A 55,820-nucleotide genomic window follows, 5' to 3' on the forward strand; every position below is an offset into this window, starting at 1 on the left:
GGGGGGAGGGGGGGTGGGGGAGAAGAAGGGGGGGGGGACCCCCGGAAGGGTGTGTTCTTCCTGTTTGGGGGGGCCCATAAACACGTGGACTGGTTCCCCCCCCCGGGACACCGGGCCCCGGGCCGGCAGGCGCCCACACACCCTGCCGGCCCGGAACCATGAGCGGGCAGCGCCCCGCAGCATCCGTCACCGTCATCGGCGCCATCGCAGCCGTCGAACGCAGGAGATCCCATGACCACCACCGACAGCGGCCCCTCCGCGGCCGTCAGCTCGGTCGACGGCGAGCGACTCGTCGCGCCGCAGCCGGAGCCGCCGCGGCCGAGCCGGCGTCCCCGCCGGCGCTCCGGGGGGGTCACCCCGTACGCGCTGCTCGTACCCGCCACGGTCGTGCTCGCGGCGATCGTCGGCTGGCCGCTCGTGCAGCTCCTGATCACCTCGATGCAGGAGTTCGGCCGCGCGCAGGTGTTCGGAGCTCCGCCCGAGTGGGTGTGGTTCGACAACTACGTGTCGGTGCTCACCGACCCCGACTTCTACGCCGTGCTCGGCCGCAGCCTCGTCTTCGCCGCAGCGTGCGTCGTCATCACCATGGTCCTCGGCACCCTCGTCGCGCTGCTGCTCCAGCGGCTGCCGAAGGGCTTCCGGCTCCTGCTCTCGCTCGGGCTGCTGCTGGCCTGGGCGATGCCGCCGCTGTCGGCGACGATCGTCTGGGGCTGGATGTTCGACACCGACTACGGCGTGATCAACTCCGTGCTCGTGAACACGTTCGGGCTCGAGCAGTACACCCAGCACTCGTGGCTCATCGAGCCGCTCAGTTTCTTCCTCGTCGCCGGCGTGATCATCGTGTGGGGCGCCGTGCCGTTCGTCGCGTTCGCGCTCTACGCCGGGCTCACGCAGGTGCCCGACGAGGTGCTCGAGGCCGCGCAGCTCGACGGCGCGGGCGGGCTCAGCCGATTCCGGCTCATCGTCTTCCCGTACCTCAAGCCGATCTTCCTCATCACGACGATCCTGCAGATCATCTGGGACCTGAAGGTGTTCACGCAGATCTTCGCCCTGCAGGACATCGGCGGCATCCGCGAGCAGACCAACACGCTCGGCGTGTACATCTACCAGGTGTCGATCGCCGGCGGCGACTTCGGCACGGGCGGCGCGATCGCCGTCATCACCGCGATCATCCTCATGTCCATCTCGCTCTACTACGTGCGCCAGACCGTGAAGGAGGAGGAGCTGTGAGCGCCGCCACCCTCGCTTCGGGGACGGGCCGCCAGGCCGTCGCGCCGACCCGCCCCCGCCGCCGCATCCGCCCGTCGACGATCGGATGGAGCGCCCTCTCGGTCGCGCTGTTCGCCCTCTTCGCATTCCCCGTCTACTGGATGGTGAACACGTCGTTCCAGCCGAACAACGAGATCCGCGGGTCCGAGATCCACTTCTGGCCCGACAACTTCACGCTCCGCAACTACGAGACGGTGCTCTTCGACCCGGGCCGCACGCCCTTCATGCCGGCCGCCGCGAACTCGCTCATCGTGACGCTCACGACCGTCGCGGTCGCGCTGATCTTCGCGTTCCTCGCCGCGCTCGCGGTCACGCGGTTCCGCTTCGCGAGCCGCCGCACGTTCATCATCGTGATCCTCGTGGTGCAGATGATCCCGGGCGAGGCGATGATCGTGTCGATCTTCCGGGTGATCGACGGATGGCAGCTCCTGAACACCCTGATCGGCCTGACGATCGTGTACGTGGCCACCGTGCTGCCGTTCACCATCTGGACGCTGCGCGGGTTCGTCAACGGCGTGCCGGCCGACCTCGAGGAGGCGGCGATGATCGACGGATGCTCTCGGGCGGGCGCGTTCTGGCGCATCACCTTCCCCCTGCTCGCGCCCGGACTCGTGGCCACCGGCGTGTTCGGCTTCATCCAGGCCTGGAACGAGTTCGTGATCGCGCTCGTGCTGAACGCGCGACCCGAGATGATGACCCTGCCGGTGTGGCTGCGCACCTTCCTCGTCGCGAACGGCACCACGAACTGGGCCGCGATCATGGCCGGATCGACGCTCATGGCGATCCCGGTGATCGTGTTCTTCCTGTTCGTGCAGGGACGCATGACGAGCGGCCTCGTCAGCGGGGCGGTGAAGGGATGAGCGCGCACCTCGGCCACGGCGGCCGCGAGGGGCTGCGCCGCGACATCCTGACCACCCTGCTGCCCGGCTTCGTCGGCCCGGTCGCGCCGGAGTGGCTGCTGCAGATGCTTCGCGACGGCCTCGGCGGCGCATGCCTGTTCGCGACCAATGTCCGGACGGCGGCGCAGCTCGCCGAGCTGACCGGGGCGCTGCGCGAGGCGAACCCGCTCGCCGTGGTCGCGATCGACGAGGAGGGCGGCGACGTGACCCGCCTGTTCGCCGACTGCGGGTCGCCGTATCCCGGCAACGCGGTCCTCGGTCGCATCGACGACGTGACGCTGACCCGCGGCGTCGGCCGTGCGGTGGGCGAGGCGCTCGCCGCGACCGGCTGCACGCTGACGTTCGCGCCGGATGCCGACATCAACTCGAACCCGCTCAATCCCGTGATCGGCGTGCGCAGCTTCGGCGCCGAGCCGGCGCTCGTGGCCCGCCACACCGCGGCCTGGATCGACGGCGTGCAGTCGGCCGGGATCGCCGCCAGCGCCAAGCACTTCCCGGGGCACGGCGACACCGCCACCGACTCGCATCTCGCGCTGCCGGTCGTCGACCTGCCGATCGAGCGCCTCCGCGAGCGCGAGCTCGAACCGTTCCGCGCGGCCATCGCGGCCGGCACGCGCACGATCATGACCTCCCACATCCTGCTGCCGCAGCTCGACGCGGAGCAGCCCGCCACCCTGTCTCCCCGCATCCTGCACGGCCTGCTCCGCGGGGAGCTGGGCTTCGAGGGCGTCATCGTCTCCGACGCGCTCGACATGGCCGGGGCGAGCGGCGTGCACGGCATCCCCGAGGCAGCCGTGCGCGCGCTCGCCGCCGGCTGCGACCTGCTCTGCATCGGCACGCGCAACACCGCCGAGCAGCTCGCCGGCATCGTCGCGGCCGTCGAGGCGGCGGTCGACGCCGGGCGGCTCGACGCCGAGCGGGTCGCGGATGCCGCGGCGCGCGTGCGCTCGCTCGCCGCGACGCCCGCCGACGCGACGCCGCGGGCGGGTTCGGCCGCCGGGCTTCCCGCCGACCTGGGCGAGCGGATCGCCGCATCGTTCGACCTCGCTCCGGGCGCGCTCGCGCGGCTCTCCGGCGGGGTCGGCTCGGTGGTGCGCGTCGACACCGACGCCAACATCGCCGTCGGCGACGTGCCGTGGGGGCCGTTCGCGCTCCTCGCCGCAGCCGACCCGGACCATCCCGTCCCGCCATGGCTGACGGATGCCGCGATCGTCCCGCTCGCGGCCGCCACGCCGCTCGGCGACCCGGCCCGACTCGCGGGACCGGTGCTCGTCGTCGGCAAGGACCTGCACCGGCATCCCTTCGCCGTCGCGGCGATCCGGGCCCTCCGCGCCGCGCGGGCGGACGTGGTGACGGCCGACCTCGGCTGGCCGAGCGACGATCGCGCGCTCGCGGACATCGCGACCTTCGGCGCTTCGCGGGCGGTCGCCGAGGCATTCTCCGCGGTCGTCGATCGCGCGAGCCGCGACGCCTCCCCGGTGGCGGCGCAGTGAGGCTCGGCATCGACATCGGCGGCACCAAGACCGCGGCCGTCGCGATCGACGACGACGGCGGGCTGAGCGAGCAGGTGCGCATGCCCACCGGCTTCGGCGCCGACGCCGTGGTCGGCACGGCGCTGCGCACGGTCGAGCGGATGACGCAGCTCACGGGCGTCGCTCCGCACGCGTTCCGCTCGATCGGCATCGGCATCCCCGGCTCGGTCGACTCCGCGACCGGCCGGGTCGCCCACGCCGTGAACCTCGGCCTGGAGGGACTGGACCTCGGTCCGCGTCTGTCCGACCGGCTCGGCGCCGACGTGCGCGTCGAGAACGACGTGAAGGCCGCCGCGCTCGGCGCGCACCACCTCCTCGGCCTGGCCGACGGGGCCCGGGCCCGTTCCATGGCCTACCTGAACCTGGGTACGGGGCTCGCGGCCGGCGTCGTGCTCGACGGGCACCTGCTGCGCGGCGGGCGGGGCGTGGCCGGCGAGATCGGGCACCTGCCCGTGGATCCGGCGGGTGCGGCATGCGGGTGCGGCCAGCGCGGCTGCCTCGAGACCGTCGCATCCGGGTCGGCGCTCGCCGCGATGTGGCCGAGCGCGCACCGCCATCCCAGCCGGGAGCTGTTCGACCGTGCCGACGCCGGCGATCCGGGGGCCGTCGCGGTCCGCGAGCGCTTCCTCGGCGGCGTGGCGGCGGCGGTGCGGCTGCTCGCGCTCACCACCGACGTGGACGCCATCGTGATCGGCGGAGGGCTGGCGGCCCTGGGCGACCGGCTCCTCGCCGGCACCCGGCGGGTGCTGGGCGAATGGGCCGACGAGTCGGCCTTCCTCGCATCGCTCGACCTGGCGGGGCGGGTCCAGGTGATCCCGCGCGGGTTCCCCGCCGCCGCGGTGGGGGCGGCGCTCGTCGGCGAGGAGCTCGGGGAGCGCGAGGAGGTGGCCGCGTGGCCGAGGTCGTGATCGTCGGGTCGGAGGCGGCGGGGGGCGAGCTCGCGGCCTCCGCGATCGCCGACCTCGTCCGGGAACGGCCCGATGCGGTGCTCGGCCTCGCGACGGGGTCGACGCCGCTGTCGACGTACCGGGCGCTCGCCTCCCGCATCCGCGACGAACGCATCGACGTCTCGCGCGTGCGCGGGTTCGCGCTCGACGAGTACGTCGGGCTGCCCGAGGGGCATCCCGAGTCCTACCGGGCGGTGATCACCCGCGAGGTGGTCGAACCCCTCGGCCTCGACGCGTCGCTCGTGCACGTGCCGAACGGCGACCCTGCGACGATCCGGACGGCGGCGGCCGACTACGAGCGGGCCATCGAGGCGGCGGGCGGGGTCGACCTGCAACTGCTCGGCATCGGGCGCACGGGCCACATCGGCTTCAACGAGCCGGGCTCGTCGCTCGCGTCGCTCACCCGGGTGAAGACGCTCGCCGCGCAGACGCGCGCCGACAACGCGCGCTTCTTCGCCTCGCCCGACGACGTGCCCGTGCACTGCATCACGCAGGGGATCGGGACGATCCTGCGCGCCCGGCACCTGGTGCTGCTCGCGTTCGGAGCGGCGAAGGCCCGAGCCGTGGCCGACGCGGTCGAGGGCCCGGTGTCGGCGAGCCGGCCCGGTTCGGCGATCCAGCTGCACCCCCACGCGACCGTGATCGTCGACGAGGCCGCGGCGTCGGAGCTCGACCTCGCGGGCTACTACCGGCACGCGTGGGCGAACAAGCCCGACTGGCAGGGCGTCTGACCGGACGGCGGGAGGATGCCGCCATCCGCCCGCGCCCCGCGTCAGCGGGGGATCAGGCGCCGCACCGTGGCGAGGTAGGCGTCGGCGTCGAAGTCGTCGAGCAGGGCGGCCTGGACCATGTAGCCGGGCGCGAGCCCCATGAGGACGGGCGTGACGCGGCGGGCGTACTCGTCGGGGTCGTTCCCGGCGTGCTCGGGATGCGCAGAGGCCCACTCGGCGATCAGCCGGCGCAGCAGGCTGCGCACGGGGTCGAGGAACGAGTGGACGAGCTCGCGCATCGAGGGGTCGATGGCCGCCTCGCCCCACACCTGCAGGAACATGGTCGGCGCGATCGCGTCGCGTCGCATGCCGCCGATCACCGCCGCCATGATCTCGCCGGGGGCCAGCGGCCCGTGGTCCGCGCGCAGCTCGGCGAGCTCGTGGGAGCGCGCCCCGAGGATGCGCTCCGCCACCGCGGCGAAGAGCTCCTCCTTACCGGCGAAGTGGCCGTAGATCGCGCCGGCCGACAGTCCGGACTCGGAGATGATGTCGGCCATCGAGGTGCCGCGGTAGCCCTTGTCGGCGAACCGCCGGAGCGCGGCCGCGGTGATCTCGTCGCGGCGCGCGGCGCGGTACTCCTCGCTGACCTTCGGCATCGCGCCCCCCTTCCCGATCGCTGTTGACGATCCTACGTCTCGAGGGCATTATAAAGAACGAGCATTCGTTTTGCATGAAGGAGTCGACCATGACCAGCCATGCCACCCGCCCGACGTCGACGGGTCGTGCCGTCGCGATCGGGGCCGCGCTCTCGCTCGTCGTGGGACTCGTCCTGCTGGCGTTCGCGTGGCCGTCGGTCACCGCCGAGCCGAAGGACCTCCCGGTCGGCGTGGTCGGGCCCGACGCCGCCGTCACCCAGGTCGAGACCCGGGTCGCCGACGAGGCTGCGGGCGCGATCGCGCTCGAGCGGTACGCCGACCGCGACGCCGCGATCGACGCCATCGAGCAGCGAGACGCGTACGGCGCCGTCGTCCTCGGCGAGGGCCCGACCGACGCGCCCGAGGTGCTCATCGCCTCCGCCGCCGGCCCGGCCGTGGCGCAGCAGTTGCGCGGGCTCGCCCAGCAGCTCCAGGCCGGGATCGACGAGCAGGTCCGCGCCGCCATCCCGGAGCGCGTGGAGCAGGCGGTCGAGGCGGCGGTCGCGGCCGCCGTCGCACAGGCGACCGGCCAGCCCGGTGCTCCCGGCACGCCGTCCGTACCGGAGCTGCCCGAGGTGCCCGACGTCACCGTCGCGGTGACCGACGTCGTCCCGCTCGCCGACGGCGACCGGACCGGCTCGGGCCTCGCGGTCGCGGTCTTCCCGCTCGTGCTCGGCGGCATGCTGGGCGGCATCGCCATCTCGTTCCTCGTCATCGGCGCGCTGCGCCGCGTCGCCGCCGTCGCCGCCTACGCCGTGGCGGGCGGGCTCCTGCTGGCGGGCATCCTCCAGGGCTGGTTCGGCGTGCTGCAGGGGGAGTTCTGGCTGAACTCGGCGGCGCTCGCGCTCGCCCTCGCCGCCGTCGCGCTGCCCGTCACCGGGTTCGTCGCGCTGCTCGGCCGTGCCGGCATCGCCGTCGCCGTGCTGCTGTTCGTGCTGGTGGCGAACCCGATCTCGGCGGCGGCCGTGCCCGTGCAGTTCCTCGCGGCGCCATGGGGCGCGATCGGCCAGTGGTTCCCGCCCGGCGCCGCGGCGACCCTGCTGCGCGACCTGTCGTACTTCCCGGCGGCCGACGCGACGTTCCCGTGGCTGGTCCTCGCGGGATGGGCCGTGGCCGGCCTCGCCATGACGCTGCTCGGCCACTACCGCACCGCGGGCGGCGCCGAGCCCGACGCGGAGGCGGCCCACGCCGACGAACCGGGCGACGGCGTCGTCGTGGACGATGGGCTGGGGTCGGCCGACGACCGGCGCGCGCAGGCGGCCCGCGAGACGACGCCCGCCGGCTGACGCCCGCCCGCGGCACCCGCCCGGGATCCGGACGGGTGCCGCAGCGCCGCCGCAGCGGATCCGATGCCGCGTCACCGGCCGACGCGGTTAGGCTTGAACCTCGTGAACGACGCCACTCCCGACACGCCCCAGGTGGGGTTCAACGACCTGCTGCGGTTCCTGCTCGAGGTCTTCGCGATCGTGACCCTCGGGATCTTCGGGTTCGTCGCCTTCGACCTGCCGTGGCCGGGCGTCCTCCTCGGCATCGGCCTGCCGCTCGTCGCGATCCTGCTCTGGGCGCTGTTCCGGTCGCCCAAGGCGGTGTTCCGCGTCGACCCGTTCGTGAAGGCCCTCGTCGAGATCGCCGTCTTCTCGAGCGCGGCCATCGCGTGGTGGGTCATGGGGCAGCCCGTGATCGCCGTGGTGTTCGGCGTCGTGGCCGCGGTGAGCGGCATCGTCAACGGGCGTCGCGAGTTCGGCGGCTGAGCGCCGGCCGCGTCAGCGGAAGATGACCGTGCGCTGGCCGTCGAGCAGCACCCTGCGCTCGGCGAACCACTTCACGGCCTGCGAGAGGGTGCGGCTCTCCTCGTCCTGGCCGATCGCGACGAGCTCGGCCACCGAGCGCGAGTGCTCGACGCGCACCACGTTCTGCTCGATGATCGGCCCCTCGTCGAGATCGCTCGTCACGAAGTGCGCGGTCGCGCCGATGAGCTTGACGCCGCGCGCGTGCGCCTGGCGATACGGGTTCGCCCCCTTGAAGCCGGGCAGGAACGAGTGGTGGATGTTGATGCAGCGCCCCGCCAGCGCATCGCACAGCTCGGGCGAGAGGATCTGCATGTACCGGGCGAGGACGACGAGCTCGATGTCGTGCTCCTCGACGGCCTCGAGGATGCGGCGCTCGAACGCCGCCTTCGTCTCGGGGGAGACCACCGCCTCGGACTCGAACGGCACCCCGTAGAAGTCGACGAGGTCGCGCAGCGTGCCGTGGTTCGAGAGCACCAGCGGGATGTCGACCGGCAGCTGCCCGGCCCGCTGGCGGAAGAGCAGGTCGTTCACGCAGTGCCCCGCCGTCGAGGCGAGCACGAGGGTGCGCAGCGGACGGCCGACCTCGTCGAGGTGCAGCTCCATCTGCCAGCGCTCGACGACCGGGGCCAGCGCCGCCTCGAACTCCGCGCGGTCGGCGGACGACTCGACCTGGACGCGCATGAAGAAGCGGCCGGTGTCGTGGCTGGCGAACTGCTGGCTCTCGGTGATGTTGCCGCGCGCGGCGACGATCGCGCCGCTCACGGCGTGGACGATCCCCGGTCCGTCGGTGCAGCTCAGCGTGACGACCCAGTGGTACAGGTGCGTGCCGGTGGCATCCGCGGTCTCGGTGGCATCCGTGGTCATCCGGACAGCGTACCCGGCCGGCGGTGCGGGTCTCCGGGGCACTCAGGCGCCACTCGGGCGCCGCGCGCTACACTTGCCGCGGTCGTGCGGTCACCGCCGGCCCCGGGCGCGCACGTGAGCGCGTAGTCGACCCGCCGCAGGCATCGCCGCGAGCGGGGAACGCCGTCGGATGAAGTCCATGCCGATCACCTCCTCGTCGCGCGCCCGCGCGACCTCCGCCCCGCCCATGCCGTGGAAGGCGCTCGCCGCCCTCGCCTCGGCCGTGTTCCTGTCCATCACCATCGAGATGCTCCCGATGGGCCTGCTCCCCGAGATGAGCGCCGACCTCGGCGTCGGCGAGCCGCTCGTCGGCCTGCTCGTCTCGGTGTTCGCCTTCGCGGTCGTCGTGACCTCGGCCCCGCTCACCGCCCTCACTCAGCGGATGCCGCGCCGCACCCTGCTCACGGCCGTGCTCGTCCTGCTCGCCGCCACCAGCATCGCGAGCGCCCTCGTGCCCGAGTACTGGATGCTCGTCGGCGTGCGGGTGGTCGGCGGTATCGCGCACGGCGTGTTCTGGGCGCTCGTCGGGGCGTACCCGGCGCGCCTCGTCGGCCACGACGCCCTCGGTCGCGCCGTGTCGATCGTGCTCGGCGGCGGCACCCTCGCGCTGATCGCCGGCGTGCCGATCTCGACCGCCCTCGGGCAGGCGCTCGGCTGGCGTCCCGTCTTCGTCCTGGTCGGCCTCGTGACCCTCGCGGGCGCCCTGCTCGTCAGGGTCGTGCTGCCGACGGATGCCGCGGCGCCCGCCGCCCCCCGGCCGGCGACCGGTTCGACGGCGGCGATCCGCGTGGCCGCCGGCGGCGGCATGAAGGCCGTGCTCGCGGTGTGCGTCGTCACGGCCGTCGTGATGATCGGGCAGTACGCCGCGCTCACCTACGTCGCGCCGATCCTCACCGGCGTCGTGGGCGCCTCGCCCGCCGCGGTGGCGCCGCTGCTGTTCGCGTCCGGCCTGGCCGGCGCCGCGGGACTCGTCGTCGCCGGCACGCGAGCGGCGCGGGACAGCGCCCGTGCGCTCGTCGTCGCGATGCTCGCGATCGCCGTCGCGCTGGTCGTGATGTCGGCCGAGCCCGGACTGTGGCCGGCCGTCATCGCCTACACCGCGTGGGGCTTCGCGTTCGGCGCGGTCCCGCCGTTGCTGCAGACGCGGCTGCTCCAGGCCGCGCCGCCCGAGCGCCGCGACGCGGCGAGCGCGCTGTACACCACGGCGTTCAACATCGGCATCGGCGGCGGCGCGCTGCTCGGCGGCGTGCTGTTCGGCGCGTTCGGGGTCGGCGCCGTGCCGGTCGCGTATGCGGTCATGCTCGTCGCGGCATCCGTCATCGTCGTCGTCACGACGGTGCGCGCGGCGCCGGCGCGGATGGCGGTCCCCGCCGGCTCGGCGCAGCCCTCGTCCTGAGCCGGGCGCGGGCGGACCTCCGCGCGCAACGTGATCCGTCCGGGTCACGGCGTCGTCACGGCATCCTCACAGCCGGCTCACGGCTTCGGCGCGGGAACATGAACGTGCAGCCGCAGTTCGGGTCGGCTGCAGTCGGCGGGTTCACGCATCGGGGGACACGGGGACGGGTCGACGACATCCGGGCCGGTGCGCGGAGGCGAAGGGGAACGAGCCTCCGCCCCGGCCCGACGCCGTTCCGGACGCCCGCGGCGGCGCGTCAGTGCAGCCGGACGCCGGCACCCCAGACCGCCGCGACCTCGAGCGACTCGTCGAGCAGCACCGCGTCGGCGGCGAACCCGGGCTCGAGCCTGCCGAGGTCGTGCGAGCGTCCGATCGCGGCGGCCGGGGTCTCGGTGACCGCGGTGACCGCCTCGGCGAATCCGATGCCGCTCGCGGACACCGCGTTGCGCAGCGCCGCGTCCTGGGTGAGCGTCGAACCCGCGATCGCGCCGCCGTCGGCGAGGCGCGCGACGCCGTCGACCACGTCGACCTCGAGCGATCCGAGCACGTAGCGGCCGTCGTCGGCGCCCGTCGCGGCCATCGCATCGGTCACGAGCGCCACGCGCCCGCGTGCGCCGGCGAACGCCAGCCGCACGACGTCGGGATGCACGTGCACGCCGTCGCCGATCAGCTCGAGCGTGACGTGGTCGGCGTGCATCGCCGCGACCACCGGACCGGGCGCGCGGTGGTGGATGCCGCGCATGCCGTTGAACGCGTGCGTGAGGATCGACGCGCCGGCGTCGAACGCGGCGAGGGCGGTCTCGAAATCGGCGCCGGTGTGCCCGACCGCGACGGCGACGCCCTCGTCGACGAACCGCGCCGTCGCCTCCGCCGCCCCGTCGAGCTCGGGGGCCAGCGTGATCTGACGCAGGGTCCCCGCCGCGGACTCCAGCAGCCGATCCACCGAGGCCGCGTCCGCCGCGCGCAGGCGCGCGGGATCGTGAGCCCCGCGGAACCCGTGGTCGAGGAAGGGCCCCTCCAGGTGCGAGCCCAGCAGCAGCGCATCGGATGCCGCGACACAGGCGATCGCGCCGAGCCGGTCCGCGAGGTCGCCGATGCCGGCGGTCACGAGCGACAGGACCGTCCGGGTGGTGCCGTGCGCGCGGTGCGTGCGCAGCACCGTCCGGATCGCGTCGTCGTCGCCCTCGTCGGCGGAGGCGCCCCCGCCGCCGTGGCAGTGCAGGTCGATGAACCCCGGGACGAGCCAGCGTCCGGCGGCGTCCGTGACCGAGGTCGCGTCGGCATCGCCGCCGTCGGCGGCACCGTCGCGCCATCCGTCGCCCACGCCCCGCGCGGCCACCCGGTCGCCGTCGAACCGCACCCACGCCTCGGGCACGATGTCGCCGCCGGACACCAGGCGGGCGGAGTGGATCACGTGGACGCCGGGAGAACTCACCCGCTCACGTTATCCCGCGTCGCGGTGGCATCGCAGGGGTGACGACCGGCGCGCGGCCGCGGCATCCGTTGCTATGCTTGCGACGTCGCGACTGGCGTTGAGATGGGTGACCATCGGGGAGCGACTGGCACGGACCGACCGCACGCCTGGGCCGGTACGCGAAGCCTCGGGGCGCGAGTCGCGCACGAGGCGATTTCCGCAGGTCCGAATGTCATCTTCGAAGGAGCCAGTCTTGGCCGAATCACTCATCAGCGACGCGCCCGGCACCGCCGCCGGCGCCGACTCCGTCTTCAACAGGCCGCTCGCCGAGGTCGACCCCGAGATCGCCGAGGTCCTCGAGCAGGAGCTGAACCGCCAGCGCTCGACCCTCGAGATGATCGCGAGCGAGAACTTCGTGCCGGTGTCGGTGCTGCAGTCGCAGGGGTCCGTGCTGACCAACAAGTACGCCGAGGGCTACCCCGGTCGCCGCTACTACGGCGGCTGCGAGTACGTCGACGTCGCCGAGTCGCTCGCCATCGAGCGCGCGAAGTCGCTGTTCGGCGCCGAGTACGCCAACGTGCAGCCCCACTCGGGCGCCACCGCCAACGCGGCCGTGCTGTCGGCGATCGCGACCCCGGGCGACACCATCCTCGGGCTCGAGCTCGCCCACGGCGGCCACCTCACGCACGGCATGAAGCTGAACTTCTCAGGCAAGCTCTACAACGCCGTGTCGTACGGCGTCGACCCCGAGACCTTCCTCGTCGACATGGACGCGCTTCGCGACAAGGCGAAGGAGACCAAGCCGCAGGTGATCATCGCCGGGTGGTCGGCGTACCCGCGCCACCTCGACTTCGCCGCCTTCCGCGAGATCGCCGACGAGGTCGGCGCGAAGCTGTGGGTCGACATGGCGCACTTCGCCGGGCTCGTCGCCGCCGGCCTGCACCCGTCGCCGGTGCCGCACGCCGACGTCGTCTCGACCACGGTGCACAAGACCATCGGCGGCCCCCGCTCGGGCCTGATCGTCTCGCGCGACACGGAGCTGGCGAAGAAGCTCAACTCCAACGTCTTCCCCGGTCAGCAGGGCGGCCCGCTCATGCACGTGATCGCCGCGAAGGCGACCGCGTTCAAGATCGCCGCATCCGAGGAGTTCAAGGACCGCCAGGCGCGGACCATCTCGGGTGCGAAGCTGCTCGCCTCGCGCCTCGTCGCCGACGACTCCCGCGCCGCGGGCGTCGACGTCCTCACGGGCGGCACCGACGTGCACCTGGTGCTCGCCGACCTCCGCACCTCCGAGCTCGACGGCCAGCAGGCGGAGGACCGCCTCCACGAGGTGGGCATCACCGTGAACCGCAACGCGGTGCCGTTCGACCCGCGCCCGCCGATGGTGACCTCCGGCCTGCGCATCGGCACGCCCGCGCTCGCGACCCGCGGGTTCGGCGATGCCGAGTTCACCGAGGTGGCCGACATCATCGCGCTGGCGCTGCAGTCGAACCCGGATGTCGCGGCGCTGCGCTCGCGCGTCGAGGCGCTCACCGAGGCGTTCCCGCTGTACCCGGGGCTGCAGCAGTAGGTCCGCGGGTCCGGGGTCGGGCCGTCGTCCATCGCGGACCGGCCCGCCCCGGACCATCCGTCGTCCGTCCCCGCTGACCAGTTCTGAAGAGGTACCCACATGACCGCGATCACCCTCGACGGCGTCGCCACGGCGTCGGCCGTGAAGTCGGAGCTGTCCTCGCGCATCACCGAGCTGCGCGCGCACGGCGTGGTGCCCGGGCTCGGCACCCTGCTGGTCGGCGACGATCCCGCCTCGCGGTCGTACGTGGCCGGCAAGCACCGCGACTGCGCCGAGGTCGGCATCGAGTCGATCAGGGTCGACCTCCCGGCATCCGCGACCTCGGCCGACGTGCGCGCGGCGATCCGCGACCTCAACTCCGCACAGGAGGTCACGGGCTACATCGTGCAGCTCCCGCTGCCGACCGGGCACGACGAGAACGCGATGCTCGAGCTGATCGACCCCGACAAGGACGCCGACGGACTGCACCCGACGAACCTCGGCCGCCTGGTGCTCGGCATCGAGGGCGACCTGCAGTCGCCGCTCCCGTGCACCCCGGCCGGCATCGTCGAGATGCTGCAGCGCTACGAGGTGCCGATCCGCGGGCAGCACGTCGTCGTGATCGGCCGGGGCCTGACCGTGGGTCGTCCGCTCGGCCTGCTCTTCACCCGCAAGGGTCTGGATGCCACGGTGACGCTGACGCATTCGCGCACGGTCGACCTGGCCGCCGAGGTGCGCCGGGCCGACATCGTCGTCGCGGCGGTCGGCGTGCCGCACATGGTGAAGGCGGACTGGATCAAGCCGGGCGCCGCCGTGCTCGATGTCGGCATCACCCGCGTGGCCGACGAGGAGACGGGCAAGGGCCGCCTCACCGGCGACGTCGACCCGGCCGTGGCATCCGTCGCCGGGCACCTGTCGCCGAACCCGGGCGGCGTGGGCCCGATGACCCGGGCGATGCTGCTCGCGAACGTCGTCAAGGCGGCGGAGCTGCGGATCAGCAACCGCTGAGCTTCAGCGACCCCGGATCGGGAGCTGCCGGGTGCCGCCTCGACGCGCGCCGGATAGACTCCGCGCCCATGGACATGCTCACCGGCGAGGCGATCGCCGCGGCTCGACTGGCCGATTGGCGGAAGCTGGCCCAGGGGCTCCACGCCCGATACCTGGTCGACGACTTCGCGACGGCTGCACGCTTCGTCACCGCGGTCGGCGAGGCCGGCGATGCGATCGGACACCATCCACGTGCGTCGATCGGCAGGGGCCACGTCGACCTCGAGTCGGTGAGCGACGACGCGATCTACCGCGACGACAGCGGCACCGAACACGTCGTCGAGTGGGTGACGCAGCAGGACCTCGACCTCGCGCGACGCGTCAGCGAGATCGCCGCCGCCCACGGACTCGTCGCCGACCCCGGCGCGGTCAGCGAGATCGAGCTCGGCCTCGACACGACGCGCCCGGGGACGATCGCCCCGGTGTGGGCCGCGCTCCTGACCGGCGACGCCGAGTCGCAGGGTCGGGGCTCGCCGAGCGATGAGGTCCGCGATGCGACGGGACGCGTGCCGAACCTCTGGTTCGGCGACGCCGACGCGGACGCATCGCCCCGCTTCCACCTCGAGATCTACGTGGCGCCCGAGACGGCCGACCGGCGGATCGCCGCCGCGCTCGCCGCGGGCGGCACCGTGGTCGACGACCGTGATGCTCCGGCCCTCACGGTGATCGCCGACCAGGAGGGCAATCGCGGCACGATCTGCGTCGACCGATCGGCCGCATCGCAGGACTGAACGGCGGCCTCGGACATCCGGGCCGCCGCGCGGGCGCCGCCGCGCGGGCGCCTCCGCGCGGGCGCCTCCGCGCGGGCGCCTCCGCGCGGGCGCCTCCGCGCGGGTCGAGCGTCAGCCGCAGCCCGGCCCGTCGGGCCGCGTGGTGCAGGGACCGGTGACGAGCACGGTGTCGAACTCGCCGACGAGCACGCGCTGTGGGACGCCCGGAACGGGGAGCGTGCCGTCGATCCAGCGCCAGGCGGAGCCGTCGAAGCGGTACTCCGCGACGTAGATCACGTCGAGGCGAGCGGTGTGCTCGCCCTTGGCGCGATAGACGTGGCTGGTCGGGGTCGCGGTGAACTCGCGCTGGCCGAGGTCGGCCCACGTCGCGCCGGGATCGGCGCTCGCGACGGTGGTCCCGTCGGAGTACTCCCAGCGGTAGCCGACCGGGTGGAATCGCACCTCGACCGGGCGGCCGAAGAGCGTTCCCGAGCGGGTCACGACCCCGGCCTCGGCGATCGCGTTCGCGGGCAGGTCGACGACCGCCCATCCCGAGGGCTCCGCGAGGAGTTCGTGCGGGGCCGGCTGGAACGTGGCGACATCGCGCAGGGTCACCGCGGGCTCGCCCGCGGGCGGCGGTTCGGGCTCTGCGCCCGTGAAGAAGCAGTCGACCGGATTCACGGGGCTGCACACGTCGCGCGGGGGAGCACTCGGGCGGGTCGTCTCGGTGCCGCCTGCGCCGATGCCGTCGGCGACGACGCTCGGGTCGGGGGCGATGCCGTCGGCGGGGTTGGTGTTGGTGCCGGGGCCGCTGACTTCTCCGATAATGCTGACAACATCCTCACCAACCTTGGGGGACAGTGAACCGCCGAAATCTGTGTCTGGCGGAGCCGATGACGAGAGCGAGCCTGGAAGCCCTGCCATCAGCATCGCGCTGAGCACAACTTCGACTAGCAGCCTTGCTCGTCCTTCCAACGCTCAGCTCCATCCACGATGAGCTTGCCGCTCAAGTCTTCGATAGTGGCGAATTCAACCCGCGTAGCTTGGATCAGGTCTCGGTCCGGAGGCGTTGCGTCCGTTCCGTCGGCTCGTATCAGACGGGTCCCAGAGATATCCCGACAGAAGATGACCGATACTCGGCCCGAGTTTCGCTCCTCAAGGCGAGGGTTGTAGTACACGTTCTCGCCAGCCATCCGAAGGCCCGAGTCGCGTAGGGCGGCGAATTCTCGCTGGACTGCATCGTTGAACTCCGCGCTGACGAACTCCGAGATCGCGTCCGCTCCGATGCCGCCAGAGTTTGCGACTTGGGCGGAAACCCGCGCGTATTCCTCGTACGCCTCGACCGCCGCCGCCAGTGCCTCCTCGTCCGACGCGAAGATCGGCTCGGCTCCGGTCGCCGGGGCGGGAGTCGCCGCCGCGGACGCATCGGCCTCGCGAGCCTCCGGCGACGAGCACGCGACGGCGCCGAGCGCGAGCAGGCACGAGGCCATCGCCAGCGCGGCGCTCGGGCGCGGCATCCGTCGCGGGGGCTTGGCGGGGAGGGCTTCGGGCATGGGCTCAACCGTAGCGACGGCGGCGAGCGGCAGGCCGACGTTATCCCCAGTACCCCGGACCGACGCGCGCGGCATCCGCTCGCTGCCTGACCGTCGCCGGCCGTTCACCCGGTGTGCACCGTCCGGACGGGCGGCGCCCATAGCTTCGCGGCATGAGCACCGACCTCAGCCAGGCGACCGCCGCCGGCGCGAGCGCGACGGGACCGGTCCGAGACGGCCGCGGCGCATCGGGGGAACGCGCCGCCGCCTCCGACCGGCGCGCCGCGACCGGCGGCGGATCGAGCCGGGAGGTCGCGACCGCCCTCGCGATCATCCCGGCGCGGGGCGGCTCGCAGGGGCTGCCCGGCAAGAACGTCGCCCGCGTCGGGGGAGTGCCGCTCGTCGCGCGAGCCGTGCACGCCGCGCTCGCGGCCGAGCGCATCGCCCGCGTCGTCGTCACCACCGACGACGCCGAGATCGCGGAGGTCGCGCGGGCGGCCGGCGCCGAGGTCGTCGAGCGGCCGGCCGACCTCGCCGGCGCCACCGCGTCGAGCGAATCGGCGCTCGTGCATGCGATCGAGGTGCTGTCGGGCCCCGACGCTCCGGCGCCGGCCGTCACCGTCTTCATCCAGGCGACCTCGCCGTTCATCGACCCCGCCGACCTCGACGCGGCGACCACCCGGGTCGAGGCGGGCGATCGCGACGTCGTGTTCGCCGCGACGCCGACGCACGGTTTCCTCTGGCGCGAGCGAGCGGATGACGCCGACGGGGCGAGCGCGGTCGGCGTCAACCACGACCCGTCCGACCGCCCGCGGCGGCAGGACCGCGAGCCCGAGTTCCTCGAGACGGGCGCGTTCTACGTGCTCCGCACCGACGGGTTCGCGCGGGCGCGCCACCGGTTCTTCGGTCGCGTCGGCATCCAGTCCGTGCACCCGGACACGGCGGTCGAGATCGACGACGCCGCCGACCTCGCTCGGGCCCGGATCCTCGCGCCCCGTATCGACCGCCGCCTCGCCGGATCCCTCGCGTCGGCGCAGGCAGCGCGCGTCGGCGCGGGCGCCGGCATCGCGTGGCCTGCCGATCCGCGGCATCCGTTCGTCGACGTCGACGCCGTCGTGACCGACTTCGACGGCGTCCACACCGACGACACGGCCGGACTCGACGAGCTCGGCCGCGAGTCCGTCCGCGTCTCGCGCGCCGACGGAGCGGGCGTGGCGCGGTTGCGCGACGCCGGCATCCCGGTGCTCATCCTGTCGGCCGAGGCCAACCCGGTCGTCAGCCGCCGGGCCGAGAAACTCGGGGTCGACTGCGTCCAGGGCCTCGCCGACAAGGGCAGCGCACTGCGCGAATGGGCCGCCGCACGCGGGATCCGCCTCGACCGCGTGGCGTACCTCGGCAACGATCGTGGCGACATCCCCGCGCTCGACCTCGTGGGGTGGCCGATCGCCGTGCCGGATGCCGCCCCCGATGCGCTCGAGCGCGCCCGCCACGTGCTGCAGCGCCACGGCGGCCACGGCGCGGTGCGCGAGCTGGCCGAGCTCGTGCTCGCCGCGCGCGATGCGCGCGCGGCCGCGGAGGGCCGTTCCGCGGCATCCGACCCCGACTGGCGCGGCGAGCGCGACGCGCACGACGCCGCCCGCGAGGCGCGCGCATTCGACCCCGCCCACCCGACCCGGCTGCAGCGCGAGGCGATCGCCGCCGCATCCGGCGAGGCATCCGCACCCTGAACGAGAGCGAGCACCACATGTCCGTGCGCATCGGCCACGCCGCCATCGGCGAGTACGAGCCCGTGTACGTCATCGCCGAGATCGGCCTCAACCACAACGGCGACGTGGACGTCGCCAAGCGCCTCATCGAGGTCGCCGCCGAGGCGGGCGCGCAGGCGGTGAAGTTCCAGAAGCGCACGCCCGACATCTCGACGCCCGAGCACATGAAGCTCACCCCGCGCGAGACGCCGTGGGGCACGATGACCTACCTCGAGTACCGCCACCGGGTCGAGTTCGGACGCGACGAGTACGCGGCGATCGCCGAGCACGCGTCGCTGCTCGGGCTCGACTGGTTCGCGTCGCCCTGGGACGCGCCGGCCGTGGCCGACCTCGAGTCCTACGGCGTCGTCGCGCACAAGATCGCATCGGCATCGGTGACCGACCTCGAGCTGCTCGAGGCGGTGCGCGACACCGGGAAGCCCGTCATCCTCTCGACGGGCATGTCGACGCTCGACGAGATCGACCGCGCCGTGACCGTGCTCGGCACCGAGCGGCTGGTCATCATGCACGCCACGTCGAGCTACCCGATGCCGGCCGACGAGGCGAACCTCCTCATGATCCCGGCCCTGAAGCGGCGGTACCCGGGCGTGCCGGTCGGCTACTCGGGTCACGAGCGCGGGCTGCAGGTCTCGGTCGCCGCGGTCGCGCTCGGCGCGGTCGCCGTCGAGCGGCACATCACCCTCGACCGGACGATGTGGGGCTCCGACCACTCGGCGTCGCTCGAGCCGCAGGGCCTCGAGCACCTCGTGCGCGACATCCGCATCATCGGCGACGCCATGGGCGACGGCGTGAAGCGCGTCTACCCGGGCGAGGAGGCGCCGAAGGCGAAGCTCCGCCGGGTGATGGCGTGACGGATGCCGCGGCGCGCGCCGTGCACTCGCCCGACCCGCAGGCGCGACGGCTGCTCATCGTCGCCGACTCCGACTCGTACGTGAAGTGGGGCGCCGCGCTCGCGTCGACGCTGCCCGCGGAATGGACGGCGCAGCTGGTGGTCATCGCCTCGCCCGTGCAGCCGAGCGCGCGCCAGCTGGCCGACGCGCTGGCGGGCACGGCGTTCACGACGGATGTCGTGCGCGTGCGGCATCTCGACGAGCTGGAGGCCGAGCTCGACGACCTCGACCCGCACGCCGTGCTGCTCTCGCTGCGCGGGCCGTTCGTCCGGGTCGTCGCCCCGCGGCTCAACGCGCGCCGCAACCGGCCGGTGCTCGTCAGCGGCTTCCCCGGGCTCACCATCCCGGCGGTGCCGAAGGCCGTGATCTACCGCGAGCAGACCGACCTGATCGTGCTGCACAGCCGGCGCGAGGTCCGCGACTTCGACGCCAACGCGTGGGCGCTCGGCATCGACCGCATGTTCGGGCTCGCGACCCTGCCCTTCCTGGCATCCGGCGCGAGCGCGGGCGACCGTGCGGATGCCGCGGCATCCGCACCCACCGACGTGGTGTTCGCGGCCCAGGCCAAGGTGCCGGCGGAACGCGCCGACCGGCTGCGGCTGCTCGGGGCGCTCGCCGAGCTCGCCCGTCGCCGCCCCGACCGGCGCGTGGTCGTGAAGGTCCGGGCCCGCGACGGCGAGGCGCAGACCCACGCCGAGGAGCACGACTACGCCGACCTGCTCGCCGAGCTCGACGAGGCGCCCCGGAACCTGGTCGTCGCCAACGGTCCGATGGCCGCCCACCTCGGGCGCGCGGGCGCGCTCGTGACGGTGAGCTCGACCGCCGCGCTGGAGGCGATCGCGCTCGGCCTGCCCGTGCTGCTCGTCGACGACTTCGGCGTGACGCCCGCGATGATCAACACGGTGTTCGAGGGTGCGGGCCTGTTCGGGTCGACGGCCGACCTCGTCGGGGGGCGCTTCCGGCACGCCGAGCCCTCGTGGCTCGCCGACAACTACTTCCACGAGCCCGCCGCCGACGACTGGCTCCGGCGCCTCACCTCGCTGGTCGAAGCCCGGGAGATCATCGAGCTGCCGGCCCTCGAGCGCCGGTACGACCTCTCGGGCGGCCCACTGCGCGCGGCGTTCGAGCGCCGCCGCATGCTCGGAGCGTTCGACCGCACGCGCACGGGAGCCATCGCGTGGGCGTTGGGCGTGCCGGTCCGCGGGGTCGTGCGTCGGGTCCGCCGGGCGAGGCGGCTGGCGCGCCGATGGCTCGAGCCGGGCGGTGCGGACGGCTTCGTCGCCGCATCGACGGCCGCGGGCGCGACGGCCGCCGTCGACCCGGGTCCGCGCGATCCGCGCGCGTCTGCGGCATCCGTCGGCTCGACGGTCGAACCCGTCGGCGCCGGCGCGCCGGACTGATCAGTCGACCGGCGCCGAATGGCGGTCGACGTGGTCGAGGTACGCCTCCGCATTGCGGCGGATGCCCGCCCGCTCCTCGGCCGTCAGTTCGCGGCGCACCTTGCCGGGCACGCCCGCAACGAGCGACCCGGGCGGCACGACGGTGCCCTCGAGCACGACGGCGCCGGCGGCGACGAGCGAGCCCGCGCCGATCACCGCGCCGTTCAGCACGGTGGCACCCATGCCGATCAGGCAGTCGTCCTCGACCGTGCAGCCGTGCAGCACCGCGCGGTGTCCGACCGAGACGCCCGCCCCGATGGTCACCGGGAAGCCGGCGTCGACGTGGCACACCACCCCGTCCTGCAGGTTCGAGCGCTCGCCGAGGGTGATCGGCTCGGCTTCGGCGCGCAGCACCGCGTTGTACCAGACGCTTGAGCGGGCGGCCAGACGCACCTGCCCCACGACCACGGCCCCGAGTGCGACGAACGCGGTCTCGTCGAGCTCGGGCGCGGGCACGTCGGCGATGGTCAGGATCCGGGCGGACGGGTCGGCGGTCATGCGCCCAGCCTAGGGCCGACCGCCGGCGGCGTCAGGTGCGGCGGCGGGCCAGGGCGAGGCGGATGCCGCGGACCCCGGCGCCGACGGCGAACACCGCGACGCCCGCCACCAGCGACACCGGCGGAAGGGTGGCCACGAGCACGACGCAGCCGATCGCGCCCGTCCAGGACAGCCAGCGAGGCACGAGCCGCTCAGCGGCGGGCTGGGTGAGCGCCGCCCAGTTCGCGACGAGGTAGTACAGCAGGACCCCGAACGACGAGAACCCGATCGCCCCGCGGAGGTCGCCGACGAGCACGAGCAGGACCACGGCGGCGCCCACGACGAGCTCGGCGACGTGCGGCACCCCGAACCGCGGGTGCACGCGGGCGAGCGGATGCGGCAGCTCGCCGTCCCGCGCCATCGCGAGGCCCGTGCGTCCGACCCCGGCCACGAGCGCGAGCAGCGAGCCGAGCGCGGCGACGCCTGCCGCGACCCGCACGACGGGCTCGGCCCACAGCCATCCCGCGACGGCGACCACGTCGACGAGCGGTGCGGCGGAGGCCGCGAGGCGTTCCGGCCCCAGCGCACCGAGCGCCGCGGCGCCCACGGCCGCGTACACGACCGCGACGATCGCGAATGCGATGCCGATCGCCCGGGGGATGGTGCGACGCGGATCCCGGACCTCCTCGCCGAGGGTCGCGATGCGCGCGTACCCGGCGAAGGCGAAGAAGACCAGGGCGGCGGCCTGCAGCACGCCGTACGGCCCGGCGCCGTCGATCGCACCGTCGGTCGACCGCAGCACCTCGCCGGCGGATGCCGCGCCCTGCCCCCAGCCCGCCCCGACTGCCGTCGCGAGCCCAGCCGCGACCACCGCGGCGAGCACGACGACGACCGCGCTCACGATCACCAGGGCGACCCGCGCCGTGCGCGTCACGCCGAGCACGTTGACGCCCACGATCACGACGACGGCGGCGACGGCCGCCGGCTTCTGCCACGGCGTCGGCACGAGGTACGCGGCGGCCGTCATCGCCATCGCCGCGCAGCTGGCGGTCTTGCCGACCACGAAGCCCCATCCGGCGAGGTAGCCGGGCCACTCGCCGAGTCGTTCGCGACCGAACCGGTACGCGCCGCCGGCCTCCGGGTAGCGCACCGCGAGCTGCGCGGTGGACCCGGCGTTCGCGAACGCGACGAACGCGGCGACCGCGAGGCCGGCGAGTAGCCAGCCGCCCGCGGCCTGCGCGGCGGGCGCCCACACCGCGAACACGCCCGCCCCGATCATCGCGGCGAGGCCGATCGCGACGGCGTCCCGCAGGCCGAGACGGCGCGCCAGACGCGGGTGTCTGGGCCCGTGCTCGGGAGCGGAGGCGGTCACGCCTCGAACCCTACGGCAGCCCGGTGAAGCGCAGGTGCTGCGGGGGTGGCGGATGCCGCGGCATCCGCTCGTAGGATCGACGCATGACCGCCGAGCCGAGCGCCCCCACGCACGCCGCCGTCGACCGCGTCACCGCCGCCCTCGAGGCGCAGGGCGTGGAGCCTCGCGTCGTCTGGTTCGGCGACGCCGTGACGACCGCGCAGCTGGCCGCCGACGCGCTCGGCGTGGCGGTGGGGCAGATCGCGAACTCGCTCGTCTTCACGCTCGACGACGAGCCGATCCTCGTGCTCACCTCGGGCGCGCACCGCGTCGACACCGAGTGGCTCGGCGCCGAGCTCGGCGGAACGATCCGCCGAGCGTCGAAGGAGGTCGTGAAGGCGGCGACCGGGCAGGTCATCGGCGGGGTCGCCCCCGTCGGACACCCGTCGCCCGTGCGCACGTTCGTCGACGTCGACCTCGCGTCGTTCGACGAGGTGTGGGCGGCGGCCGGGCACGCCAGGACCGTGTTCCCGACGACGTTCGACGAACTCGTCCGCATCACGGGCGGCACGCCCACGCCCGTCGAGCCTGCGTCGGCGGGCTGACGCGGCTCCGGGCTACGCGTCGCGGCGCGCGCCCTGGGCCGCGTGCACGGTGAACGTCGCGGGCTCCCGGAAGCCGCGCTCGGCGAAGGCCGCGCGCACGCGCTCGGCGATCGTCGCCACCAGGTCGTCGGAGACCAGCGCGATCGCCGCGCCGCCGAAGCCGCCGCCGGTCATCCGCGCGCCGACGGCGCCCGACGCCTGCGCGGTCTCGACGGCGAGGTCGAGCTCGGGCACCGAGATCTCGAAGTCGTCGCGCATCGACGCGTGCGACGCGTCGAGGAGCGGCCCGATGGCGCCCGGCCCCTGCTCGCGCAGCGTGCGCACCGTGTCGAGCACGCGCTGGTTCTCGGTGACCACGTGGCGCACGCGACGGAACGTCTCGTCGTCGAGCAGCTCCTCGGCCCGGGTCAGGTCGTCGACATCGAGCCATCGGAGCGACTCGACGCCGAGCGCCTGCGCGCCCGCCTCGCACGACGCACGACGTGCCGCGTAGCCGCCGGTAGCGTGCGAGTGGCTCACCCTCGTGTCGACGACCAGCAGCGACAGCCCGGCCTCGGCGAACCCGAGCGGGATGACGTCGGCGTCGAGGCTGCGGCAGTCGAGGAACACGCCCGCGTCGGCCTCGCCGAGCAGCGACGCGGACTGGTCCATGATCCCGGTCGGGGCGCCCACCACGCGGTTCTCCGCCAGCCGGCCGACCTTCGCCAGCGTCGGACGGTCGAGGCCGAGCGCCCAGTGCTCGTCGAGGGCGAGCGCGACGGCGCACTCGATCGCCGCCGACGACGACAGGCCGGCCCCGACCGGCACGTCGGAGTCGATGTGGAGGTCGACGCCGCGCGCGTGGGCGAGGTCGGCCCCGAACTCGCCGAAGGCCCAGATCACGCCGAGCGGGTACGCCGCCCATCCCGAGACGGCGTCCGGCGAGAGGTCGTCGAGGTGCACCTCGACCACCTCGGGCGAGAACGTCGAGGCGACCCGCACGAGCCGGTCTTCGCGATCGCCGACGGCGACGGTCGTGCGACGGTCGATCGCGAACGGGAAGACGAACCCGTCGTTGTAGTCGGTGTGCTCGCCGATGAGGTTGACGCGCCCCGGTGCCGACCAGACGCCGACCGGGCGCCGGCCGTACTGCTCGGCGAAGAGGTGCTCGGCGGATGCCACGGCGTCGGTCACGGTTCGACTCCTTCGATCGCGTCGCGCAGGGCCCGCGCCTGCGCCTCGGGTGGCACGTCGCCGATCCAGGCGCCCATGGCCGCCTCGGACCCGGCGAGGTACTTGAGCCGGTCGGCGGCGCGCCGGGGGCTCGTGAGCTGCATGGTGAGCCGCACGTCGTCGCGGTGCTCGTGCACGGGCGCCTGGTGCCAGGCGGCGATGTACGGCGTCGGCGTCTCGTAGAGCCGGTCGACGCCGCGCAGCAGGCGAAGGTAGAGGGTCGCGAGCTCGGCGCGCTCCGCCTCGTCGGTCGCGGCGAGGTCGGGCACCTGGCGGTGCGGCATGAGGTGCACCTCGAGGGGCCAGCGCGCGGCGAACGGCACGAAGGCGGTCCAGTGCTCGCCGGCCAGCAGGACGCGGTCGCCGTCGCGCTCGCGGTCGAGGATGTCGGCCTGGAGGGTGGGCCCGTACGCGTCGATGGAGGCGATCAGCCGCTCGGTGCGCGGGGTGACGTACGGGTAGGCGTAGATCTGCCCGTGCGGGTGGGGGAGGGTGACGCCGATGTCGCGGCCGCGGTTCTCGAACGGGAACACCTGCTGCACGCCCGGCAGCGCGGAGAGGGCGGCGGTGCGATGCGCCCACGCCTCGATGACGGTGCGTGCGCGGGAGGCGGTCTGCGTGCCGAACGACCCCTCGTGCTCGGGGCTGAAGCACACGACCTCGCAGCGCCCGTGCGAGGGGTGCGTGCGGTCGAGCCCGACGGTGCGGAGGTCGGCGAGCGCGCCGGCGGCGTCGTCGGTCGACGCCCAGCCGGGCAGGTCGGGCCCGAACGAGGGCGACCGGTTCTCGAACACGGCGACGTCGTACGTGCTCGGGATCTCGGAGGGGTTGGCCTCGCTCTGGGGCGCGAGCGGGTCGGCCTCGGCGGGCGGCAGGAACGCCCGGTTCTGGCGCGCGGCCGCGATCGAGATCCAGTCGCCGGTGAGCGGGTCCTGGCGCATCTCGGCGGTCGCGGGCCGCGGGTCGAGGGTCCGCGCGTCGACGGCGCGGTCGGAGCCGAGCACGGTGTCGGCGTCGTCGAAGTAGATCAGTTCGCGACCGTCGGCGAGGGTCGTGCGCCGCACCGCGATGCGGGGGTCCAGGATGCCGGGTTCCGTCTGCTGCACGTCGTCACGCTACGCGATCTTCGTTTGAGAAACAAGGGTGTTTCGTATTGCAAAGTTGTGTTGACGTCGCGAGGATGGACGCATGGAGCCCGATCGCCCGCCCCGCGACGCCGCGCGACGCCGCACGCTCGCCGCCGACCTCGTCATGGAGCGCGGCTTCGTGCGCGTGATCGAGCTCAGCGAGTCGTTCGGCGTCACGCCCGTCACCGCGCGCGCCGACCTCGACGTGCTCGAGCGCGAGGGCCGGGTCCGGCGGGTGCACGGGGGCGCGGTGCCGCCCGGCGCGGGGCCGGACGAGCCGCGTCCCGAACGCGAACCCACCTTCGAGGAGGCGCTCGAGGCGTCGGTGGTGCCGAAGCGGCTGATCGGGCAGCGCGCCGCCGCGCTCGTCCGCAGCGGCCAGAGCGTCATCCTCGACGTCGGCACCACCACGCTCCAGGTGGCGAAGGCGCTGCGTGCGCGCGCCGACCTCGACGACCTGACGATCTTCACCAACGGGCTCTCGATCGCCCTCGAGCTCGAGCCCGAGATCCCGCGCTTCACGGTGGTCGTCACCGGTGGCACGCTGCGGCCGCGACAGCACTCGCTCGTCCATCCGCTCGCCGGCTCGGTGCTCGACGAGGTGCACGTCGACCTCGCGATCATCGGCTGCAACGGCGTCGACGCCCGGCACGGCGTCACCAACGCCAACCTGCCCGAAGCCGCCGTCAAGTCGCTCATGCTGCAGCGCGCGCAGCGCGCGATCGCGGTCGCCGACGCCTCCAAGCTCGGCGAGGCGCACCTCGGCCGGGTCGCCCCGGTCGACGCGTTCGACGCGCTGGTGACGGATGCCGCGGCCCCGGCCGTCCTCCTGGGCGAGCTCCGGGACGCCGGGCTCGACGTGCTCGTCGCCGCGGAGGCCGACCGGTCATAGGGTGGAGGGCATGACCCTGCCGACGGGCGACCAGTTCGAACTCGAGACGACCACCTCCACCGGCGACGTCCGCGCGACCGTCACGGCCGTCGCCGCGGGGCTGCGCACCCTCACGATCAACGGCATCGACCTCGTGCCGGGCTTCGCCGAGGACGAGACGCCGCCATCGGGCGCGGGCATCGTGCTCGTGCCGTGGCCGAACCGCATCCGCGACGCCCGCTGGGCGCACGACGGGACGACCCGCCAGCTCGCGATCACCGAGCCGGCGCGGGGCAACGCGATCCACGGACTGCTCCGGTACACGGAGTACCGACCCGTCGAGCAGGCCCGCGACTCGGTGACGCTGGCCGCGACGATCCACCCGCAGATGGGCTACCCGTTCACGGTTCGCACGGCGGTCCGGTACGAGCTCGTCTCCGACGGGCTGAAGGTCACCCACTTCCTCGAGAACCTCGGCGGCGACGCGGCGCCCGTGGCCGTGGGCGCGCACCCGTTCCTGAAGATCGGCGGCGTCCCCACCGAGGACCTGGTGCTGCGACTCGACGCCGAGAGCCACATCGAGGTCGACGACCGGCTCCTGCCCACCGGCGAGGTGCACGTCGGCGGCACGGAGTGGGACTTCCGCGAGGGGCGGCGCGTGGGCGACGTGAAGCTCGACGACGCCTTCGGCGAACTGGCCTCGGTCGACGGCACGGTGGAGCACACGCTCACGGCGCCCGACGGCCGATCGGTCTCGGTCTGGGCCGACGACGAGTTCGCTTACGTGCAGGTGTTCACGACCGACGGGTACCCGGGCGAGTCCACCGCGGTGGCCATCGAGCCGATGACCGCGCCCGCTGACGCGTTCAACTCCGGCAGGGGCGTGCGCTGGCTCGACCCGGGCGAGCAGTGGGAGGTCAGCTGGGGCATCCGGTTCGCCGGCTTCACCGCCGAGTGAGCCGGCGCGTCCGCCGCTGACGACGGCGCGGCGATGGTCGACGTTCAGCCCACGCAGCTGCCGGAGTCGACGCGGTCCCTGAGCGCCGGCGCCTCCTGCGCGAGCGGGGCGAGCGTGGCGACCGGCACCGCGAAGCCCACGTTCTCGACGGTCTGCGACTTGGCGAAGACCACGCCGCCGACGAGCCCGTCGTCCGTGATCACGGGCCCGCCCGAGTTGCCGTGGTCGACGTCGGCGGCGAGCGTCACGACGTCACGGGCCGTCGTCGCGCCGTCGACCGTGATGGTCAGCGGCCCGCTCGACATCACGCGGGCCGAGCGCAGCTCGAGCGGTCCCCCGAAGGGGTAGCCGGCCACGGCGACCTCCTCCTCCGAGGCCGGGGCGTCCGCGAGGCCGAGCGGCGCCACGCCCAGCCCGTCCGTCGCGATGAGGGCGAGGTCGTTGGCGGGGTCGTAGGCGACGACGCGTCCCGCGACGGGTCCGCGTCCCGGGGCGTGCACGATGGGGTCGTCGACCCCGGCGACGACGTGGGCGTTCGTGATGACCCGGTCCTCGGCGACGACGAACCCGGAGCCGGTGAGGTTGCCGCCGCATTCGTATGCGAGCCCGCTGATGCGCACGACAGAGCTCGAAGCGGCCAGGATCTCCGGATCGTCCACTCCTCCGACGGGCAGGTCGGGTGCGACGGAGGGCCCGTCCATCACGCCGACCAGCCAGGGGATCGCCTCGCCGACCGCGGCGGTGCGGAGCTCGGCCATGAGGGTGCGGGCCGGCGGCGGGGTCACCTGGTCGATGCCGCGCACGACCCACGAGTTCGCCACCGCCGGCGACACCACCGGGACGCCCATCGCCGAGACCCCCGCCCCGACGAGGGCGATCACGAACGCGGTGACCATCGCGTTGCCGATCGCTCCGAGCACGCGGTCGATCGGTCCGAGCCGTGCCGCGTCCGCGCCGCGGCTGAGCGCCCGGCCCAGCGCGGCGCCGAGCGACGATCCCGCGGCCAGGAGCAGGACGGCGACGGCGATGGCGACGGGAGCGCGCCATTCGGGCCACGGGATCACGGACACCACCCAGGGCATCGCGAAGTAGGCGGCGATGCCGCCGGCGACCAGCCCGATGAGCCCCGCAGCGGTGCGCAGCAGGCCCGCCCGCCATCCGTGCACGATCGCGACGATGATCACGACCACCAGCACCAGGTCGAGGACGAGGCTCCAGTCCAAGGGGTCTCCGTTCTGCGGGGACCACCAGCGTCGCGCACCAGCCTCGGAAGCTGCTGAGGGCGCCCGGGACCGACGGGTCCCGGGCGCCCTCGGTCGGTGCGCCGCGTCGCGGTCGACCGGTTACTGCGGAAGCAGCACCGAGTCGATGAGGTAGACCGTCGCGTTCGCGGTCATGACGCCGCCGCAGATGACGCCGGCGTCGTTCACCATGAGCTCGTCACCCGAGCCGGACACCTCGACGGTGCCGCCCTGGACGGTGGTCTGCGTGCCGACGACCTCCTCCGGCGAGAGCTGGCCGGGCACGACGTGGTAGGTGAGGATGGAGGTCAGCAGCTCGCTGTCGGTCTTCAGCGCCTCGATCGTGGCGGCGTCGATCTTCGCGAAGGCGTCGTCGACCGGTGCGAAGACCGTGAACTCGTCGCCGTTCAGCGTGTCGACGAGGTCGACGTCGGGGTTGAGCTCGCCGGACACCGCCGAGACGAGCGTGCCGAGCAGCGGGTTGTTCGAGGCGGCGACCGCCACCGGGTCCTGGGCCATGCCCTCGACGGAGCCGGCGCCGTCGGGCACCTGCTCGGCGTAGCCCGCGCAGCCGGGCCCCACGAGGTTCGCGGCGGGATCGGCCATCGACTCCTCGGTCTCCATCGGCTCCTCGGACATCGTCGTCTCGTCGTCGGCCGCGGGCTCGTCGGTCGAACCGGCGCTGCACCCGGCCAGGCCGAGCGCGGCGACGGCCACGATCGAGAATGCGGCGAGGGTGGTGCGCTGCGTGCGGAACGTGGATCGCATCGGTCTTCTCCTTCGGTGTGCGGCCCGCCCCTCGGGGCCGTCATGGGGGATTCGCGGCCGTCGCGCAGACGGTTTGGTGCCGATTCCGCGCGGGCGCGTCGTCGAGCGGATGCCGCGGCCGGGCGGCGGCGGTCAGGGAGCACCCATCGGCGTCCCATACGCTCGAACCATGACGACGACCCCCCTCGCCGCCGAATCCCCCGAACTCACCGGCCTCGCAGCCTGGGCCGTCGACCTCATGGAGACGCTCGGCGCACCGGGCGCGGGCCTCGCGATCGCGCTCGAGAACCTCTTCCCGCCGCTGCCCAGCGAGGTGATCCTCCCGCTCGCCGGGTTCACTGCGAGCCAGGGATCCTTCAGCCTGGTCGAGGTGCTGATCTGGACGACGCTCGGGTCGGTCGTCGGCGCGCTCGCCCTGTACGGCATCGGTCGCGTGCTGGGTCGCGAGCGCACGCGGGCCGTGATCAAGGCGGTGCCGCTCGTCGACGTGGCCGACGTCGACCGCACCGAGCAGTGGTTCCACGACCACGGGAAGAAGGCGGTGTTCTTCGGCCGCATGATCCCGCTGTTCCGCAGCCTCATCTCCGTCCCGGCGGGCGTCACCCGCATGAGTCCCGCGCTCTTCCTGCTGCTGACGACCGCGGGCAGCCTCATCTGGAACACGGTGTTCGTCCTGGCCGGGTACTTCCTCGGCGAGAACTGGGAGGTCGTCGAGCCGTGGGCCGACGCGTTCCAGCTCCTGGTGATCGTCGTCGTCGTCGTCGCGGTGGCCGCGTTCATCGTCAAGCGCGTCATCCGCAACCGCGAGCACCGCCGCCGGCTCGCCACCGGTGAGGACACCCGCGGGGGGATCTGAGCCCACGCACGGCGGTTCCCCGCGCGCCACGCGGATGCCGCGCGCACGGGTGACCGCGGCGCCGCGCGGGTCTACAGTGAACGCGTGGCCGGCGATGGCGCGACCGGCGGGCCCGGGCCGTGATCCCGGTCACGCGGTACGCCGAACGGGATGGCGTCGACCTCGCCTACAAGGTGTTCGGCGAGGGCGACCGCGACATCGTGCTCGTGTTCGCCTTCATCTCGAACGTCGACGTGTTCTGCGAGCTGCCCGAGCACCTCGAGTTCATCGAACGGCTCCGGGCGCTCGACGCCCGGGTGATCCTCTACGACAAGCGCGGGACCGGCCTGTCCGACCGGGTCCCGGGCACCGGCTCGATCGAGTCCGATGCCGACGACCTCGTGACCGTGCTCGATGCCGTCGGCAGCCGCCGTGCGGCCCTCATCGGATGGTTCGACGGCGGTGCCACCGCGCTCGTGGCCGCCGCGCGGCATCCGGACCGGATCGAGGCCGTCGTCGCCTTCGAGGTGCTCGCGGCGGGTCGACCGGATGCCGACTTCCCCTGGGCGATCGACCCGGCCTGGGCGGGCAGCCTCCTGCGCGGTGTCGGATCGGAGGCCTGGGGCCGCGGCGTGCTCGCGCGCGAACTGTGGCCGGGCCGGGCCGATCGGCGGTTCACCGCCTGGTGGGAACGGTACGAGAGCATGTCGGCCACGCCGAGCGCCGCGCGCGCGCTGCTCGAGCGGATGCAGGCGCTCGACGTCCGGCCGTACCTGGCGTCGGTGCGGGCACGGGTGCTGGTGCTGCATGATCCCGCGCTCACGGCCGTCGACGAGTCGGCGATCCGGTGGCTCGCCGATCAGGTGCCCGGTGCCCGACTCCAGCTCGTCGGCTCCAACGAGGGGATCCCGCCGATCCTGCCCACCCCGGCCCTCGTCGACGAGATCGAGGAGTTCCTCACCGGTGCCCGCAGCGGCGGGCGCCGGGAGGTGCTCGCGGTCGTGTTCACCGACATCGTCGGGTCGACCGCCGAGCTCGCCCGCAGCGGCGACGAGCGGTGGCGCAACCTGCTCGCCGCGCACGGGCGGTCGCTCGGGCGCGCCATCGAGCGGTATGCGGGCACGGAGGCGAACACGACCGGGGACGGGCTCGTCGCCACGTTCCCGCTGCCGTCCTCGGCATTGCGCTTCGCATCCGACGCGATCGAGGCGGCGGCCGCGCTCGGCCTCTCGATCCGGGTCGGCGTGCACGCGGGCGAACTCGTCGTCCGCGACGGCGACCTGATCGGCCTGGTCGTGCACACCGCGGCGCGCGTCTGCGCGCTCGCCCCCGCCGAGGGCATCCTCGTCACCGACACGGTGCGCGGCATGCTGCTCGGCTTCCCGTTCGTGTTCGAGCCGGCGGGCGAGCACGAGCTCAAGGGCGTGCCCGACCGGTGGCGGCTCTGGCGATGCGTCGCCGGCGGCAGCGAGCTCGACGACCCGGAGCCCGTGCCGGGTCCCGGCGCCGAGTCGGCCGGCTGAGCGCGGCCAATCCCCGAGGCGTCGCGCGCCGAACCACCAGCGACCCCGGATCGCAGGAGACCAGCATGACCCTCGCCACCGCCGCCTCGCCGCGGTACGCCGCACCCGCCGTGCGACGCAGGGTGCGGCGGTCTGCCATGCTGGGACGCGTGGTGGACGCCCAGACCGATCCCGCGGCATCCGACCCGACCGTCGACGACCTCCTCGTGGCAGCCGGGGGAGGTGACCGCACCGCCTTCGCCGCGCTCTACGACCGCACGTCGGCGCGCGTTTTCGGCCTCGTCCGCCGGATCGTGGTCGACCCCGCCCAGGCTGAGGAGGTGACGCAGGACGTCTACCTGGAGGTCTGGCAGACCGCCCCGCGCTTCGACCGGGCGCGAGGTTCGGCGGTCGCCTGGATGTTCACGCTCGCGCATCGCCGGGCGGTCGACCGCGTGCGGTCGTCGCAGTCCGCGCGGGATCGCGACCTGCGCGTCGGCGCACGCGACCTCGACGTGCCCGTCGACACGGTGGCCGAGTCGGTCGAGGTGCGCGTCGAGCACCAGCGCGCGCACGAGGCGCTGGCCGGGCTCAGCGAGCTGCAGCGCGAGTGCGTCGCCCTCGCCTACTACGGCGGGCTGACGCAGTCCGAGATCGCCCGGCGGCTCGACGTGCCGCTCGGTACCGTGAAGACCCGATTGCGCGACGGCATGAACCGCCTGCGCCAGCTCCTGGGGGTGTCCGCATGACCGAGTCCGAGTTCCCGGGGCGCCCCGACGCCGTCGACCCCGCCGAGCTGCTGGCCGCCTACGCGCTCGACGCCGTCTCCGACGACGAGCGGGCGATCGTCGAGCGGTACCTCGCCGACTCGCCCGACGCGCGTGCGGAGGTCGCGGCCTACCGCGAGGCGGCCGCCGGGCTCGCCGAGGAGGCGCCCGCGACGGCACCGCCGCCCTCGCTCAGGTCGAGCGTGCTCGACCGGCTCGACGACACCCCGCAGCTGCCGCCGGCGCACCCGGCCGACGAGCAGGCGACGGATGCCGCGGGCCGGGCCGCGAGCGAGACGCCCGCCGAGGCGACGGCCCCGGTCGAGTCGATGCTGCCCGCCCCCTCGGCGCCGTTGGCCCCCGTCGCTCCGGCTCCCGCGTCCACGCCCGCGGAGGCGATCGCGCCCGTCGGCGCCGGGCCGGTCGAGCGCGCGGCCCGGAGGCGCTGGTTCCAGCGTCCGGGGGCGATCCTCGCATCGGCCGCCGCGGCGGTGCTGCTCATCGCCGGTGCGGTCGTCGGGCTGAACTGGACGGGCACGGCCGGATGGGGCGCCCAGCGCGAGGTCCAGGCCATCGCGGCGGCGGACGACGCCCGGTCCACGACCGTTTCCGCAGGCGGGGGCGGCGAGGTGACCGTGGTCTGGTCCGAGGAGATCGGCCGCTCCGCCATCCTCGCCAGCGACCTCCCCGACGTCGGCGCCGACCGGACCTACGAACTCTGGTACATCGACGCATCGGGCGAGCAGCTCGCAGCGACCCCCGCGGGCACGTTCGAACCCGACGGCGGCGACGCGTACGTCGTCCTCGAGGGCGACTTCTCGCCCGGCCTGCTGATCGGCATCACGGTCGAACCGGCGGGCGGTTCCGACGCGCCGACCACCGACCCGATCGTCGCGGTCGAGACCTGAGACCCGGGTGTCGCGGCGCCTCCCGGGGGATCGGGTGCGCCGCGGCATCCGTTCGTCGTCGGCTAGGGTCGTCATGGCCGCGCCCAGCGTCGGCCCGACCCGACCACCCCACGACGACGAGGAGTGACGCATGCGCGTCGGCATGTTCCTGAACTACGCCGGAGGCTTCCGCGAGGTCGCCGACGAGGTGACCGAGCTCGAGGCGGCGGGCGTCGACCTCGTCGCCGTGCCCGAGGCGTACTCGTTCGACGCCGTCAGCCAGCTCGGGTTCCTCGCGGCACGCACCTCGCGGATGACGCTCATGAGCGGCATCCTCCAGCTCTACACGCGCACGCCCACGCTCACGGCGATGACCGCGGCCGGCCTCGACTACGTCTCCGACGGACGGTTCGAGCTCGGCATCGGCGCCTCCGGCCCGCAGGTCATCGAGGGCTTCCACGGGGTGAAGTACGACGCGCCGCTCGGCCGCACGCGCGAGATCATCGACGTCTGCCGCATGACCTGGCGCCGCGAGCCCGTCGTGCACGCCGGACGCCAGTACCGCATCCCGCTGCCGGAGGGCGAGGGCACCGGACTCGGCAAGCCGCTGAAGCTCATCAACCACCCGGTCCGCGAGCGCATCCCGATCACCGTCGCGTCGCTCGGCGCGAAGTCGGTCGCGCAGACCGCCGAGATCGCCGACGGCTGGCTGCCGATGTTCTTCCACCCCGAGCGCGCCCGCGACGTGTGGGGGGCCTCGCTCGACGAGGGCCTCGCGAAGCGCCCGCCCGAACTGGCCTCGCTCGACGTCTTCGCCAGCCCCGCCCTCGCGATCACCGACCGTCCGGAGGCCGTGGCCGCGGCGCTCGCCGCCGTGAAGCCGAACCTCGCGCTCTACGTCGGCGGCATGGGTGCGCGCGGCAAGAACTTCTACAACGACCTCATCGCGAGCTACGGGTACGCGGACGAGGCGGCGGAGATCCAGGACCTCTACCTCTCGGGCCGCCGCGAGGAGGCCGTCGCGGCGGTGCCCGACGAGCTCGTCCGCGCGATCTCGCTGATCGGCTCGCCCGCCGAGGTCGCCGAGCGCGTCGCCGCGTTCGCCGCGGCCGGCGTCACGACGCTGACGGCGACGCCGCTGGCGCGCGATGCGGAGGGGCGCCTCGCGCTCATGGGCGCGCTGCGACGCATCGTCGGCTGAGCGGCCCGGGCCGTCGGGGTCCTCGTCCGGAACCGGCCGCCGTTCCGACCCCCGTTCGCGGGTGTGTTCCGGTGCATGCGGCTCCGCGTACGCTCGATGCACCGCACGAGGTGCGGCAGGGGAACCATGGGGGCGGGGCTGCCGTGGCGGGGCGATGGGGCTCGAGCAGCCCGGCCCCGCCAGGCGGTACCGCATGTCGCCGCATCCGTCGAAGGGGTGCCCGACTCGGCGCGCCGCCCCTAGCATCGGAGCAGAGGCCGTGTGCGCTTCGCCACGGCCGGGAAGGACCGATGTCCCCGAACGACCGACGGCCCGCCGTCACCGCTGAGGTCCGCGGGAGGCGCCGGTGAGCGACGCGGTCGATGCGGTCGTCGTCGGGTCCGGGCCGAACGGGCTCGCCGCAGCGGTCACCCTCGCCCGCTCCGGGCTCTCGGTCCGGGTCTACGAAGCGGCCGCGCAGCCCGGGGGAGGCGCGCGGACCGCGGAGCTCACGCTGCCCGGGTTCCGGCACGACGTCTGCTCGGCGGTGCACCCGATGGCGCTCGCGTCGCCGTTCTTCCGGGCGTTCGGCCTCGAACGGCGCATCGACCTGCGCCTGCCGCCCGTCTCCTACGGGCACCCGCTCGACGGAGGCCGGGCGGGCCTGGCCTGGCGGGACCTCGATCGGACCATCGAGGGCCTGGGCCGCGACGGCCGGGCCTACGCGAGCCTCGTCGGCGGGCTGGCCGCCCACGCCGACGAGCTCATCCACACGGTCGGCTCGTCGCTGGTGCGCGTGCCGCGCCATCCGCTCGTCGCCGTGCGCTTCGCGCTGGCCGCGCTCGAGCAGGGGACCCCGGCCTGGAACGCCCGCTTCCGCGACGACCTCGCCCCGGCCATGCTCACCGGCGTCGCGGCGCACGCCATCCGGCCGATGCCGTCGCTGGCGACCGCGGGCGCCGGGCTGGTGCTGACGGCGCACGCGCACGCGCGCGGCTGGCCGATCCCCGTCGGCGGCAGCGACGCGATCGTCGGCGCCATGGTCGACGACCTGCGGGCGCACGGCGGCGAGATCGTGACGGATGCCGCGATCGACGACCTCGCCGCCCTGCCCGCCGCGCGCGCCGTGCTGCTCGACGTCACGCCGCGCGCGCTCGACCGCATCGCCGGCGACCGCCTGCCCGACCGGTACCGACGGGCGCTGCGGCGGTTCCGGTACGGCAACGCCGCCGCGAAGGTCGACTTCGCACTGTCCGGCCCCGTGCCGTGGGCAAATCCCGCGCTGGCCGAAGCCGGCACGGTGCACGTCGGCGGCACACGCGCCGAGATCGCCGCGGGGGAGCGCGCGGTCGCCCGGGGGCGACATCCCGATTCGCCGTACGTGCTCGTGTCGCAGCCGTCGATCGTCGACCCGACCCGTGCGCCCGCCGGTCACCACACCCTGTGGACCTACACGCACGTGCCCGCCGGCTCGACCCTCGACCCCACGGAGGCGGTCGTGCGGCAGGTCGAGCGGTTCGCGCCCGGGTTCCGCGATGTCGTGCTCGCCTCGTCGGCCCGCTCGGCGGTCGAGCTCGAGGCCGACAACGCGAACTACATCGGCGGCGACATCGCGGCGGGCGCGCCCACGCTGCTGCAGCTCGTGCGGCGGCCGGTCGTCTCGCCCGACCCGTGGCGCACCCCGCTGCGCGGGGTGTACCTCGCCTCGTCGTCGACTCCGCCGGGCCCGGGCGTGCACGGCCTCGCGGGATGGCACGCCGCGCTGAGCGCCCTGCGCCACGAGTTCGGCCTGACCGAAGCGCCCTCGCTGGCGTCGCCGTCGTGACCGTCGGTGCCCCCAGAGAGGCTCGAACTCTCGACCCACGGATTAACCTGCTGCACTGGGTTTCCCCAGCCACCGCTCGCACGGCTTGCAGTCTGGACTATCTCATCACCTTCGGCCGAGCCGGTCAGGTGCGCCGCGTATAGTCTCTGAGGTTCCCTCTCGGTTACCTGCTGATTGCCCAATCCCTCGGATTGTCACTGCCGGTCGGCGAGTACCTCGGGCTCTCAGGGTGTTCCAGCATATAGCGGCGTTCATTCGGCGCATTTCTGCGCCGACGCTCCTGTTTTCTGTTGAAGTCCGTTGCTCTAACCAACTGAGCTATGGGGGCGGATCCACCATAACAGGCGCATGGAGACGGGCCCCCGACGCGCGCATGCCGCCGCCGCCTCCCCGTCGGCCGATTCGCGACCAGAACCAGTCCCGGGTCGACGCGTCCCTTCTCGCCGGCGCGGACGACCGACACCGAAGGTGGTCCAGTCGACGCCCATCCCGGCGGGGTAACCTTGCCCGCGATGACCGCAGACTTCCATCGTCCCACCCGCTTCCCGCCGCAGCAGTTCGAGGGGTACCTCGGCGCGGAGGATCCCGCGCAGGTGAGCCGCGTCGCGCACGACACCGCAGCGGCGGTGCTGTCGCGGGTGCGCGCCGACCCCGACCCCGAGGTGGTCGCGCGGCTGGTGTCGTACACCGACGAGCACGGCATCGACGCGATCGCCGAACTGTGGTCGCAGGCGTCGCCCAAGAGCCTGCCCGGCGCCCTGTGGCGCATCTACCTGCTCCGCACGATGATCCGGCAGGATGCCGCGGGCGTCAGCCTCGCCTTCCAGCGCGGCGCCGAGGTGTCGCGCACCATCGACCAGGTCGTGGCCGGCGCCCCCACCCCCGCGGGCCCGGCCGAGGTGCGCGAACTCGCCGACGTGATCCTCCGGGGCGTGTTCTCCGGCGACTTCGCCGCGGCGCTCGAACGGGCATGCGCCTTCTGCCGGGTCGCCTCGACCGGCTTCGCGAGCCTGGCCGACGACGCCGACGCGGCCGATGCCGTCCACCCCGATCGTCCCGGAGCGCTCACGCAGCGGGCCCTGCGGCTCTCCGCGCTCGCCGAGGAGCTCGCGGCCTGCGCCCGGCTGTGGCGGCGCGACAGCCTCGACTGAGGCGTCCGGGCACGACACGCCCGGCGCGCATCGAGCCGGCCGCTCAGGAATAGTCCTCAGGGGGGCCTCGTTTACACTTGTCGTGGCCGGTCGCAGTAACCCCGGGCTCCAAAATTCGCCGCTTCGAGCGGCCTCGCGCCGAGAGGCGTTCTGCGGCCGGCCGCTTCCATGCCCGGGCACGTCCGGGCATGCCCGCGTCGGCCCGGCGTAGCATCGGGAGCATGGCCGACACCGTCACGTTCCTGGTCGATCCGCTGCCGACCGACGCCTCTCCCGAGTTCTTCGAGTCGTCCTTCCGCGAGATCGAGCCGGGAGCCGGCGCGCTCGCCGTCAACGACCTCGCACCGCATCGCGGCGACGGCGTCTTCGAGACCCTGGCGATCGTCGACGGGCACGTGCAGGAGGTCGAACCGCACCTCGCGAGGCTCGTGAACTCGGCTCGCCTGTGCGAACTCCCGCCGCCGAACCTCGACCAGTGGCGGCTCGTGATCGCGCGCGCCGCCGAGCGCGTCCCCTCCGAGGGCGAGTACGCGCTGAAACTGGTGGTCAGTCGCGGGATCGACGGCGACGGGGCCAAGCCGACCGGCTGGGTGCACGTGACGCCCGGGGCCGACTTCGAGGCGTCGCGGAAGCGCGGCATCCGGGCCGTGACCCTCGATCGCGGCGTCGCCTACGGCCTGGCCGATCGGGCGCCGTGGCTGCTGCTCGGCGCGAAGACGCTGAGCTACGCGGCGAACATGGCCGCGATCCGCGAGGCGAAGCGGCGCGGCGCCGACGACGCGATCTTCGTGTCCTCCGACGGCTTCGTGCTCGAAGGGCCCACCTCGAGCGTGATCGTGCGGCTCGGCGACGGGTTCGCCACCCCGCCGCCCGCAGCCGGCATCCTGCACGGCACCACGCAGCGAAGCATCTTCACGCACCTCGAGGGGCTGGGGCGCACCGTCGAGTACCGCGACCTCACCGTCGATGAGCTGCGGGCAGCGGATGCCGCGTGGCTCGTCTCGAGCGTGCGCATGGCCGCCCCGCTCGTCGAGCTCGACGGCGAGGCGATGCCCGTGGACGAGGACACCACCGCGGAGCTCAACGCCTACCTGCTGTCGCCGCGCGACTGAGCCATCGCCGCACGGACGGCGACGGCCCGCCTCCTTCACGGAGGCGGGCCGTCGGCCCGTGCGGCGCGGGGATCAGCCGAAGCGGCCGGAGACGTAGTCCTCGGTGGCCTTCTCGGCGGGGTTCGAGAAGATGGTCGTGGTGTCGCCGTACTCGATGAGCTTGCCCGGCTTGCCGGTGCCCGCGATGTTGAAGAACGCGGTCTTGTCGGAGACGCGCGAGGCCTGCTGCATGTTGTGGGTCACGATGACGATCGTGTAGTCCTGCTTGAGCTCCTCGATCAGGTCCTCGATGGCGAGGGTCGAGATCGGGTCGAGGGCCGAGCACGGCTCGTCCATGAGGATGACCTCGGGCGAGACCGCGATGGCGCGGGCGATGCACAGGCGCTGCTGCTGGCCGCCCGACAGGCCGGAGCCGGGGCGGTCGAGGCGGTCCTTGACCTCCTCCCAGAGGTTCGCGCCGCGCAGCGACTTCTCGACGAGGTCGTCGGCGTCGGAGCGCGAGATGCGCTTGTTGTTGAGCTTGACGCCCGCGAGCACGTTCTCCTTGATCGACATCGTCGGGAACGGGTTCGGGCGCTGGAAGACCATGCCGACTTGGCGGCGGACGAGCACCGGGTCGACCTCGGGGTCGTAGAGGTTGTTGCCGTCGATGAGCACCTCGCCCTCGACGCGCGCGCCCGGGATGACCTCGTGCATGCGGTTCAGGGTCCTGAGGAACGTGGACTTGCCGCAGCCGGACGGGCCGATGAAGGCCGTCACGCTGCGGGGCTCGATCTCGAGCGAGACGCCCTCGACGGCCAGGAACTTCGAGTAGTAGACGTTGAGGTCGCGGACCTCGATGCGCTTGGACACGGGTTTCCTTACTGGGGTGCTGGGGGTCAGCGACCGAACTTGGGGGCGAAGAACCGCGCCACGAGGCGGGCGATCAGGTTCAGCGCCATGACGATGAGGATCAGGGTGAGGGCGGCCGCCCAGGCGCGATCGAGGTAGGCAGAGGCCGGCGTGCCCTGGTTGGCGTACTGGGTGTAGACGAACACGGGCAGGGACTGCATGCGACCCTCCATGAGGTCGTAGTTCATGCTGTTCGTGAACCCGGCCGCGATGAGCAGCGGAGCCGTCTCGCCGATCACGCGGGCGATGGAGAGCATGATGCCCGTCGTGATGCCCGCGATCGAGGTGGGCAGCACGACCTTGACGATCGTCAGCCACTTCGGCACGCCGAGCGCGTACGACGCCTCGCGCAGCTCGTTCGGCACGAGGCGCAGCATCTCCTCGCTCGAGCGGACGACCACGGGGATCATGAGCACGGCCAGCGCGACCGCGCCCGCGATGCCGGTGCGGGTGCCCGGTCCCCAGAAGATCGCGAACAGCGCGTAGGCGAAGAGGCCGGCGACGATCGACGGGATGCCGGTCATCACGTCGACCAGGAAGGTGATGCCGCGTGCGAGGCGGCCGCGGCCGTACTCGACCAGGTAGATCGACGTCATGAGGCCGATCGGGATGGAGATCAGCGCCGCGGTGCCGGTCATGAGCAGCGTGCCCACGATCGCGTGCAGGGCGCCGCCGCCCTCGCCGGTCACGTTGCGCATCGAGTAGGTGAAGAACTCGATGTCGAACCGGCTGATGCCGAACGTGACGACCGTCACCGACAGCGAGATCAGTGGGATCATCGCGAGGATGAACGCGCCCGTGACCAGCGCCGTGACGAAGCGGTCGGTCGACCGCCGCGAGCCCTCGACGATGCGTGAGAGCACGGTGATCACGACGACGTAGACGAGGGCGGCGACGATGAGCGTGCCGACCCAGTTGAACTCGGCGCCCGCCAGGGCGATGACGCCGAAGACGCCGGCCGAGACGACCAGGCTCGCGCCGAGGATCAGCCAGGGCGAGCTGTTGGGCAGCTTGCCGGCCGTCAGCGAGTTGCTGACCGGCGCCGCGGCGGTGCGCGGTTCGGGAGGGGTGATGGTGGTGGTCATCAGTTCGCTCCAGAGAACTCGCTGCGGCGCGCCACGACCCAGCGGGCGATCGCGTTGACCGCGAACGTGACGACGAAGAGGATGAGGCCCGTCGCGATGAGGACGTTGACGTTGATGCCGTACGCCTCGGGGAAGCTCAGGGCGATGTTGGCCGCGATGGTGGACGGGTTGACCGACGTGAGGAGCTGGAAGGTCACGGCGCCGGTGGCCGAGAGCACCATGGCGACGGCCATGGTCTCGCCGAGCGCGCGGCCGAGCCCCAGCACGGCGGCGGAGATGATGCCGGGACGCCCGAAGGGGAGGACCGCCGTGCGGATCATCTCCCAGCGGGTCGCGCCGAGGGCCAGTGCGGCCTCCTCGTGCAGGACGGGCGTCTGGAGGAACACCTCGCGCGAGATGGCCGTGATGATCGGGATGATCATGACCGCGAGCACCATGCCGGCGGTGAGGATGGTGCGGCCGGTGCCGGAGACCGGGCCGGAGAACAGCGGGAACCAGCCCAGGTTCTCGACGAGCCAGGCGTAGACCGGCTGCACGGCCGGAGCCAGCACGCCGATGCCCCACAGGCCGAACACGACCGACGGGACCGCGGCCAGCAGGTCGACGATGTAGCCGAGCGCGGCCGCGAGGCGCCGCGGCGCGTAGTGGGAGATGAAGAGCGCGATGCCGATCGAGATGGGCAGCGCGATGAGGAGCGCGAGTGCGGCCGCCCAGACGGTGCCGAAGACGAGGGGGCCGACGTAGGACCAGAAGTTCGTGTCGAGGATGGACGCGTCCTCGCTGGTCGCGAAGAGCGCGGGGATGCTCTGGACGATGAGGAACGTCGCCACGGCGGCGAGGGTGACGAGGATCATCGAGCCGGCGAAGACCGCCGACTTCGCGAAGACGCGATCGCCCGGGCGCTGCTTGGCGCGGATCGGCGCGTTGGCGGTGGTCATTCTGGAGGATCCTCCGGTCGTGGTGCGGGACATGGCGGTGCCCGACCCCGTCCGTTCCGATGGAACTTCAGGGGTCGGGCACGAACCTACTACTTGATCGAGTCGATCGCCGCCGTGACCTTCTCGCGGAGCGAGTCGGAGATCGGCGCCGAGCCGGCGGCCGCCGCAGCGGCGTCCTGGCCCTCGGGGCTCGCGATGTAGGAGAGGTAGCCCTTCACGAGCTCGACGTTCTCGGGCTCGGCGTACTCCTGGCACGCGATGAGGTAGCTCACGAGGACGATCGGGTACACGCCGGCCTCCTCGGAGGTGCGGTCGAGCTCGATCGCGAGGTCGCCGTCGGCGCGGCCCTCGACGAACGGCGAGGCGTCGACGATGGCGGCGGCGGCCTCGGGCGAGTACTCGACGAACTCGCCGCCCACGCCGACCGCGACGGTGCCGAGGTCGCCGGCGCGCGAGGCGTCGGCGTAGCCGATCGTCCCGGTGCCGTTGGTCACGGCGTCGACGACGCCCGAGGTGCCCTGAGCGGCCTCGCCGCCCTCGAACGGCCAGACGCCGTCGGCCTCGTAGGTCCACACGTCGGACGCGGCGGCGCCGAGGTACTCGGTGAAGTTCTCGGTCGTGCCCGAGTCGTCCGAGCGGTGGACCGGCGTGATGGCCTGGTCGGGGAGCTCGACGCCCTCGTTGGTCGCGGCGATCGCGGGGTCGTTCCACTTGGTGATCTCACCGGCGAAGATGCCGGCGATCGTGGCTGCGTCCATGTTGAGCGAGTCGACGCCCTCGAGGTTGAAGATCACTGCGATCGGCGAGATGTAGAGCGGGAGCTCGACGATCGAGGTGTCGGGGGCGCACTTGGCGAAGCCGCCCGCGGCGACCTCCTCGTCGTTGAACGCGCGGTCGGAGCCGGCGAAGTCGCTGGCGCCCTCGAGGAACGTGTCGCGACCGGCGCCCGAGCCGGACGGGTCGTAGTCGATGGTGACATCCGGGTTGGCGGTCTGGAACTCCGCGATCCAGGCCTGCTGGGCGGCGTCCTGCGACGAGGCGCCGGCGCCGACGAGGTTGCCCGAGAACGACGACTCCGAGCCGGCGTCACCGCTGTCGGTGGTGCCGCCCTCGTTCGCCGCGCAGGAGCTGAGCGCGAGTGCCGCGGTCATGGCGATGACGACGGGCGCGCCGAAACGCTTGAGGTTCACGTGATTCCCTTCCGGGGGGTGTTGGAGTGCAGGGGCTGGGCCGGTGCCGACCCGCCTGCGACGCTAACCAGCGTGCGTGACGAGCGTCCCCCACGACGGTGAACGGAAGGTGAACTGGGGCTGACTCTCGGGGAGGGCGAGGCTGGGAATCCGCCGGGACCGCCGCGACGCCGTCAGCCCTTCGGCGCGTGCGTCTCGATGGCGATGATGCCCGACGACGGGTTCGTGGCCGACAGGTGGACGACGCTGAACTCGCCGACCTCGAGCCCTGCGGCATCCGTCACGTAGGAGCCGAGCGGGGTCGCGGTGGCCAGCGCGATCTCGCGCATGATCTCGGGGAGCACCGGGCCGTGGCTGCACACCACGGCGCTCTTGCCGACACGCACCCGCTTGCCGATCACCCGGCGGACCTCGTCCCGGCCGGCCTCCCATGCATCCTGGCTGACGCCGTCGTCGCGCTTGACGGTGACGCCGGATGCCGCGGACAGGGGCGTCACGGTCGTCACGCAGCGCACGGCGGGGCTCGCCACGATCTTCTTCGGCGCCCAGGCCGTCAGCGTCTCGGCGAGCTCGACCGCCTGGCGCACGCCCCGCTCCACCAGTGGCCGGGAGGTGTCCGGCCCGTCCCACGAGCCGCGCGACTGCGCCTTCGCGTGACGGAGCACGATGAGCGGGAACGTCTCGGTCACGCCCTGGTCCAGCAGCTCGGCGAAGTTGTCGAGGATCTCGCGGTCGGGCTCGTAGGTCAGGTACGTGCGCGCGCGCTTGATCGTCACCCACTCGAGTGCGGCGATCTCGCTGTTCGGGCGGAAGGTCGAGCGCTGCACGGCCTTCTCGCTGACGTGCGCGGCCCAGTAGTGCACGATCTTCTCGCGGCCGCTCGGCAGGGCGTACCGCGAGACGCCGAGCGGCACGCCGAGCGCGACCCGTATCCCCGTCTCCTCGGCGATCTCGCGCACGGCGGTGCGCGGGAGCGTCTCGCCGGGGTCGACCTTCCCCTTGGGGATCGTCACGTCGCCGTAGACGGTGCGGTGCACGACGAGCACGTGCACGCGCCCGTCGATGACACGCCAGCACACGGCGCCGGCTGCGTAGACGGCGGTGGCGGCCTGGCTCATCGCCGCTTCGCCGTTCGCGTGCTGCGGACGACGCGGGTGCTGCGCTGCGCGACGCGCTCGATGCGCAGGTGCTGCAGGTCGTCGAGCGGTCGGCCGTCGTCGTCGATCGAGTGCCGGGTCCAGGTGCCGTCGCCGTCGAGCCACCACGAGCTGGTGCGTTCGTCCATCGCCTCGTCGAACAGCTCGCCGATCTCGTTGACGTGGTCGGGATCGGTCAGCCGGACGAGCGCCTCGACGCGACGGTCGAGGTTGCGGTGCATCATGTCGGCCGAGCCGATGTACACGACGGGGTCGCCGTCGTTGTGGAAGGTGAAGATGCGCGAGTGCTCCAGGTAGCGGCCGAGGATGGAGCGGACCCGGATGTTCTCGCTGAGCCCGGGGATGCCGGGCCTGAGGCTGCAGATGCCCCGCACCCAGATCTCGACGGGGACGCCCGCGTTCGAGGCGCGGTAGAGCCCGTCGATGATCGCCTCGTCGACCATCGAGTTGACCTTGATGCGGATGCCGCTCGGCCGGCCGGCCTCGGCGTTGCGGATCTCCTGGGTGATGAGCTTCAGGAGCCCCTTGCGCAGGTGCAGCGGCGCGACGAGCAGCCGCTTGAACTTCTTCTCGATCGCGTAGCCCGAGAGCTCGTTGAACAGTCGCGTGAGGTCCTTGCCGACCTGGTCGTCGGAGGTGAGCAGCCCGAGGTCCTCGTAGATGCGGCTGGTCTTGGGGTTGTAGTTGCCGGTGCCGATGTGGCTGTAGTGGGTCAGGCGGCCCTTCTCCTGGCGGATGACGAGCGCGAGCTTGCAGTGCGTCTTCAGCCCGACGAGGCCGTAGACCACGTGCACGCCCGCCTTCTCGAGCTTGCGGGCCCACGAGATGTTGGCCTGCTCGTCGAATCGCGCCTTGATCTCGACGAGGGCGAGCACCTGCTTGCCCGCCTCGGCGGCGTCGATGAGCGCCTCGACGATGGGGCTGTCGCCCGAGGTGCGGTACAGCGTCTGCTTGATGGCCAGCACGTCGGGGTCGGCGGCGGCCTGCTCGAGGAACGCCTGCACGCTCGTCGCGAACGATTCGTACGGGTGGTGCAGCAGCACGTCCTTGCGGCCGACGGCCGAGAAGACGTCGACGGGCAGGTTCGGCTCCGAGCGCATGAGCTGCGCGTTCGTCGCCGGCACGTGGGTGGGGTAGTGCAGTTCGGGGCGGTCGATGCGCGCCAGGTCGAAGAGCCCGCCGAGGTCGAGCGGCGCCGGCAGGCGGTAGACCTCCTGCTCGGTCACGTCGAGCTCGCGGACGAGCAGGCCGAGGGTGACGTCGTCCATGTCGTCGGAGATCTCGAGCCGGATCGGCGGGCCGAACCGTCGTCGCAGCAGCTCCTTCTCGAGCGCCTTGATGAGGTTCTCGGTCTCGTCCTCCTCGATCTCGACGTCCTCGTTGCGGGTCACCCGGAACACGTGGTGGTCGAGGATCTCCATGCCGGGGAAGAGGTCCTCGAGGTGGTTGGAGATCAGGTCCTCGAGGGCGATGTAGCGGGCGTCCTCGATCGGTTCGGCGGGGTCGACGCGCACGAACCGGTGCAGCATCTGCGGCACCTTCACGCGCGCGAACTCCAGTCGCCCGGTGCGGCTGTTGCGCACGCGGACCGACAGGTTGAGCGAGAGCCCGGAGATGTACGGGAACGGGTGCGCCGGGTCGACGGCCAGCGGCATGAGCACCGGGAAGATCTGCGTGCCGAAGAACTCGTGCACGTGCGCGTGCTCCGCCTCGTCGAGGTCGTCCCAGGACACGACGCGGATGCCGGCGTCGGCGAGCGCCGGCTTCACGAGCTCCTGGTAGGCGCGGGCGTGGCGGAGCTGCAGCTCGTGCGCCTTCCGCGAGATGTCGGCGAGCACCTCGTGGGGGGTGCGCCCGACGTTGGTCGGAACGGCGAGGCCCGTGTTGATGCGGCGCTTGAGGCCCGCGACCCGGACCATGAAGAACTCGTCGAGGTTCGACGCGAAGATGGCCAGGAAGTTGGCGCGCTCGAGCACGGGCAGCCGCGGGTCCTCGGCGAGTTCGAGCACGCGCTGGTTGAAGGCGAGCCAGCTCAGCTCGCGGTCGAGGTAGCGCTCGGAGACGAGTTCGGGCGCGCCGTCGGTGTCGAGCGGCTCGAAGTCGTCGTCGAAGTCGCTGGAGGTGCGGTCTTCGTCGAGGGTGGTCTCCGCGGTCATCCACACATCATGCCACCGGGGTGGGACCCGGTGGTGAAGCGGAGGTCACGGGACGGCGACGTCCGCGTCCCGCTCGTCCTCCTCGTGGACGTTGAACCGGTACCCGACGTTGCGCACCGTGCCGATCAGGTTGTCGAGGTCGCCGAGCTTGGCGCGCAGGCGGCGGACGTGCACGTCGACCGTTCGGGTGCCGCCGAAGTAGTCGTACCCCCACACCTCGCTGAGCAGCTGCTCCCTGGTGAAGACCCGGGACGGGTGGGCGGCGAGGAAGCGCAGGAGCTCGAACTCCTTGTAGGTGAGGTCGAGCGTGCGCCCGTGGACCTTGGCGGAGTAGCTGGCCTCGTCGATGACCACGCCGGAGGTCTGGATGCGCTCCGCGGGCTGCGACGCCTGCGCCCGCCCGATCGCGAGCCGGACGCGCGCGTCGATCTCGGCCGGTCCGGCGTGCTCGAGGATCACGTCGTCGACGCCCCAGTCGGGCGTCACCGCGGTCAGCCCGCCCTCGGTCATCACGAGCACGAGGGGTACCGAGAGCCCGGTCGTGCGGAGGATCTGCGCGAGCGCCTTGGCACCGGCGAGGTTGGTGCGGGCGTCGAGGAACACGAGGTCGGCGTCGGGGGCGCGCACCAGCTGATCGGGCGACGCGGGGATCACGCGCACCCGATGGGTGAGGAGAGACAGGGCCGGGAGAACGTCTTCGTTGGCTGCCGGCGTCAGGATCAGCAGCTGCGCCACGCACACCCTCCAGTAGTAAGGTGCGGTCCATACTACGGGACGCCGGGTGGCCTCCCACGGAACGAGGGACATGATGGGCGACGCGCAGGGCCGGCCGGCGACGGCGGGCGAGCCGACGACGACGTGGGGGCGGTGGGCCGTCCCGGCCGTCTGGGCGATCGCCGCAGTCGGCTCCGCGCTGGTCGTCGGCGCGGCGTACGCCGGCAGGCGGGAGTGGTTCGGCGAGGCCTCCGCGACGGCGGCCTACGCGCCGCTCGGGATGGTGCTCGCGGCATCCGTCATCGCCTCGATGGCCCTGCAGCTGGCCTCGCGGCAGCCGCACGGGTTCGTCGGCCGCGTGAGCGCGTCGATCGCGGGCGCGGTCGTCGCGGTGGCGGTCGGGGCCGTCGCGCTGCTGCCGCTCGCCCTGTGAGCACCGGGTAGACTCCCACCATGGACTCGCTGCTCGCCCTCGAACTCTTCTTCATCGGCCTGCTCGGCCTCGCGAGCCTGGCCATCGCCTGGGTGAGCGGCGTGGTCGTCTTCCGGCTCTTCAAGGGGCAGCGCTAGGCCGTGATCGAACTTCCGGTCGACCTCCCCGCGGAGCTCGTTCCGCTCTCCTGGCTCATCGGGGTGTGGGAAGGTTCCGGCGTGCTCGACTACAAGGTCGGCGACGACTCGGTCACGCGCGAGTTCGGCCAGCGGGTGAGCTTCAGCCACGACGGGCTGCCCTACCTGAACTACACGTCGTCGACCTGGCTGTTCCCGGCCGAGGAGGGCGGGGAGCCGACGCCGCTGGCGGCGGAGACCGGCTACTGGCGGCTCGCGCGCACGCTCGGCCAGGGCGACCCGGGTCCGGCGATGCTGCCGGCGACCGGCCCCACGCGGTTCGGCGACGCCGAGGCCGTCGAGACCCTGCGCAACGACGCGGGCGGGTTCGACCTGGAGGTCGCGCTCGTGCACCCCGGCGGCGTGAGCGAGCTCTACCTCGGGCAGGTCAAGGGTCCGCGCATCGACCTGGCCACGGACGCGGTCATGCGCGCCGCCGGCGCCAAGGAGTACGCGGCCGCGACGCGTCTCTACGGACTCGTCGAGCACCACCTGCTCTGGGCCTGGGACATCGCCGCCCTCGGCCAGGACCTGCGCACGCACGCCTCCGGGCGTCTCGCGAAGGTCGACTGATGGCCCACTCGCCGTTCCTGTCGCTCCCCGGCGCCGTGCCGGCGGAGGGCGCCGACGCGGGCGTGCCCGCGCACTACGGCAACCCGATGGTCGAGCAGCGCCGACTCGAGCAGGGGCGCGCCGTCGTCGACCTCTCCCACCGGGGCGTCGTGACGGTGGCCGGCCCGGACCGGCTGTCGTGGCTGAACTCGATGGCCAGCCAGCGCCTCGACCACCTGCGACCCGGCGAGTCGGCCGAGGCGCTGTTCCTCGACGCGTCCGGACGCGTCGAGCACGCCGTGCACGTCGCCGACGACGGCGAGCGCACCTGGCTCGTCGCCGAGCGGGACGACGCGGCGGCGCTCGCGGCGTGGCTCGACCGCATGCGGTTCATGCTCCGGGTCGAGGTCGCGGACGTCTCCGACGAGGTGGCGGTGCTCGCCGCGATCCCCGCCGGCGGCGCGTTCCCGCTCGAACTCTCGGAGGGCGCCCTGCGCTGGTCCGATCCGTGGCGGCTCGAGCTGCCCGGGGCGCACCGGTACGCCGTCGACCCGGCCCACCCCGGGGCGCAGTGGCGGTACGTCGAGGCGATCGTGCCGCGCGATGCGCTCCCGGGCCTCGCCGACGCCGTCCGCGCGGGCGCCGCCGAGCCCGCCGGGGTGCTCGCGCTCGAGGCGCTGCGGATCGCGGCATGGCGGCCGCGGTTCGCGACCGAGGTCGACGAGAAGACCCTGCCGCACGAGCTCGACTGGCTCCGCAGCGCCGTCGACCTGCACAAGGGCTGCTATCGCGGGCAGGAGACCGTGGCCAAGGTCGTGAACCTCGGCCGGCCGCCGCGACGACTCGTGATGCTGCACCTCGACGGGAGCGACACCGTGCTGCCCGCGCCGGGCGACGAGGTCGTCGGCCTCAAGGTCCGGCCCGAGCCCGCCCCCGGCGAGGAGCCGGAGCGACGCGTCGTCGGGCACGTGACGTCGTCGGCGATGCACCACGAGCTCGGGCCCGTCGCACTGGCCGTGGTCAAGCGCGCGGTGCCGCCCGGGCTCGAGCTCATCGTCGAGAGCCACGGCATCGACGTCGCCGCCTCGCAGGTCGAGATCGTGCCCGCCGATGCCGCGGCGGCGATCGACGTGCCCCGGCTGCCGAGGCTCGGCATCCGGCCGTGACCCGGTCGCCGGCCGAGGCGGCGCGCCTGGCCGCGCGATTCGGTCGACTGCGCGACTCCCTCCCCGCGATCCTGCAGATCTGCGTCACCGCGATCGCGGCGTACGCCTTCTCGCTGCTCGTGATCGGTCACGAGCAGCCGCTCATCTCGGCGCTGGTCGCGATCACCTCGCTCGGGTTCGTGCGCGACGCCCGACCGGTGCGGGTGCTCGAGACCGTCGTCGCGATGACGCTCGGCATCGCCCTGGCCGAGGCGCTGCTCCTGGCCGCGGGCAGCGGCATCTGGCAGTACGCGCTCGCGCTCGCGGTCACGCTCGCCGTCGCCCGGTTCCTCTCGGGGAATGCGTCGTTCGCGATCGCGGCGGCCGTGCAGTGCTCGCTCGTGATGCTCGTCCCCGCACCCGAGGGCGGGCCCTTCGTCCGCACGATCGACGCCGTCGTCGGCGGGGCGTTCGCGCTGCTCGCGACCGCCGTCATCCCGCGCGACCCCCGCCGCACGGCGCTGCGCGACGGCCGCCGGCTGCTGGGCGAGCACGTCGGCGTGCTGCTCGACCTCGCCGCGGCGCTCCGCGAGGGCGGGGCGGATGCCGCCGGGCGCGCGCTCTCCCGGGCGCGGGCCACGCAGCCGGCCGTGGAGGCGTGGACCTCGAGCGTCGACTCCGGCATCGCGATCGCGCGGCTGTCGCCCCTGGTCCGATCGGCGCGCTTCGACCTGGAGCGGCAGCGCACGATGCTCGCGGGGGTCGACCTCGCCACGCGGAACCTGCGGATCGTGGCCCGGCGCATCGAGTGGACGCTCCGCGACGGGCGACCGCGCGAGGAGATCGCCGACGTCGTCGCCCGCATCGCGGTCGCGGTCGAGGTGTTCGACGAGTCGCTGCGCGACGTCGCCCAGCAGCCCGTGGCGCGGCAGGGCTTCGCGGAGATCGTCCGGCACCTCGACCCGGCGGCGATCCTCCCCGACGGGCCGACGGGCGACCGCATCACGCTCGCGGCGCTGCGTCCCTACCTGGTCGACCTCCTCACGGCGACCGGCCTCGGCCTCGACGAGGCGCGCGGCCTCCTCCCGGCGGACTGACCCCGGCGTCAGCCCGGTGCGACGGCCGCCCAGTCGAGCGTGAGCTCGCCGAGGCGCCAGCGGCGGGTCCCGCCGCGGACCGGCCACCCGGCCTCGTGCAGGTCGCGGACGACGGCGATCCACCGCTGCGACGGCCCGTACACCGACAACGGGGCGTGGACGCGCCATCCCCGATCCAGGTCCAGGAGCAGCCGGTGGACCCGCTCGCCGGGGACGTTGCGATGGATCAGCGCCTTCGGGAGTCGCTCGGCGACCACCGACGGCGCATCGAGCCCGGTGAGGCGGAGGCTGACCGTGAACGTCTGCGGGCCGGCATCCGTGACGCCGATCCAGCTCGAGATCCGGCCGAGCTCGTCGCACGTGCCCTCGACGAGCAGCCCGCCGGGCGAGAGCCGGCCGGTCATGCGCGTCCAGGCGGCGGCGACCTCGGACTCGTCGTACTGGCGGAGCACGTTGAAGGCGCGGATCACCGCGGGCGAGCGCCCGCCCGCCACGGGCACCTCGAACCCGCCGACCGCGAACGACACGGGCACGTCGGACGGGAACGCGGTCCGTCCGGCCCGCACCTCGGCGAGCTGCGCGTCGGCGGTGCGCACCCGCGCGGGGTCGATCTCGAGCCCGAGCACCTGCACGTCGCCCCTGGCGCGCCGCAACCGCGCGGCGAGCTCGAAGGCGGTCACGCCGCTCGCGCCGAACCCCAGGTCGACCACGAGCGGGTCGGCGGCGCGGCGGAACTGCGGCTGCTCCGCGATCCAACGGTCGACCCGGCGCAGGCGGTTCGTGTTGGTCGTGCCCCGCGTGATGGATCCGACCGGCATGCCGACAGTCTCGCAGGCGCCGGCCGGGGCGGCATCCGTCGCGTCGCGACCCGCCCCGCGAGGCGCGCCGGACGCGCCGCTAGGCTGGGGCGCATGGTCTACACCCTCGTGCTGCTGCGCCACGGCCAGAGCGACTGGAACGAAAAGAACCTGTTCACCGGCTGGGTCGACGTCCGGCTCAGCGACCTCGGCCGCTCCGAGGCGAAGCGGGCGGGCGAACTGCTCGTCGAGAAGGGCGTGCTGCCGGACGTGCTGCACACCTCGGTGCTCACGCGCGCCATCCAGACGGCGAACCTCGCCCTCGAGGAGGCCGACCGCCTCTGGGTCGACGTGCGCCGGTCGTGGCGCCTCAACGAGCGCCACTACGGCGCCCTGCAGGGCCTCGACAAGGCCGAGACCCTCGAGAAGTACGGGCAGGAGCAGTTCATGCTCTGGCGGCGCTCGTTCGACACCCCGCCGCCCGTGCTGGCCGACGACGCCGAGTGGTCGCAGGTCGGCGACCCGCGGTACGCCGGCCTCTCCGACGACGAGATGCCGCGCACCGAGTGCCTGAAGGACGTCATCGCGCGCATGCTCCCGTACTGGGAGTCCGACATCATCCCCGACCTGCGGACCGGCAAGACGGTGCTCGTGACCGCGCACGGCAACTCGCTGCGCGCGCTCGTCAAGCACCTCGACGGCATCTCCGACGACGACATCGCCGGGCTGAACATCCCGACCGGCATCCCGCTGGTGTACCGGCTCGGCGAGGACTTCATGCCGACCGGGCCCGGCGAGTACCTCGACCCCGAGGCGGCCGCTGCGGGCGCCGCGGCGGTGGCGGCGCAGGGCAAGAAGTAGCTCCGGCACGAGAACGAGGGGCCGAGCGGATGTCGCATCCGCTCGGCCCCTCGTGTCGTTCCTGCCGTGCAGGACCGGTGGCTCAGACCGCCTCGGGCACCCAGTCGCCGGTGGCGAGGTACTGCACCTTCTTGCCGATCGAGACCGCGTGGTCGGCGAACCGCTCGTGGTAGCGGCTCGCGAGCGTCGCGTCGACGGTGTCGACGGCCTCGCCCTTCCAGGTCTCGCCGAGCACCTTGTCGAACACGGAGAGGTGGAGCGCGTCGACCTTGTCGTCCTCGTTGCGGATCTCCTCCGCGAGGCGGACGTCCTCGTTGCGCAGCAGCTCGACGAGCTTCCGGGCGATCTCGACGTCGAGCGTGCCCATCTCGGCGAACGTCGGGCGCAGCGACTTCGGGACGACCTTGTCGGGGAAGCGGTAGCGGGCCAGCTGGGAGATGTGGGTGGCCATGTCGCCCATCCGCTCCAGGGACGCCGAGATGCGCAGCGCGCTGACGACGATGCGCAGGTCGCGGGCGACCGGCTGCTGACGGGCGAGGATCGTGATGGCGAGCTCGTCGAGTGCGAGGGCGCGCTGGTCGATCAGGTGGTCGTCGGCGATGACCTCCTCGGCCAGGCTGACGTTCGACTCGTTGAAGGCGCGCGTGGCCTTCTCGATGGCCTCGGCGACGAGCGTCGCGATCTCGACGAGCCCGTCCTGGACCTCTCGCAGTTCCTGCTGGAACACCTCACGCATGAATATCCGACCCCTTCGGTCTCGGCTCCGCGCGTCGGGCACGCGGGAGCAGCCGGTGCGGGACCGGCCCGCGACATCCTCCCCGTTGCAGGTGAACAGCAGGTGCCGCGCTCCTGAACACTGCCTAACCTACCCTCGCCCGACGTCATCGCGGACGTGACGGGCCCGGCCGGTGGTTATCGTTGGATCCATGGACTCCACCTGGTCCGTGCTCGCCGCGCTCGCGCTCGGCGTGCTCATCGGGGCCGGCTTCACCGTCGTACTGCACGTCGCCGAACGGCGGGGGCAGAGCGCGGCGCGCGTCGTGGCACCCACGATCCCCGACGGCGTCGACCAGTTGCTCGACGTGCTCGAGTCGGCCGGCGTCGTGCTGGACCCGTCGAACAACGTGCTGCGCGCGTCGCCGGGCGCGCTGGCGATGGGGCTCGTGCGCAACCAGATGCTCGTGCATCCCGAGCTGCTGGAGCTCGTCGGGTCGGTCCGGCGCACCGGGGAGCCCATCGAGACCGAGCTGCTGCTCGCCCGCGGTCCCTTCAGCGACGCCACGATGCAAGTCGACGTGCGCGTGGCCCGGCTCGGCACGCGATTCGTGGTGCTGCTCGCCGACGACCGCACCGAGGCGCGCCGTCTCGACGAGGTGCGACGCGACTTCATCGCGAACATCAGCCACGAGCTCAAGACCCCGATCGCGTCGGTGAGCCTGCTCGCGGAGGCGCTCGACCACGCGGCCGACGAGCCCGATCGCGTCCGGCGGTTCGCCGAGCGGCTCTCGATCGAGTCGACCAGGCTCGCGCACATCACGAGCGAGGTGATCGAGCTCTCGCGGCTGCAGGCGCGCGACGCGCTCCGCCGCGACGAACTGCTCGATGTCGACCGCATCGTGGCCGCCGCGGTCGACCAGAACCGCATCGTCGCCGCGGCCAAGGGCATCGAGGTGCGACTCCGCGCGAAGTCGAAGGCGAAGATCTACGGCGACGAGGCGCTGATGGTCGTGGCCGTGCACAACCTGGTGGCCAACGCCATCGCGTACTCCGGAGAGGGCGGCCGCGTCGGGATCGGCGTCACGGTCGACGGGGACGCCGTGGAGATCGCGGTCGCCGACCAGGGGATCGGCATCGCCTCCGAGGACCAGGAGCGCGTGTTCGAGCGCTTCTACCGCGTCGACCAGGCGCGCTCGCGCAACACCGGCGGCTCCGGGCTGGGCCTCAGCATCGTCAAGCACGCGGTCCAGAACCACGGCGGCGACGTCCGGGTGTGGTCGCAGGCGGGCCGCGGCTCGACCTTCACCATCCGGCTGCCGCTCGCCGAGCCGCCGGTCGCCCGGCCCGAGCCCGAGGAGGCGGAGGCAGAGACCGTGTCCGCGGGGCCCGACGCGCCGTCCCCCGCACCCGACTCCGAGACCCCCGCCCGCATCGAAGCGGCCCTGCCGGCCGCGCCTTCCCGAGGAGACCGCACGTGACCACCCGCATCCTGCTCGTCGAGGACGAGATCGCGCTGAGCGAGCCCCTGAGCTTCCTGCTCGAGCGCGAGGGCTACGAGGTGGAGGTCGCCGCCGACGGGCCGTCCGCGGTGGAGGCGTTCGACCGCGCCGGCGCCGACCTCGTGCTGCTCGACCTCATGCTGCCGGGCCTGCCCGGCACCGAGGTGTGCCGCGAGATCCGCCAGCGATCGCAGGCCCCCATCATCATGCTCACCGCCAAGGACTCCGAGGTGGACATCGTCGTCGGACTCGAGCTCGGCGCCGACGACTACATCACGAAGCCCTACTCGACGCGCGAGCTCCTCGCGCGGATCCGGGCGGTGCTCCGCCGCCGGATCGAGCCGGAGGAGCACGAGGACGGGGTCATCGCGGGCGGGCGGGTCCGCATGGACGTGGATCGCCACACGGTCGAGGTCGACGGCGAGCCGGTCGCGATGCCGTTGAAGGAGTTCGAGCTGCTCGAGCTGCTCATGCGCAACGCCGGACGCGTCCTGACCCGCGGCCAGCTCATCGACCGCGTGTGGGGCAGCGACTACTTCGGCGACACGAAGACGCTCGACGTGCACATCAAGCGCATCCGGTCGAAGATCGAGGCGACGCCGTCCGAGCCCGTGCAGCTGGTCACCGTGCGCGGACTCGGCTACCGGTTCGAGGCCTGAACACGACGAAGCGGATGCCGCGCTCGCGCTGCGGCATCCGCTTCGGTGAAGTGCGATGGGGTGCCGGTCAGGGCACGAGCTCCTCGTACTCGGGCAGGCGGCCGTCGAGCACCGGCACGGTGACCTCGCGGCCCTCGGCGCCCTCGGTGACGAAGAAGGCGGTGACCAGTCCGCCCACCTCGGCGTCGAGGCGCTCGACGAGCACGGGCTCCTCGTCGGTCGCGCCGGGGGAGACGGTCTCGCCGGCGTCGACGTCGATCTCGATGGTCTCGCCCGCGATCTCGATCCCGAGCGTGGCGTCCTCGTCGCCCGAGTTGGTGACCGAGAGGACGAGGTTGCCCTCTTCGCCGTCGTCGCTGACCACCAGGGCGTTGCGGACCTCGAGCGCTCCGACGTCGACCGAGATGCCGTCGCTCGCGTCGTACTCCTCGGTCGTCGCCTGGTACGTGATCATGGCGCAGCCGCTTCCGCCGATGGCGATGCCGAGAGCCAGAGCAGCGGATGCCGCGAGACGCGCCTTCACAGAACCTCCAACGTGACGTGCGTGCGCGCGGGCGCATGCGATCGCCGCGCGGGAACATCGATGAGTCTAGCCTACGGCGGGGCCGCTCCCCGGGGGTGGAGGCGGAACCCTAGCACTACCTCGGTGTGATATCCTGAAAGTTGCCGAAAGGACGTCTATTCATGCTGTTTGAGGTTGGCGAGACCGTTGTCTACCCCCATCACGGAGCCGCGACGATCGTCGAAGTCAAGAAACGCATCATCAAGGGCGAAGAGAAGCTCTACCTCAAGCTGAACGTCACGCAGGGCGACCTCGTCATCGAGGTTCCGGCCGAGAACGTCGACCTCGTCGGCGTGCGTGACGTCATCGGCAAGGAAGGCCTCGACAAGGTCTTCGAGGTGCTCCGCGCCCCCTTCACCGAAGAGCCGACCAACTGGTCGCGCCGCTACAAGGCGAACCTCGAGAAGCTCGCCTCGGGTGATGTGATCAAGGTCTCCGAGGTCGTGCGCGACCTGTGGCGCCGCGACCAGGACCGCGGCCTCTCCGCGGGCGAGAAGCGCATGCTCGCGAAGGCCCGCCAGATCCTGATCTCCGAGCTCGCGCTCGCGGAGAAGACCGACGAGGAGCAGGCTTCCACCGTCCTCGACGAGGTGCTCGCCTCCTAGGCCGAGCCCCTTCGACGATCGCCGCCGGCGCTGACGCGCACGGCGGCGATCGTCGTCTCCGGGGCATCGACCGGCTCGGGTCGATGGGCCCGGAGCGGTCGTCGCTGGGCGGCTACGGTGGAGGGGTGAACGACTCCACCGTCGCCGTCATCGTGGTCGCGGCCGGCTCCGGCACGCGACTCGGGCATCCGGAACCCAAGGCCCTCGTCCCGCTCGGCGGCGACACGAT

The 55,820-nt window shown here is 73.1% G+C and carries 55 protein-coding genes and 1 riboswitch (1 of these 56 running past the window's edge); of the genes, 34 read left to right on the top strand and 21 right to left on the bottom strand.

Annotation, left to right across the window (positions count from 1 at the left end):
* The first annotated feature begins 231 nt into the window (after positions 1-231).
* From ACUY4T_RS12030 to nagB, 5 genes are read left to right on the top strand one after another with little or no spacing between them, the layout of a single operon-like run.
* A complete protein-coding gene (locus ACUY4T_RS12030) occupies positions 232-1,230 on the top strand; it encodes a carbohydrate ABC transporter permease (protein ID WP_446019193.1) in 999 nt (332 codons plus the stop codon).
* Positions 1,227-2,129 (top strand): carbohydrate ABC transporter permease, encoded by a 903-nt coding sequence (locus ACUY4T_RS12035; protein WP_446019195.1) that lies wholly within the window; start codon positions 1,227-1,229, stop codon positions 2,127-2,129. Before ACUY4T_RS12030 ends, ACUY4T_RS12035 begins: the two co-directional genes overlap by 4 nt.
* Entirely contained in the window at positions 2,126-3,661 is a 1,536-nt protein-coding gene (locus tag ACUY4T_RS12040) for a glycoside hydrolase family 3 protein (RefSeq protein WP_446019196.1), read from the top strand. The genes ACUY4T_RS12035 and ACUY4T_RS12040 overlap by 4 nt, the downstream gene beginning before the upstream one ends.
* Entirely contained in the window at positions 3,658-4,608 is a 951-nt protein-coding gene (locus ACUY4T_RS12045) for an ROK family protein (protein ID WP_446019198.1), read from the top strand. The genes ACUY4T_RS12040 and ACUY4T_RS12045 overlap by 4 nt, the downstream gene beginning before the upstream one ends.
* A complete protein-coding gene (gene nagB, locus ACUY4T_RS12050; protein WP_446019199.1) occupies positions 4,593-5,378 on the top strand; it encodes a glucosamine-6-phosphate deaminase in 786 nt (261 codons plus the stop codon). The genes ACUY4T_RS12045 and nagB overlap by 16 nt, the downstream gene beginning before the upstream one ends.
* Before the next feature lie 41 nt (positions 5,379-5,419).
* Here nagB and ACUY4T_RS12055 read toward each other — a convergent pair whose 3' ends face one another.
* Positions 5,420-6,013: a TetR/AcrR family transcriptional regulator gene (locus tag ACUY4T_RS12055; protein WP_446019201.1), complete on the bottom strand. Its 594-nt coding sequence runs from the start codon at positions 6,011-6,013 to the stop codon at positions 5,420-5,422.
* Positions 6,014-6,102: 89 nt separating this feature from the next.
* On the opposite strand from ACUY4T_RS12055, the gene ACUY4T_RS12060 reads away from it, so the two are divergent.
* On the top strand, positions 6,103-7,338 hold the full coding sequence (locus ACUY4T_RS12060) for a hypothetical protein (RefSeq protein ID WP_446019202.1): 1,236 nt from the start codon (positions 6,103-6,105) through the stop codon (positions 7,336-7,338).
* A gap of 102 nt (positions 7,339-7,440) precedes the next feature.
* Positions 7,441-7,803, top strand: a complete 363-nt coding sequence (locus ACUY4T_RS12065; RefSeq protein ID WP_446019203.1) for a YrdB family protein — start codon at positions 7,441-7,443, stop codon at positions 7,801-7,803.
* Positions 7,804-7,815: 12 nt separating this feature from the next.
* Here the strand turns inward: ACUY4T_RS12065 and purU are convergent, their stop codons facing one another.
* Positions 7,816-8,706 (bottom strand): formyltetrahydrofolate deformylase, encoded by an 891-nt coding sequence (gene purU, locus ACUY4T_RS12070; RefSeq protein ID WP_446019204.1) that lies wholly within the window; start codon positions 8,704-8,706, stop codon positions 7,816-7,818.
* A 178-nt stretch (positions 8,707-8,884) separates the two neighbouring features.
* Between purU and ACUY4T_RS12075 the strand changes: the two genes are divergently transcribed.
* Entirely contained in the window at positions 8,885-10,141 is a 1,257-nt protein-coding gene (locus ACUY4T_RS12075; RefSeq protein WP_446019206.1) for an MFS transporter, read from the top strand.
* Positions 10,142-10,397: 256 nt separating this feature from the next.
* Here ACUY4T_RS12075 and ACUY4T_RS12080 read toward each other — a convergent pair whose 3' ends face one another.
* A complete protein-coding gene (locus ACUY4T_RS12080) occupies positions 10,398-11,576 on the bottom strand; it encodes an N-acetylglucosamine-6-phosphate deacetylase (RefSeq protein ID WP_446019208.1) in 1,179 nt (392 codons plus the stop codon).
* A gap of 77 nt (positions 11,577-11,653) precedes the next feature.
* Positions 11,654-11,735: riboswitch (ZMP/ZTP riboswitch) on the top strand.
* Positions 11,736-11,808: 73 nt separating this feature from the next.
* Between ACUY4T_RS12080 and glyA the strand changes: the two genes are divergently transcribed.
* From glyA to ACUY4T_RS12095, 3 genes are all read left to right on the top strand, one after another.
* Positions 11,809-13,125 carry a serine hydroxymethyltransferase gene (gene glyA / locus ACUY4T_RS12085; protein WP_446019209.1) on the top strand — a complete coding sequence of 439 codons (1,317 nt, stop codon included), beginning with the start codon at positions 11,809-11,811 and terminating at the stop codon, positions 13,123-13,125.
* Between the two features lie 99 nt (positions 13,126-13,224).
* Positions 13,225-14,112 carry a bifunctional methylenetetrahydrofolate dehydrogenase/methenyltetrahydrofolate cyclohydrolase gene (locus ACUY4T_RS12090; protein WP_446019210.1) on the top strand — a complete coding sequence of 296 codons (888 nt, stop codon included), beginning with the start codon at positions 13,225-13,227 and terminating at the stop codon, positions 14,110-14,112.
* Positions 14,113-14,180: 68 nt separating this feature from the next.
* A complete protein-coding gene (locus ACUY4T_RS12095) occupies positions 14,181-14,882 on the top strand; it encodes a VOC family protein (RefSeq protein ID WP_446019211.1) in 702 nt (233 codons plus the stop codon).
* 111 nt (positions 14,883-14,993) lie between these two features.
* Here ACUY4T_RS12095 and ACUY4T_RS12100 read toward each other — a convergent pair whose 3' ends face one another.
* Positions 14,994-15,785 (bottom strand): hypothetical protein, encoded by a 792-nt coding sequence (locus tag ACUY4T_RS12100; RefSeq protein ID WP_446019212.1) that lies wholly within the window; start codon positions 15,783-15,785, stop codon positions 14,994-14,996.
* Between the two features lie 26 nt (positions 15,786-15,811).
* The gene (locus ACUY4T_RS12105; protein WP_446019213.1) at positions 15,812-16,414 is read right to left on the bottom strand and encodes a hypothetical protein; all 603 of its coding nucleotides are present in this window, start codon (positions 16,412-16,414) and stop codon (positions 15,812-15,814) included.
* 152 nt (positions 16,415-16,566) lie between these two features.
* Between ACUY4T_RS12105 and ACUY4T_RS12110 the strand changes: the two genes are divergently transcribed.
* Genes ACUY4T_RS12110 through ACUY4T_RS12120 form a run of 3 tightly spaced genes read left to right on the top strand, consistent with a single transcriptional unit; the run spans position 16,567 to position 20,449 of the window.
* Complete coding sequence (locus ACUY4T_RS12110) at positions 16,567-18,120, top strand: cytidylyltransferase domain-containing protein (RefSeq protein ID WP_446019214.1); 1,554 nt, start codon at positions 16,567-16,569, stop codon at positions 18,118-18,120.
* A gap of 17 nt (positions 18,121-18,137) precedes the next feature.
* Positions 18,138-19,010 (top strand): N-acetylneuraminate synthase family protein, encoded by an 873-nt coding sequence (locus tag ACUY4T_RS12115; protein WP_446019215.1) that lies wholly within the window; start codon positions 18,138-18,140, stop codon positions 19,008-19,010.
* Complete coding sequence (locus ACUY4T_RS12120; protein ID WP_446019216.1) at positions 19,007-20,449, top strand: DUF6716 putative glycosyltransferase; 1,443 nt, start codon at positions 19,007-19,009, stop codon at positions 20,447-20,449. The genes ACUY4T_RS12115 and ACUY4T_RS12120 overlap by 4 nt, the downstream gene beginning before the upstream one ends.
* Here the strand turns inward: ACUY4T_RS12120 and ACUY4T_RS12125 are convergent, their stop codons facing one another.
* Both ACUY4T_RS12125 and ACUY4T_RS12130 read right to left on the bottom strand, forming a co-directional pair.
* On the bottom strand, positions 20,450-20,986 hold the full coding sequence (locus tag ACUY4T_RS12125) for a gamma carbonic anhydrase family protein (RefSeq protein WP_446019217.1): 537 nt from the start codon (positions 20,984-20,986) through the stop codon (positions 20,450-20,452).
* A gap of 31 nt (positions 20,987-21,017) precedes the next feature.
* Positions 21,018-22,337 carry an APC family permease gene (locus tag ACUY4T_RS12130; RefSeq protein ID WP_446019218.1) on the bottom strand — a complete coding sequence of 440 codons (1,320 nt, stop codon included), beginning with the start codon at positions 22,335-22,337 and terminating at the stop codon, positions 21,018-21,020.
* Between the two features lie 83 nt (positions 22,338-22,420).
* Here ACUY4T_RS12130 and ACUY4T_RS12135 point away from each other — a divergent pair, with 83 nt between their 5' ends.
* Positions 22,421-22,921: a YbaK/EbsC family protein gene (locus tag ACUY4T_RS12135; protein WP_446019219.1), complete on the top strand. Its 501-nt coding sequence runs from the start codon at positions 22,421-22,423 to the stop codon at positions 22,919-22,921.
* A 12-nt stretch (positions 22,922-22,933) separates the two neighbouring features.
* Here ACUY4T_RS12135 and galK read toward each other — a convergent pair whose 3' ends face one another.
* Entirely contained in the window at positions 22,934-24,094 is a 1,161-nt protein-coding gene (gene galK / locus ACUY4T_RS12140; RefSeq protein WP_446019220.1) for a galactokinase, read from the bottom strand.
* A complete protein-coding gene (gene galT / locus ACUY4T_RS12145; RefSeq protein WP_446019221.1) occupies positions 24,091-25,239 on the bottom strand; it encodes a galactose-1-phosphate uridylyltransferase in 1,149 nt (382 codons plus the stop codon). Before galT ends, galK begins: the two co-directional genes overlap by 4 nt.
* 82 nt (positions 25,240-25,321) lie before the next feature.
* On the opposite strand from galT, the gene ACUY4T_RS12150 reads away from it, so the two are divergent.
* Both ACUY4T_RS12150 and ACUY4T_RS12155 read left to right on the top strand, forming a co-directional pair.
* Positions 25,322-26,152 (top strand): DeoR/GlpR family DNA-binding transcription regulator, encoded by an 831-nt coding sequence (locus ACUY4T_RS12150; protein WP_446019222.1) that lies wholly within the window; start codon positions 25,322-25,324, stop codon positions 26,150-26,152.
* A gap of 10 nt (positions 26,153-26,162) precedes the next feature.
* Positions 26,163-27,089: an aldose 1-epimerase family protein gene (locus tag ACUY4T_RS12155; RefSeq protein WP_446019223.1), complete on the top strand. Its 927-nt coding sequence runs from the start codon at positions 26,163-26,165 to the stop codon at positions 27,087-27,089.
* A gap of 44 nt (positions 27,090-27,133) precedes the next feature.
* Here the strand turns inward: ACUY4T_RS12155 and ACUY4T_RS12160 are convergent, their stop codons facing one another.
* Both ACUY4T_RS12160 and ACUY4T_RS12165 read right to left on the bottom strand, forming a co-directional pair.
* On the bottom strand, positions 27,134-28,312 hold the full coding sequence (locus ACUY4T_RS12160) for a MarP family serine protease (protein WP_446019224.1): 1,179 nt from the start codon (positions 28,310-28,312) through the stop codon (positions 27,134-27,136).
* A gap of 120 nt (positions 28,313-28,432) precedes the next feature.
* Positions 28,433-29,098 carry a fasciclin domain-containing protein gene (locus ACUY4T_RS12165; RefSeq protein WP_446019225.1) on the bottom strand — a complete coding sequence of 222 codons (666 nt, stop codon included), beginning with the start codon at positions 29,096-29,098 and terminating at the stop codon, positions 28,433-28,435.
* Positions 29,099-29,267: 169 nt separating this feature from the next.
* On the opposite strand from ACUY4T_RS12165, the gene ACUY4T_RS12170 reads away from it, so the two are divergent.
* From ACUY4T_RS12170 to ACUY4T_RS12205, 8 genes are all read left to right on the top strand, one after another.
* Complete coding sequence (locus ACUY4T_RS12170; protein ID WP_446019226.1) at positions 29,268-29,954, top strand: DedA family protein; 687 nt, start codon at positions 29,268-29,270, stop codon at positions 29,952-29,954.
* A gap of 119 nt (positions 29,955-30,073) precedes the next feature.
* Entirely contained in the window at positions 30,074-31,456 is a 1,383-nt protein-coding gene (locus ACUY4T_RS12175; RefSeq protein ID WP_446019227.1) for an alpha/beta fold hydrolase, read from the top strand.
* 137 nt (positions 31,457-31,593) lie between these two features.
* Entirely contained in the window at positions 31,594-32,184 is a 591-nt protein-coding gene (sigK, locus tag ACUY4T_RS12180; protein WP_446019315.1) for an ECF RNA polymerase sigma factor SigK, read from the top strand.
* Complete coding sequence (locus ACUY4T_RS12185; RefSeq protein WP_446019228.1) at positions 32,181-33,110, top strand: anti-sigma factor domain-containing protein; 930 nt, start codon at positions 32,181-32,183, stop codon at positions 33,108-33,110. The genes sigK and ACUY4T_RS12185 overlap by 4 nt, the downstream gene beginning before the upstream one ends.
* Before the next feature lie 130 nt (positions 33,111-33,240).
* Entirely contained in the window at positions 33,241-34,290 is a 1,050-nt protein-coding gene (locus ACUY4T_RS12190) for an LLM class F420-dependent oxidoreductase (RefSeq protein ID WP_446019229.1), read from the top strand.
* 346 nt (positions 34,291-34,636) lie between these two features.
* Entirely contained in the window at positions 34,637-36,094 is a 1,458-nt protein-coding gene (locus tag ACUY4T_RS12195; RefSeq protein WP_446019230.1) for a phytoene desaturase family protein, read from the top strand.
* Positions 36,095-36,606: 512 nt separating this feature from the next.
* A complete protein-coding gene (locus ACUY4T_RS12200; RefSeq protein ID WP_446019231.1) occupies positions 36,607-37,245 on the top strand; it encodes a DNA-directed RNA polymerase subunit beta in 639 nt (212 codons plus the stop codon).
* Positions 37,246-37,466: 221 nt separating this feature from the next.
* The gene (locus ACUY4T_RS12205) at positions 37,467-38,357 is read left to right on the top strand and encodes an aminodeoxychorismate lyase (RefSeq protein WP_446019232.1); all 891 of its coding nucleotides are present in this window, start codon (positions 37,467-37,469) and stop codon (positions 38,355-38,357) included.
* A gap of 72 nt (positions 38,358-38,429) precedes the next feature.
* Here the strand turns inward: ACUY4T_RS12205 and pstB are convergent, their stop codons facing one another.
* From pstB to ACUY4T_RS12240, 7 genes are all read right to left on the bottom strand, one after another.
* Positions 38,430-39,209 carry a phosphate ABC transporter ATP-binding protein PstB gene (pstB, locus tag ACUY4T_RS12210; protein WP_446019233.1) on the bottom strand — a complete coding sequence of 260 codons (780 nt, stop codon included), beginning with the start codon at positions 39,207-39,209 and terminating at the stop codon, positions 38,430-38,432.
* Positions 39,210-39,235: 26 nt separating this feature from the next.
* Complete coding sequence (pstA, locus tag ACUY4T_RS12215) at positions 39,236-40,333, bottom strand: phosphate ABC transporter permease PstA (RefSeq protein ID WP_446019234.1); 1,098 nt, start codon at positions 40,331-40,333, stop codon at positions 39,236-39,238.
* Positions 40,333-41,271 carry a phosphate ABC transporter permease subunit PstC gene (gene pstC / locus ACUY4T_RS12220; protein ID WP_446019235.1) on the bottom strand — a complete coding sequence of 313 codons (939 nt, stop codon included), beginning with the start codon at positions 41,269-41,271 and terminating at the stop codon, positions 40,333-40,335. Before pstC ends, pstA begins: the two co-directional genes overlap by 1 nt.
* Positions 41,272-41,360: 89 nt before the next feature.
* Positions 41,361-42,461 (bottom strand): phosphate ABC transporter substrate-binding protein PstS, encoded by a 1,101-nt coding sequence (locus tag ACUY4T_RS12225; protein ID WP_446019236.1) that lies wholly within the window; start codon positions 42,459-42,461, stop codon positions 41,361-41,363.
* Positions 42,462-42,634: 173 nt separating this feature from the next.
* Positions 42,635-43,579, bottom strand: coding sequence for an NUDIX hydrolase (locus ACUY4T_RS12230; protein ID WP_446019237.1), 945 nt, complete (start codon positions 43,577-43,579; stop codon positions 42,635-42,637).
* Positions 43,576-45,774 (bottom strand): RNA degradosome polyphosphate kinase, encoded by a 2,199-nt coding sequence (locus ACUY4T_RS12235; protein WP_446019238.1) that lies wholly within the window; start codon positions 45,772-45,774, stop codon positions 43,576-43,578. Before ACUY4T_RS12235 ends, ACUY4T_RS12230 begins: the two co-directional genes overlap by 4 nt.
* A gap of 45 nt (positions 45,775-45,819) precedes the next feature.
* Positions 45,820-46,509, bottom strand: a complete 690-nt coding sequence (locus ACUY4T_RS12240) for a response regulator transcription factor (RefSeq protein ID WP_446019239.1) — start codon at positions 46,507-46,509, stop codon at positions 45,820-45,822.
* Between the two features lie 73 nt (positions 46,510-46,582).
* On the opposite strand from ACUY4T_RS12240, the gene ACUY4T_RS12245 reads away from it, so the two are divergent.
* The 4 genes from ACUY4T_RS12245 to ACUY4T_RS12260 all read left to right on the top strand — a co-directional run bounded on the left by ACUY4T_RS12245 (position 46,583) and on the right by ACUY4T_RS12260 (position 49,891).
* Positions 46,583-46,921: a hypothetical protein gene (locus ACUY4T_RS12245; protein ID WP_446019240.1), complete on the top strand. Its 339-nt coding sequence runs from the start codon at positions 46,583-46,585 to the stop codon at positions 46,919-46,921.
* 140 nt (positions 46,922-47,061) lie between these two features.
* A complete protein-coding gene (locus ACUY4T_RS12250) occupies positions 47,062-47,670 on the top strand; it encodes a nitrobindin family protein (protein WP_446019241.1) in 609 nt (202 codons plus the stop codon).
* Positions 47,670-48,815, top strand: coding sequence for a CAF17-like 4Fe-4S cluster assembly/insertion protein YgfZ (gene ygfZ, locus ACUY4T_RS12255; RefSeq protein WP_446019242.1), 1,146 nt, complete (start codon positions 47,670-47,672; stop codon positions 48,813-48,815). The genes ACUY4T_RS12250 and ygfZ overlap by 1 nt, the downstream gene beginning before the upstream one ends.
* A complete protein-coding gene (locus tag ACUY4T_RS12260) occupies positions 48,812-49,891 on the top strand; it encodes an FUSC family protein (RefSeq protein ID WP_446019243.1) in 1,080 nt (359 codons plus the stop codon). Before ygfZ ends, ACUY4T_RS12260 begins: the two co-directional genes overlap by 4 nt.
* A gap of 8 nt (positions 49,892-49,899) precedes the next feature.
* Here ACUY4T_RS12260 and ACUY4T_RS12265 read toward each other — a convergent pair whose 3' ends face one another.
* Positions 49,900-50,709 (bottom strand): class I SAM-dependent methyltransferase, encoded by an 810-nt coding sequence (locus ACUY4T_RS12265; protein WP_446019244.1) that lies wholly within the window; start codon positions 50,707-50,709, stop codon positions 49,900-49,902.
* Positions 50,710-50,802: 93 nt separating this feature from the next.
* Here ACUY4T_RS12265 and ACUY4T_RS12270 point away from each other — a divergent pair, with 93 nt between their 5' ends.
* Positions 50,803-51,549: a phosphoglyceromutase gene (locus ACUY4T_RS12270; protein ID WP_446019245.1), complete on the top strand. Its 747-nt coding sequence runs from the start codon at positions 50,803-50,805 to the stop codon at positions 51,547-51,549.
* Between the two features lie 82 nt (positions 51,550-51,631).
* Here ACUY4T_RS12270 and phoU read toward each other — a convergent pair whose 3' ends face one another.
* Positions 51,632-52,285 carry a phosphate signaling complex protein PhoU gene (gene phoU, locus ACUY4T_RS12275; RefSeq protein ID WP_446019246.1) on the bottom strand — a complete coding sequence of 218 codons (654 nt, stop codon included), beginning with the start codon at positions 52,283-52,285 and terminating at the stop codon, positions 51,632-51,634.
* A 190-nt stretch (positions 52,286-52,475) separates the two neighbouring features.
* Here phoU and ACUY4T_RS12280 point away from each other — a divergent pair, with 190 nt between their 5' ends.
* Together ACUY4T_RS12280 and ACUY4T_RS12285 are read left to right on the top strand one after the other, a co-directional pair.
* On the top strand, positions 52,476-53,744 hold the full coding sequence (locus ACUY4T_RS12280; protein ID WP_446019247.1) for a sensor histidine kinase: 1,269 nt from the start codon (positions 52,476-52,478) through the stop codon (positions 53,742-53,744).
* Positions 53,741-54,424, top strand: a complete 684-nt coding sequence (locus ACUY4T_RS12285) for a response regulator (protein WP_446019248.1) — start codon at positions 53,741-53,743, stop codon at positions 54,422-54,424. The genes ACUY4T_RS12280 and ACUY4T_RS12285 overlap by 4 nt, the downstream gene beginning before the upstream one ends.
* A gap of 67 nt (positions 54,425-54,491) precedes the next feature.
* On the opposite strand, the gene ACUY4T_RS12290 is transcribed toward ACUY4T_RS12285, so the two are convergent.
* Positions 54,492-54,947: a DNA modification methylase gene (locus ACUY4T_RS12290; RefSeq protein ID WP_446019249.1), complete on the bottom strand. Its 456-nt coding sequence runs from the start codon at positions 54,945-54,947 to the stop codon at positions 54,492-54,494.
* Between the two features lie 161 nt (positions 54,948-55,108).
* Here ACUY4T_RS12290 and ACUY4T_RS12295 point away from each other — a divergent pair, with 161 nt between their 5' ends.
* Positions 55,109-55,591, top strand: a complete 483-nt coding sequence (locus ACUY4T_RS12295) for a CarD family transcriptional regulator (protein WP_067948714.1) — start codon at positions 55,109-55,111, stop codon at positions 55,589-55,591.
* 83 nt (positions 55,592-55,674) lie between these two features.
* On the top strand, positions 55,675-55,820 hold the 5' end (the start) of the coding sequence (gene ispD / locus ACUY4T_RS12300) for a 2-C-methyl-D-erythritol 4-phosphate cytidylyltransferase (protein WP_446019250.1). It continues 1,120 nt past the right edge of the window; 146 of the gene's 1,266 nt are visible here — the first part of the coding sequence; its start codon is at positions 55,675-55,677; its stop codon lies beyond the right edge, outside the window.

The organism is Agromyces arachidis, assembly GCF_052805135.1.

What these genes read in the sequence shown, in the direction of transcription:
- ACUY4T_RS12030 (WP_446019193.1), top strand. Translation starts at nt 232, where the DNA reads ATGACCACCACCGACAGCGGCCCCTCCGCGGCCGTCAGCTCGGTCGAC.
- ACUY4T_RS12040 (WP_446019196.1), top strand. Translation starts at nt 2,126, where the DNA reads ATGAGCGCGCACCTCGGCCACGGCGGCCGCGAGGGGCTGCGCCGCGAC.
- ACUY4T_RS12055 (WP_446019201.1), bottom strand. Translation starts at nt 6,013, where the DNA reads ATGCCGAAGGTCAGCGAGGAGTACCGCGCCGCGCGCCGCGACGAGATC.
- ACUY4T_RS12060 (WP_446019202.1), top strand. Translation starts at nt 6,103, where the DNA reads ATGACCAGCCATGCCACCCGCCCGACGTCGACGGGTCGTGCCGTCGCG.
- purU (WP_446019204.1), bottom strand. Translation starts at nt 8,706, where the DNA reads ATGACCACGGATGCCACCGAGACCGCGGATGCCACCGGCACGCACCTG.
- ACUY4T_RS12075 (WP_446019206.1), top strand. Translation starts at nt 8,885, where the DNA reads ATGCCGATCACCTCCTCGTCGCGCGCCCGCGCGACCTCCGCCCCGCCC.
- ACUY4T_RS12090 (WP_446019210.1), top strand. Translation starts at nt 13,225, where the DNA reads ATGACCGCGATCACCCTCGACGGCGTCGCCACGGCGTCGGCCGTGAAG.
- ACUY4T_RS12095 (WP_446019211.1), top strand. Translation starts at nt 14,181, where the DNA reads ATGGACATGCTCACCGGCGAGGCGATCGCCGCGGCTCGACTGGCCGAT.
- ACUY4T_RS12100 (WP_446019212.1), bottom strand. Translation starts at nt 15,785, where the DNA reads ATGGCAGGGCTTCCAGGCTCGCTCTCGTCATCGGCTCCGCCAGACACA.
- ACUY4T_RS12105 (WP_446019213.1), bottom strand. Translation starts at nt 16,414, where the DNA reads ATGCCCGAAGCCCTCCCCGCCAAGCCCCCGCGACGGATGCCGCGCCCG.
- ACUY4T_RS12110 (WP_446019214.1), top strand. Translation starts at nt 16,567, where the DNA reads ATGAGCACCGACCTCAGCCAGGCGACCGCCGCCGGCGCGAGCGCGACG.
- ACUY4T_RS12115 (WP_446019215.1), top strand. Translation starts at nt 18,138, where the DNA reads ATGTCCGTGCGCATCGGCCACGCCGCCATCGGCGAGTACGAGCCCGTG.
- ACUY4T_RS12125 (WP_446019217.1), bottom strand. Translation starts at nt 20,986, where the DNA reads ATGACCGCCGACCCGTCCGCCCGGATCCTGACCATCGCCGACGTGCCC.
- ACUY4T_RS12135 (WP_446019219.1), top strand. Translation starts at nt 22,421, where the DNA reads ATGACCGCCGAGCCGAGCGCCCCCACGCACGCCGCCGTCGACCGCGTC.
- ACUY4T_RS12150 (WP_446019222.1), top strand. Translation starts at nt 25,322, where the DNA reads ATGGAGCCCGATCGCCCGCCCCGCGACGCCGCGCGACGCCGCACGCTC.
- ACUY4T_RS12155 (WP_446019223.1), top strand. Translation starts at nt 26,163, where the DNA reads ATGACCCTGCCGACGGGCGACCAGTTCGAACTCGAGACGACCACCTCC.
- ACUY4T_RS12165 (WP_446019225.1), bottom strand. Translation starts at nt 29,098, where the DNA reads ATGCGATCCACGTTCCGCACGCAGCGCACCACCCTCGCCGCATTCTCG.
- ACUY4T_RS12170 (WP_446019226.1), top strand. Translation starts at nt 29,268, where the DNA reads ATGACGACGACCCCCCTCGCCGCCGAATCCCCCGAACTCACCGGCCTC.
- sigK (WP_446019315.1), top strand. Translation starts at nt 31,594, where the DNA reads ATGCTGGGACGCGTGGTGGACGCCCAGACCGATCCCGCGGCATCCGAC.
- ACUY4T_RS12185 (WP_446019228.1), top strand. Translation starts at nt 32,181, where the DNA reads ATGACCGAGTCCGAGTTCCCGGGGCGCCCCGACGCCGTCGACCCCGCC.
- ACUY4T_RS12190 (WP_446019229.1), top strand. Translation starts at nt 33,241, where the DNA reads ATGCGCGTCGGCATGTTCCTGAACTACGCCGGAGGCTTCCGCGAGGTC.
- ACUY4T_RS12200 (WP_446019231.1), top strand. Translation starts at nt 36,607, where the DNA reads ATGACCGCAGACTTCCATCGTCCCACCCGCTTCCCGCCGCAGCAGTTC.
- ACUY4T_RS12205 (WP_446019232.1), top strand. Translation starts at nt 37,467, where the DNA reads ATGGCCGACACCGTCACGTTCCTGGTCGATCCGCTGCCGACCGACGCC.
- pstA (WP_446019234.1), bottom strand. Translation starts at nt 40,333, where the DNA reads ATGACCACCACCATCACCCCTCCCGAACCGCGCACCGCCGCGGCGCCG.
- pstC (WP_446019235.1), bottom strand. Translation starts at nt 41,271, where the DNA reads ATGACCACCGCCAACGCGCCGATCCGCGCCAAGCAGCGCCCGGGCGAT.
- ACUY4T_RS12230 (WP_446019237.1), bottom strand. Translation starts at nt 43,579, where the DNA reads ATGAGCCAGGCCGCCACCGCCGTCTACGCAGCCGGCGCCGTGTGCTGG.
- ACUY4T_RS12235 (WP_446019238.1), bottom strand. Translation starts at nt 45,774, where the DNA reads ATGACCGCGGAGACCACCCTCGACGAAGACCGCACCTCCAGCGACTTC.
- ACUY4T_RS12245 (WP_446019240.1), top strand. Translation starts at nt 46,583, where the DNA reads ATGGGCGACGCGCAGGGCCGGCCGGCGACGGCGGGCGAGCCGACGACG.
- ygfZ (WP_446019242.1), top strand. Translation starts at nt 47,670, where the DNA reads ATGGCCCACTCGCCGTTCCTGTCGCTCCCCGGCGCCGTGCCGGCGGAG.
- ACUY4T_RS12265 (WP_446019244.1), bottom strand. Translation starts at nt 50,709, where the DNA reads ATGCCGGTCGGATCCATCACGCGGGGCACGACCAACACGAACCGCCTG.
- ACUY4T_RS12270 (WP_446019245.1), top strand. Translation starts at nt 50,803, where the DNA reads ATGGTCTACACCCTCGTGCTGCTGCGCCACGGCCAGAGCGACTGGAAC.
- phoU (WP_446019246.1), bottom strand. Translation starts at nt 52,285, where the DNA reads ATGCGTGAGGTGTTCCAGCAGGAACTGCGAGAGGTCCAGGACGGGCTC.
- ACUY4T_RS12280 (WP_446019247.1), top strand. Translation starts at nt 52,476, where the DNA reads ATGGACTCCACCTGGTCCGTGCTCGCCGCGCTCGCGCTCGGCGTGCTC.
- ACUY4T_RS12295 (WP_067948714.1), top strand. Translation starts at nt 55,109, where the DNA reads ATGCTGTTTGAGGTTGGCGAGACCGTTGTCTACCCCCATCACGGAGCC.